We start from the raw sequence: 51,249 nt of genomic DNA on the forward strand, positions 1-51,249 counted from the left end.
GTCGGGTCGGGTCGGGTCGAACGGACGTGTGTCACACATGGTTTCGTCGCGGGACGGGAAACTCCGGCACGTGACCTGGTCCGCCGGGTCCCTGCCGTCGTCCCTGTCGCCGCCTCCGTCGGCGTCTGCGTCCGAGAGGAAGAGCACCGTGAGTCAAGTGAACCTGGCCATCGCCGTGTTGGCAGCCGTCGGCGTCGTGTACGCCGTGCTCGGCGTGCTGTGGTGGATCCGGGATCGGGCCGACCGGGCCGTCGTCGCGCGGGTGGACGGGGCGCACGTCGACCCGTACCACGCGGTTGCCACGATCGACGGTTCCCAGGGCGCGGACCGGGCCGCCGCCGCCGAACTGCTGCTGATCGATCTGATCCGGATCGAGGAGGACGGACAGGTGGCCGTCACCGACCAAGGCGCGGACACCGCCCGGACGCCGGAGCATCCGGTCCCGGCCGCCGTGCTGGCCACGCTGCGCGGGCACGCCGGGCCGTGGCCGCTGAACTGGCTGTACGTGGACGCCGAGCACTGCCGGCGGCGCGATCCCTTCCTGCGGGCCGAGGACGCCAGGTGGCCGCGCTGGTCCGGGCACGCCGAGGACCGCCTCCAGATAGCCGCGATTCTGGTCGCCGTGCTGCTCGCAGGGTGGCTCGCCGCCCAACTGATGTACGCGACCGGGGCGTTCTCCGCGAATGCTGCGGAGATTCTGGTGGGTGTGATCGCGGGCCTGCTGACGTGGGGGGTATTCGCGCTGGTTCTGCACGTGGTGGTGATGATCGTCTGGCCGGAGCGACGGGACCGGTTCGCGGAGTACTGCCGAGGCCTTCTGCCGCACCCGGCCGAGGCCGCCCTCGACGCGGCGCGGCGCGAGCGGCTCGGCCGGGCCATGGCCTACCGCCGTCCGTCGGAGCCGGACAGGTGGCCGCTGGACACCCCGGGCGCGTTCTGACGCGGATGCCGACCAGCCGGTATGGATAGGCATTCGGGGAGACGAGGCCGTCATGTCCGTCCCCTGGCTGTGGTGGTCAGTGGCGATCCGCACCGCCCGCCGCCAGGTCACCGACCTGGTCGGCGCCAAGAACCCGCGCCAAACAAAGGACACCGCAACGGCGACGACAGCAACCGGCCGCACCCCCTCGCAGCAGGCCGAGGCGGTCGGCGATGTCCTTGATCTCGGCGCGGCGCTGCGCGCCGGTCCTGCCCGCGCCGGAGGGCTGGTGGCTGGTGTCCTGTTCGTGCTGGAACAGGACCACAAGGCCCTCGCCGCCCTTCTCGACGCGGGCGGCACCCTACGGTTGCGCATGTCCTCGTCCCACAAGGACAGGGCGCGGTGCCGGCGTTCGTCTCGGCCGGCGCCGTCCAGGAGCCACAGGCCGGTGGCGAAGTTCTCCAGCGCGCCGCGCAGCAGGGTCCAGGGGCTGGTGGGGTCGACCTCACCAGCCACCGTAAGACGGCGCAGGGCATCGGCGTGGGCCAGGCCGGCCGCGTAGGAGTTATGGACCAGGTGCGCGATGGCGTAGGGACCCAGCGGGGCATCGTCGGCGGCCAGGCTGCTGGCCGGGTGCGGGGCGGGCAGCTGCCGGTAGGCGCCCTCCCCGCGGGCCTGCTCGATCGTGTGGAGGAGGGGCCGGAGGTAGACGCCGTTGAAGGCCTGCGTGCTCATGTCCGCCCACGGTAGAACGCGGGTCCGGGCAGCAGGTAGCCATTTCCTATCCCGCGGGCCGACAGTGGCGCGCCAGCACTGCGGCGCTCTCACGCAGGACCTGCGCCACCGGTCGGCGAACGCCTGGTTTCGGCGCTGGAGGACAAGGACCACAGCGCTTTGGCACCAATCTCGTTCCGGGTGTGGGCCGACAAGCGCGCGACCACAGCTCTGGAGCCACTCCTCGATCATCCGGATGACGGCGGTGACGACCTCTCTCCTGCCGAGTGCGCGTCGATTCTGGTCCGGCTGGAGGCGATCACCGACCAGTGGGCGCGGGAGGGCTGCGACCAGTTCCTCCAGCAACACATCGAGGACGCCCGCCAGCTGGCGGGCGTCCTGCAACTCTGCATCGAGAAGGACGTCCCGCTGGCTTTCCAACCCAGGCATGGGACCGGGTCCACCCCCGACTCACTCACCGTTCCTCATGGCTCAGACAGGGTGAACTCCCCTCGACGGATGGCACGTTGGTCCGCTTGGAGGTCGAGCACCTGTCCAAGGAACGGGTCGCTCCGTCGGTGTGGTTATGGTCATCGAAGACCGGCGCCACCCTCGATGATGTGGACCGCTTCTGGCAGGCGTTCCTCCGCCGCTTCGATCTGGAGCACACCTTTCGCTTCGCGAAGCAGACCCTCGGCTGGACCACCCCGAAACTCCGCACCCCGGAGGCGGCGGACCGCTGGACCTGGCTCCTGATCGTCGCTCACACTCAACTCCTGCTCGCCCGGCCCCTCGCCGTGGACCTCCACCGGCCCTGGGAGAAACCCGCCACCTCCGATCGACTCACCCCGGCCCGGGTCCGCCGAGGTTTTCGGAACAGCCGCGCCCACCTCGCCTGCCCGACCCGTGTTCCCAAACCCCGAGGTGCCGGCCCCGGACGGCCACCCGGCGCCAAGAACAAACACCGGGCACCCCGCTACGACGTCGGCAAGACCGTCAAACGCCCCGAGACTCTCAAGGCCATCGGCAAGCCTGGAAGATCCTGGTAGATAAAGAACAAGCTTAGGGCCTGTCAGGGCCGATCACTTGCGGCTACAGCAAGCGCGGCCGTCTACCTCAGCACCGTGATCACGGCAGCCTTACCAACTGGTTAAACATTTGATCGATTGGACAAGTTTCAGCATTCAATTACGTCGTTCCATGTAACTACCACGCTCCTCAAGGCGCAGTATGCTGCTTGAAAGGACATGACGATATCTCCGAACTCGGTTCACTCGACGGCCAGTCGGCCGGATCATGGCGGTTCCTCATCCACTAAGAACCGCCAACAGGGATTTGACTACCTTGCTTGACACTCGAAAAAATGGATTCGACTCATCGAATCCATTGACCCACGAGGAACACTCATGAATATCCTCGCCCACTCGAATCTGCGTCGTAGTCGGATGGTAACTGCAGCTATGGCGACCACAATGGGAGCCGCACTCTGCCTCGCTGCTCCTGGTGCGACATCGGCGCACGCAACGCCCAAGGCCAGTCACGCCGCGGTCACTCAGGTGAATTGTGCACCGACTCCGCCATGGGTGTCGACCTACACATTCGCCAACCACTTGAAGGTGGAAGGCGGCTGCTTCACCGAGAATGGTCGGGTCTACGTCACCGTGAAACACAACAACGGCACTGTGTATTTCAAGAGATGGGTAACGGCTAGGGATCACCCCTTCCTCGCCGGAGGGTGGATCAACGTCGACACGCTCCTCCGTGGCCCCTGCACTGGCACCCCGAAGAACGGATATGCACGGGCGTACGATTCGACTACGGAGAAGTGGTCACCCAGATTCCCCGTATCGATCTGCATTCTCTTTGACGACAATGGCTGACCTGGCGCCGAACAACAATCAGGCACATGATCGGCCGGATAAGTCTTAGCTGGGGGACCAGGGCCGGGGCCGGTCAGGCCACCGATCCCACCACCGATTTCTGCGCCGTCGCAGTACTGGTAGCTGTCGTCTTGTGGGACTTGAGCGATGTTCCCGCCGACGATGTTGGCGCAGCTGGCCCGCCGCGCCGTTTGGCACTGGCCGCGTGTGTCCTTCCCCTCTACACGAGGCCCAAATGAGCGGGCGACCCTCGAACGCGAGGCCTTCCTGCAGCACGTCCGCGAGCTGGTCCGACAGGAGACCAAGCGGCGCCTGGAGATCGCCCCAGGAACAGCACCCGCACAGCCCGCACGCGCTCAACCCGGTCTCACCGGCTGCAAAGTGGCTACACCTCACGCACCTGAAGGTCGCTTCCGGGGTCGCGGGCACCATGCATCCCCTGACCGCGAGCAGCACCGGCCGCCCCGCCGCTAGCTCGGCCCTGCCCCGCGTACGCCGACCGAATCGTGAAGCGTTCACCCGCCCAGTACTCGCACGCGTGATGTAGGGGAAAGTACGCGACATGTAGAAGCCTGACGTATGTGGTCAATCGTGCCCTGCGGGTCAGCCCGGCTCCGTAGGATCGCCGGGCATGGCCGGGACAGCTGCCGGCTACTGCCAGGCGGGACTGGGGACGGGGAGGCAACGTGTCCGCGGACGACATCGAGCGCGCGCTGCAGAAGCGGCGTGGCGCGGAGAATGCCGCGCAGCAGGCCGAGGAGCGGCGGCGGGCCGAACTGTTCGCCGCAGGTGCCGAGGCCGCGCGCGGGTTCATTGACCTGATGCGCCGGCACGGAGTGCAGTCCGAGACGGTCTACGAGTACGAGCAGGTCAAGCGCCGCAAGAACCGGTTCGCCAAGTGGGAGACCGTCGACGACTACACACCCCTCGCCCAGGGCTGGGTCGTCGATTACTACATCACCGAATACGGGGACCCCGCGTCCATAGAGTTCCTCCAAGTCGACGGCAGTATCCGAAGGTGCGACAGGCGCAGCCCGTACAGGATCGGGCTACCAGTTGAAGGACTGCTACCGCATCCACCGCACACAGCGTTGGGCACAGCACACACCCTCTGCGTCAAACCGGGATACGAGCCAGGCACTCCGACCGTGACGGTCGAGAAGTACGCCGAAGCCGCCCAGTGGTACCTGGGTTAGAGGCCGTGAGACCAGGAGGACAGCGACCCGCGCTGGGTCCGCCTCCTTGGCGCGGGCCGGGACGCCGTCGAGCGTCGCCGAGGCACCCAGGCCCGCACAACGACGGCCGGCCCAGAACCTTCCCGACCACCTCACGACGCCCACCTCTGAGGAACTGGCCCGGCTGTGCCGCGCCCGCCACCGTGCCTACGGCCTGATCTGCGCCCGCATGTCCGATCACAGCCAGCGCGAGTTGCGATCCTCGGCCGCCCCAGAGGGCGACCGCCAGCTTGGCGGTCCGCTCCAGGCGAGGCCGCGGTTGCGATCCTCCGTCACCCCGGAGGGCGACCGCCAGGTCGACGGTGGCCGGGTCGTAGCCCATGTCGGGCAGGTTGCGATCCTCGATCACCCTAGAGGGCGACCGCCACCCGAAGGGCGACCGCCAGCACAGCCGTCACCTGGTGCTCGGCGACGCGGATGGCGTTGCGATCCTCAATAACCCCGGAAGGCGACCGCCAGGGCCACGCCGGTGGAGATAAGCGTGGGCGAGCTGCAGTTGCGATCCTCGGTCACCCCGGCCGGCGACCGCCAGGGCTGGTTCGTTTCGTCGTACAGGCCGGTGCAGGCGTTGCGATCCTCGGTCAAATTCCCGGCCTGCTCATGCTGTCAGTTGTCCACACCGGACGCGGCCGATCCGCGAACCCTCGCCTGTGCCCTGGGCCACGGTCGCCCGCGCACATCAAGGGGCAGAGCTATGGGCCAAGAACCCCCGCTGCGAACGCCGCCGCCCGCCGCGACTGTCCCGGACCGCCCTCAACGGTCTGATCGCCGGCGCCACCACGGCCCTCGGCGCCACGGCTCCTGGCAATCCCTCGTGCTTGATCCGGATTCATGCGCCTTCCGGCGGGAAGGATCCTGCCCCGTCGGCCCGGATCAGGCCGCGGTAGAGGCCCGTATTCGTGGCACCGACCGCGTCGTAGTTCACCGTCACGGTGAACGGAATTTGATAGGCTTCGAGTGCCTGGTCGTAGAGTTGCGGATTGTCGAAGCGCACACCGATTTTGACACTGACCGTCGGGTCGAGTATCAGGATATTCTTCATCAGATAGGCTTCGATGATGTACTGTTGAGCTTCTGAATACTTCCAGTTCATAATCAGTTGAATTTCGGCCAATGGCTCCCCGAAAACGCTCGACTCCCGGTAGAACACCTGCTTCATCTCGACTTCGTGCCAAGGTGAGTAGGTCTCCACTACCGTGCCTTCCATGCCACGGGGAATCGCGTACGCCATGCCGAGGCTGCGTTCGTCCACAGTGATCGGCACATCGCCATTGTCGAAGATGTCATGCGCCGCCTTGATGATGTCTGCTACCTCACCCACGGTCTACTCCTTCTCACCTTCTCGGTCGCGCCAAGATGCCGGTCACGCCGAGGGGTTGTTCCGACAGCCCGATGGGCTGCTGAGTCGCGGGGGTCGATGGCCCAGAATGTCTATGGGTGATCATCAGGATTCTCGTGTGCGATAGCCGGATTGGCCGATTCTCCCATTGCTGGACACGGAATCCATGCAGGTGCGGAAGTCCGGCACCCTGCGTTCTCTGCCAGTGCGGGTCGCGAAGTCTGCACTGATATGACCTCTACCATCATAAGCAGCGTCAGCCGCACCGCGCGAGCCGCGCTCAAGTCCCGGGCGCGGACTGGACTCTGGCGTCGTCCGGCTGCGTCAGCTTGCTTCGGTGGCCGCTCGGTCATGTCCTGGATACGCCGAGCGGTGGCCGCCGTGGTGCGTGGCGGTGGGCGGCTCGAAGGCCGCGAGGTCCGTACCGCTGCTCCGGTGTCTGGTGACGCCGGTCCGCCGACGCCCCGGAAGGCAAGGACGGCACGGCCGGCGGTCGCGTTCGGGGAACAATGCTGCGGATCTTACGGCGAGTTGACCGCGAACGGCGAGAACCCGACGGTCAGGCGTATGTCGGGATCAGGACCGAGGGTCAGAGAGAGGATCCCGTGGTGACCGTGCTCGTGCGTGGTGCACCCAGAGGTCAGGGCAGCGTACTGACTCAGATCCAGACGTGAGCGTGCGGCGAAGGCGAGGAGTCGGTCGCGGGCTGCTCGGTCAGGACCCAGCCAACTGACGGCCGGACCGCAGATCGTCAGGGTACTGGGAGTCAGTGTGACGTTGGCGTTCACCCCGTAGAAGTCCTCGCCCAGAGACCGGCTGAGGAGATCACCGAGCGCTGCGGACAGAGCGTCCGCACGGGCGCGCAGGTGCACGGGGGCGAGGCCTCGTATGTCCGACATGGTGAGCCGACCGACCCGGTAGTACCTTTCGGGGTGACTTGAGGCCGCGTCAAGGCCCACGAGACGTAGTCTGCCCTCCGGCAAGGGGAACGGCAGGATGCCGAGACGCGCGGTGATCTCCCGCTCGACCCGGATCGCCGCCCCCCTCGGTACCTCCACGTAGAGCTTGAAGCGGTCGCCTGCGTCGTCGTGCCGCCCGCTCAGCCATGCCCCCCACACCAGCGCGTGCTGTCGGTGGGCGCGAAGGAGAAGCGCCGTCAGGCCCTCGTCGGGCGACGGAATCCCCAGTGAGCGCAAGCGGCGCAGTCCTGCGGCGAGGCGGTCGGCAGGTGCCTGTTCCGGGGAGACGAACTCGGTCGTGTACCGCGTCGTCCAGGGGGCGGACGTGGTCACGCTGAGCTCGACGGGGAACCCCAGGGGCGTGAGGCGGCTCGCGCACCAGCGGTCCGCTCGGGTGCTGCGGGTGACCGGTGCAAGGAGCCTCGGTAGCCAGTCCCGGGCCCCGGGGCGCAGCAGGGGAAGGGACCGGCTCACCTCGGGCGGAAGCGCGGCACACAGGGCCGTGTCGGAGGGCATCGGCGCGTCACTGCGCGCGTACGGGCACGAGCGAGTCGCTCGTGGGCGTGTAGTCGGTCTGCGTGGAGGTTCCGTCCGAGTGCACGAAGGTGAACCGGTAGAAGAACTCGCGCTTGTCCCGATCGGGAAGCGCGATCCACGTGTGCTGGGTCGTGGTCTGAGCGGGGTCGAGTTCTATGCGTTTGTCACGGTGATAGTCGGCCTCCGGGTCGGCATAACGGAGATCGACGAAGACCGATCTCAGCCCGGAAGGGTTCCATGCCGGAACGAGATCGATGTCGAGCTGGCTGGGGTAGGGGTCGTTGACGGCCAGTTGGGTGGCGCCGGTGGTGACGGGCTCGCCGGTGATGACGGACCCGTCGGTCATCGTGTGCACGAGCTGGTACGTGTACGTCAGTTCGTGCCGGTCCGCCGTACGCACCTTCCACTGCGTGGCGTTGGCGCCCGGCCGGACGGTGCGGGTGCCACGCAGTACCGAGCCGTCGGGCTCCTGACGGGTCAGTTCGACCCGGGTCTCGTCGACCACGTCCGCGTCGATGTCGTGCGCGGCGATCTCGACCTCGAGGAAGCCGAGGAACTGGTGCGGGTCGATGGAGAGCGTGTGGTGCTCGCTCGTGCCCTCGCGTACGTAGGTCAGGCTCTGTCCCTCCCAGCCGGACTCGGCCGCGAAGTGGTACTCCACGCGGAAGGCGTAGGTCGTGTCCATCGAGCGGTTCATGAAGAACTTGACGGGCTCGGGCGCCGGATGGTCCGCGTCGATCAGCCGGTCGAAGGTCTGCACGCCACCGTCGTCCTCGGGCCTGCCATAACGGATCGTCACAGCGATGCTGGTCAGACCCATCGCTGCGAAGTCCACCGCGCCGAGCAGTCGCACGGTGATGGTCTTGAAGAAGTCGTCGCTGAGGTCGACGTCGATGACATGCGGTGGCCCGCTCAGATCGGCGGCGAGCGTGCTGAAGAATCCCTGGGGTGCGTAGGTGCGCTGTACGGCCTCGGCCCGGTCGTAGGTGAAGGACACTTCCTTGTCCTCGGTCTGCATGCCGTAGCGCAGCTTGAAGGACACTATCGCCGGATTCACACCACCGGCCGACGCGGGCGAAGGCGCCGCTGTGCGTCCCGGAACCCCTGCGGGAGCCTGCGGCGGCGCTGACGGGGTCGGCGCGCGCGGTACGGCGGTGGCCGGTGCCGGTGCGGGTGCAGCCGGAGTCGGAGCGGCCGGAGCCGGAGCGGCCGGTGCGGGGGCCGCCGGGTTCGCCGGCTGCGCGGTTGCCGCAGGAGCAGCGGGTGCCGGGCCGGCAGCTCCCACCGCCCCGCCACCGGAGGCCCCGCCCGCCACGGGCTGCGCGGCCACGGGCGCCGCATTCACAGCGCCAGGCCGGGTGAGAGGCGTGGCCGCCGTCGGGACCGGCCGAGCGGGAGCCGCCGGCCCGGAGACGCCGGAGCGGGGCTGCGCCGGTGAGGAAGCCGTGCCTGCGGGACGCGCGGATACGGCCGCTGTGGCCGGGCCGCCCGCGGCGGCGGGTCTGGGGCCGGGCGAGGGCAGGTCACGCGGGCTCAGGCTGGGCTCGAACCACTGCCCGAGGATGTGATTCATGAACATGTCCAGCGCCCGCTGGATCTTCTCCTCGTTGTCCTCGTCCGTCGTGAACTCATTGATCTTGATCTTGATGACCTGATCCTGACGCAGCTTCTGGAACGCCGCTTCGAGCCCTACATGAGCCCAGTAGATCTGGGCGTCCAGGCCGACGGCCAGCTCGCTGTACACCCGACGAAGGTTCGCGGTGATCGTCACCGAGAGGGCAGGGCGCAGTGCCGTGAACTTCAGCCGGTAGATGACACCGACGGGGCTGCCTCCCGCGCGGAAGACCTCTTTGAGCAACTTCGCGCCTTCGGCGGAGAGCGTGAGACTGAACATCGCGGTGTTCTCCCCGAACAACGAGGGAACCGCCGCGCCGAGAATGGTCTCCACGGCGCAAAAGGCCCCCTCGGGGAGCTGCGCGACGGTGCCTGCGGGTCCCTGAGCGTTGAGGGCGACACACTGCACGTCTCCCTCGTCGAAGGGGACCGGGGACAGGCGGACGGTGCCCGGAGCGCGTTCGGACAGTTTGCTCTTGATGATCGCCTCGGTCCCCGGATCGAGGGTCAGAGCGGTCTCGAACATGAGGAAACCGCCGCCCTCTGCACCCGCTTCGACGGCGGCAGGCCGGTACGTGATCAGTGTGAAGGCCGGCCCCTGCTCCCGTTGGGCCAGCCTGACCGGGGCAGGCAGGTACCAGAACTGGTTCGGGTCGGCGTGGTCGGGAAACACCTCGACGCCCTCGACGAGCACGGATGTGGTGCCGATCTGCAGCATGACGAAGACCTCCAGTCCCGCTGTCACGCACCGGGTACATCGAGTACGGGCAGGTTCGTGTCGGTCCACGCACCCTCGCGGGTCACGCCGTTGTCGTGCTGGTAGGTCACGCGGTATCGGTATCCCGGCGTTCCCGCCACCGTGTACTCGTGGACGACAGCTCCGGCGTGGAGTGTGAACGGGTAGCTCGCGGTCACGGTGTCCGTGCCGGGCGAGGCGAACTGGACCAGCACCTCCCGCACACCGGCCGCGGCACTGGCCGAGGTGTCCACGCGCACCACCACAGCCTGGCGAACCGGCATGTCGGGGCTGACGATGAGACGGCGCTCGCCGGTGGAGGACTGCGGCACCTCACTCTGATGGCCGTCGACGAACAGCGCCGTCACCCGGTAGGACACGCGCCGCAGCGTCGGATCCGGCAGCGGAACCTCGAAGAGTTGGGCACCCGCCTTGTCGGCGGTGAACTCCATGGACGCCTGTTGGCGCACCTGGTTGGCCGGATCCTCGTACAGCAGGTCGACGAGCAGCGCGCTGACAGTCTTCCAGTCCGCCAAGGACCGGACGGCGAGCTGGTGCGTGTCGCGGAAGGGGTCGCCGATCCGGAGGTCGGTCTCGTCGTACTCCGCCCACTCACGCACGACGTCCTGCCGGTCCCGCCCCCGGTAGGTGAGACGGTACGAGAAGACCTTCGGGGAGGAGTCCGCGAGGAACAGGAACCAGTTCCATGCCGGGTTTTGCTCGGTCATGTCGATCACGTACTGGCCGGACGCGCCCAGCGTCCTGTCCTCGTAGCGCAGTTCGACGGTGACACCGTTCCAGTGGGCCCATGTGAGGCCCTCGGCCCGTATCAGGACCTTGGCCAGACGGAAGACGTCATCGGGGCGGATCTCGGCCCGTTCACCGTCCACGACGCTGCTCGCGCTGATCTCGTTGGGCAGGGTGTAGTTCTCGGGGTTCTTCAGGTGGTACGTGACGTCCACCTGTACCGGTGTCACCAGCTTCCCGTCGTCGACCTGGCTGAACCACTGCGCCGTGCCGGAGTTGTTCGTCTCGTCGAGCAGCACTGTGGTGGTCTGGCCTCCATAGCGCAGGTCCACTGCCACGGAGGTGAGGTAGTCGCTGGGGAACTGGACCCGTGAGACGACCTCGACCTGGCGCTTCTTGAACCACGGGTCGTCGAGCGACACGCCGCGGACGAAGTCGCTCCGCGGGCGTCCGGACGCGGTGATGAGGTCGGCGATGCCGCTGAGGTGTCCCTGTGGGTGGACCGTCCGGCGTACGGCGGTGCGCTGGCTCATCTGCACGTTCAGCGTCTTCTCCACCTCCTGGACGGACTTGTCACGCCGGTAGCTGTACGAGCCGAGCAGCGAAAGCCCGCCGGTCACCGCCACCCGGCCGAAGTCGGTGGCGAGCCCGGCGGCCTTGTCCCAGCCGTCCGGCGCCGGCCGCGGGGGGAGGCTGACCTCGAACAGGGCGTCCGTGATCATGTCGTAGACGGCCGAGACCGCCCGGCCGTGGTCCGCGATCACGCCCTTTCCGGCCTCGCCCTCCGGGATGAACAGATCGTCCTGGATGTCGATGATCCGCTCGTCCCGGAGCCGGTCGAGTTCCTCGGTGACCTGACTGGAGAGGAACACGCCCGAGACGCCGAAGGCCTTGTCGAGCCGTTCCTTCAGCTGCTTCCACTGGACGTTGAGCGTCACCGTGTACGCGGGGCGCAGGGCAAGGAACTCGAGCGAGTACACGACGCCGATCGGCACGATGGCACCGTCGAGACAGGCGTCCATGAGCTTTGCGCCGTCGGCGTCGAGCCGGGCCGAGAAGGCGGCCTGGTTCACCCCGTACAGGCTGGGCTTGGCATGGTGGATGATCCGCTCGACGAAGTCCTGGCCGCCTGGTTCGTCACCGGTCTGGCTGTCCAGCAGGACGAGCTTGACCGAACCGTCCTCGACCGGCACCGGCACCGGACGACGTGGCCGGTCGGGGAGGCCCAGCTGGGACTGGATCTGCCCCGCGACGTCGTCCAGCACCTGGTCGAGGACCTCGGCATGGGGGCCCAGCACCACGTCGAAGTTCAGCAGGCCGCCGGTGACGTCTTCCTGCATGCCGCGGAACTGGAGCAGCGAGAAGACGGGGACGGGGGTGCCGCCCTCGGTGCGTACCGCGATCGAGGGCCCCATCGGGAGGTAGTACCACTGGAGGGGATCGGCGTGGTCGGAGAAGAGACTGAAGCCGTTCACCGACAGGAAAGGCGGAGCCAGGGAAAGCATGGGGACCCCTCAGGGAGCGACGGCCTGACGCGGCAACAGCAGGTTGGTGTCGGCGGTGGTGACCGGTGCCGTGTCGGCGCTCGTGCCGTCGGCGCGGTAGTACGTGGCGGTCCAGGTGAAGTCCTTCGTCGCGGCGGCGTCGGTGAGGTAGAACACCACCGGTTGCGGCTGGCTGTCCTTGCGCACGACGACGCTCTGGGTGTTCTGCTGCCCAGGACTACCGCCGTCGCAGGTCAGGACAACCTTCACCAGGGCGTTCGTGCTCCAGTCGACGAGGTCGGGTGCGATGGTGACCGCCACGACCGCGGCCACCGGGTCGCCGACGGTGATCGTGGAGTCCTCGGACACCGTGTCGGGGATCTCGCGGATGCTGCCGTCCTTGTAGCGCACGATGGCGCTGTAGGTGACCGTGCCGACATCGCTCTCCAGGACCGGGAACGACCATTCCTTGTACGGCTCGGCGGCCTTGAGGACGTGGTTGGCACTCCACTCGTACCCGCTCGCCGGATCCTCGTACCGGACGTCGCAGACGATCGAGTCGATCTTGTTGGTGAGGTCGCCGACGGCGAAGACCCTGACCTTGCGCACGTTCGTGAAGGGCGACCTCACCCATATGCGCTGACCGGACGCGTCCGTCCAGTCTCGTTCGATCACCTGGCCGCTGGGCATCCGGTAGTCGACGCGATACCGGATCGGGCGGTCGCGCTTCTCCGTGATCACCCAGCGCAGGGTCTGCTCGGCGTTCTTCTCCTTGGTGAACGCGACCTGGTCGCCGATCGGGCTCCCCGAGGACGGGGTGTACTCCAGGGTGACGGTGGCCGCGGCGACGGTCTCGAAGTCCAGGTTGCCGGGTTGCACCTCCACCTCCAGGACGCCGAGATCGTCGACATTGAGGGTCAGCGGGCCCTTGTTCGGAGCCGGAGGCGCGTTGTAGACGGCGGAGGTCCCTTTGTAGTTGACCTTGAATGCGTACTGGTACTCCTCCGTGCCGCTGTCGGTGTAGGAGGAGAACGATTCGACCTGGTTGGGTGTCTCGAAGTGGTAGTCGCTCGTGACCAGCTTGTCCGCCTGGTACTCGACGTGCAGGTCCACACTGTGGACCAGCCCGTCCTTGAAGTCTGCGTTGACCCGCACCGGGGCGGTGAACGAGCGGAAGAAGGGATCGTCCAGGCGGATCTCGCGGTAGTGGTCGGCCCACTGGATCGGCTGGCCCTTCTTGTCCACCAGAGTGGTGATGTTCGGCAGGGTGCCCTGAGGATTGAACGGCCAGAGCACCGCGGTCTGCTGGCTGATGTCGATGCGGAAGTCGTCGATGCGTATGTTGGTGAACTCGCGGTGGATGCTCTCGTAGTCCTCCAGGACGCTGCGGTCACCGGTGTAGCCCGGAATCTGTTCCGCCATGCGCTTGGTGGCCATGTCCAGCACCGTGCGCCGGATGCTCTCCTCGATCTTGGCGACCATCTGCGGGTCGGCCCCCACACCCGCGTCCACGTGGGTCTTGATCACGTCGGAGTTGACCGCCAGCTCGGTGATCTTGTCCGAGAAGGAGTCGTCGCCCCAGCCGGCGTCGTCCTTGGCGTCCTGGACGAAGTGGCGGAACTGGAAGCCGTGGAACGTACCCCAGCCGGTGACTGCGGGCAGTTTCACCCAGCCGTTCATGCCGTAGGCGACCTGTACGATGCCGCCCTTGCCCTGCATGGCCTCGGCGAAGAGGGTGGCGCCGAAGTCGGGGACCTCCACCGTGAACGGTGTGACGTTGTCGCCGTACAGCGAGGGACTCACCGGGTTCCAGACTTTGGTGACGAGCTTCTCGCTCACGTCGGAGAGATTGATGTGGGCTGTGCCGTTCGCCCAGGTGATGGATCCGAGGGAGACCTTGTCGGCGAGATCGGCCCCCACCTGCTGGCGCAGTGTCTCCATGATCACCTGGCGCGTGGCGTCGTCCAGGGCGAACTGGGTGTCGAAGGTCGTGAAGCCGCCCCCGGTCTTGCCCAGGGGACCCGGCCTGGGCTCGCGGTACTTCAGATACATGAAGATGGGCCGGCCCTCGGGGTCGCAGCGGAAGGACGGCATCTGCGGCACCGCGTAGAACAGCGCCGGGTTGGCGTGGTCGCCGTAGACCTGGACGCCGGAGATCATCTGGGCTTTGTCGATCTGGAGCATGCTGTCCTCGCTTCGGCCGGGCTCGGCAGCCGCCGGCGGCTCTCAGACCCGAATCTGGGGGTCGGTGGAATGGACGGTGTGCTTCGGGACGGCGACGCCGTCGGCGGTGGTCTCCGTCACGTCGATCACGAGCTCTCCGCCGAGGTCGTCCTGGGCGCTGGCCACCAGCCAGGACGCCGTCCAATCCGGTGCGCCCAGGGTGACGGTGCGGTGATCGGGCAGCCCGTCGCCGGCCGGTTCGTACCAGACGTCCAGGACGAGGACCGCCCCGTCGGTGCGACCCGGTGCCTGGCAGGTGACCGTCACCAGTCCCAGGGCGGCCTCGTCGATGGTCCAGCCGGAGGCGCCGGGCCGAAGGGTACGTCGATAGGGCTTGCCGCTCGCACCGTGGACGACCATCTCGAGGCTCTCCGCGGTCTGCAGTTGCTCCGGGACCGGGCTGCCGGGCTGCAACGTCACCGTCCACGGGGCGCCCTCGCTGTCGGTGCCGTTGAGGTCGACCGCTCGGACCGGGGCGGCGTCCAGTGCCGCCGTGACGCTCAGCGGCAGCGTTGCGGCGGGGGCTGCCGGGTCGGTGCTCGGCGGCGTGGTCGCCGTGCCGGTCAGGAAGATGTGCCTCACGCCTGACGGGACATCACTCATCGCCTCACCGACGTCGAGTTCGCGGACCACCTCATCGGTTCCGAGAGCTCCGTCGAACCGGACGAGCAGCCGCCCCTGCCGGCCGTTGAGCGCCTCCCGCACGACGGGAAGCAGGGCCGATGGCAGAGACCCCGTCAGGAGAGCGGTGTACGGAGGCATCCCGGAGGAGGTCGACGATGTCAGCACGGTCTCCTCCCTGCCCTCCTGTCGGGCCACCAAGGTGACATGACGTACCGTCACGGGGCCTGGGGTGACGATCACGGAGGACGTCGGCACGTCCATCTTCTCGGCCGCTCCCGCCACCAGGGCGGCGGTCTCCTTCTCGTCCGGCCACCAGTGCGCGCTGATCTGCACGGATGCGGACGTCTCTGTCCCCACCAGCGTCGCCATGGGCACACCCTGAGCGGAGATGTCCAAAGCGGGGCTGCCGGGAAGGAGTTGGACCGTCGGAGGGTCGAGCCGCGTCACGACGATTCGCGCTTGAGAATCGGGGAACATTTTGCCCCTAGTGGGTGATTGTGCTCATATTGAGTTTAGAGCCTGTTCCGCCCGAACGCATGAGAAGAGGTGGACGTCAGTGCTCCTCCTCCCGGCCCTCGTCGCCCGGCCCACTTGGTCTCTCTTCGCCGACGACGAGCTCGACCAGGTCTTCTACGCGGTCGCGTCGCTTCCCCGGCTCAGGCGGGATTCCGGTGGCGTCAGTGTGCTGTCACTGATGCGATATCGCTCCGCCGCCCCTGGTGGTTCCAGCGGCGGAATTATTGAATTGCAAACGGATCTGTCCCTGCGGCCGGAGGAGCAGACAGAGGCGATCACCGTCGCCCGGGCGAGCCGTGCAGGGGCGGTCGAACCTCGCATGGACCGTCCGCTCTGGCTGGACGGAACAGCGACGCTTTCCCTCCTCGGCTCCGCGGTGGACGGCGACGACGGGCCCGTGAAAGCGCAGCCGTCGCTGTCGGGGGCAAGTCCGGCGGCGTTCCAGGCGGCGTTGACGCCCGAGGCGACAACTGTGCAATGGGAAGCACTGCGTGAGGGAAAGCCCGCGCTTCAGGCCTCCTACCGGATGCACGCCATGGCCCGCATCCCTGACGGCAGGGTCCATGCCTACGCCCGCGGCACTGATGTCACCGCGCTGTGGGACCGGCTCAGTGCCGTCCCCGACGTGCGGGGCGCCCTCGTCGAGGCCTCCGCCGCCGGCGTAGAGGTCCTGGACTGGCCGGCGAACGGCGATCCGGAACTGTTGCGGACGTTCATCGACTGGGGATGGGACTGGCTCGCGCCCTGGCTGCCGCCGCACGGCACGCCGCCCGGTTCCGACATCGACGCGGAGTTCACCGGCTCCGCGGGGTTGCCGTGGCCCTTCGAGATCGGGGGCAGCCTGGACGCGCTGGAGTTGCCCCGTGACGAGGGATGCTTCCTGTCGGTCGATCTGTCCGATCCGATCTTCCAGCAGCGACGCATGGTGACGCGGTGCAATGCCGACTTCTCCTCGGGCCGCATCGCGGCGGTCACGGCCCGTGTCGACTACGGGGACCGCCACCACTCCGCCGTGTTCACCGACAACGAGACGGCCGACCGGTTCGTGTGTCCCGTCGACCCCGCCCTCGGCCGCACGGTCACGGTCCGGCCGGTGGTCTCCTTCGCGGCGTCGAGCGCTGTGATGGAACTGCCCGAGATACGAACCGACATGGAGAACGTGCTGATCAGCGTCGACACGGACGGCTGGTTGGTGATCGACCTGAGCGCGGCCTCGTTGGACTGGGCGACGGTCCGTCACGTAGAGGTGGGGCTCCGCTACGAGGACGCCGAACGCGGTGTCGAACGGGTCGAGGACATCCTGAAGTTCGACGCCGCGCACCCTGCCCACCGCTATGAACGCGCCCTGTACGCACCGGTGACCAGGCCGTACGAGATACGGCTCTCCTACGATCTCACCGACGGGCGGACCACCGACGTCGACTGGGCGCCGGCCACGGACCGGACGGTCATCCTTCCGCCGCCCTCGGATGTCCGGCGGCCGGTACGACTGAGCGCGGCCGGGTGGCTCGACGGCATCACGGCCTTCCTCGTGGACCTGGAGAGCAACGACGGCTCCGGCCACACATCGGCCAACACCGTGCGGCTGACACCCGAGGCCGACACCGCGAACTGGCCGACCGGGTCCGCCGACACGGCCGCCTCGACTCTCAAGTACCGCGTGACGACCCTCTTCGCCGACGGACATTCCACCGTCGATGCCTGGAAGGAAGCACCCCACGGTGAGCGGCTGCACATCGGACCGGCGCCCGCCGCGGTCCTGGAGGTCACCGTGGTGGCCGACCTCGTCGACTTCTCGGTGGTCAAGCTGGTGAAGACGACCCTGAGCATACCGGGCTCCGCCGGGGAGACGGACACCCACGAGGTGATGTTCACGCCCGAGCGACCCACCAGCGTCGGACTGCGGCTGCCCGTGTCGGACACGACCGCTGAGTCGCCGCACCGCTACACCGTCACCTCCACCTTCTACCTGCGCGACGGTGAGCGTCGCAGCACGCCAGAGACGCCTGGATCCGACCCGGTGATCGTTCTGCAGCTCCCTCCCGCGTGAACGGCTGTCAAGGAGACGTCATGCTCAACCTGTTGAACAAGTTCGTGGTCCCCGACGTGGATCACGTGGACATCTACCAGGACGACGAGGACCCGCTTCAGTTCTGGATGGTTCCCCAGCCCGTCCGCCTCATGAACGGCCCGGACGGAGAACCGACGCTGACGATTCTCGCTTTCGCACGGGATCTGAGCCTGCTGGCCGGGATCGACAAGCCACTGCCCCCCGGTCAGACCGAGGGCGGGATTCTGAGCATGACGGTCGAGTCCACCGTGGACAATGCGGATCAGGACAAGATCGCCGCATATCTGCGCGGTCAGGTACTGTCCGGGGCAATGGACCTGGCACGCCCTGTCGCCGTCGGCGGACAGGTCGTGACGGAGTACCGGCAGGCCACGGGCGGCGACCCCAAACTCGCCTACCCCACCTGGGTCGACGGTGAAGCGCAGTTCTACCTCCCGTCGGCGCTCGGCCCGACCTTCATCATGGGCGACGACGCCAAGACGAAGCCATCCCTCTCCGGCTCGAACGTGGCGAGCTTCACCATCGCCCTGGGGCAAGAAGGCATCCGGCTGTTCCGCGAGGGCGTCAAGTCGGGCAAGCTCGCCGCGCATGTGGCGTACTCCCTGAAGTTCGTCGCCAGGGTGCCGGCCATCACCGTCACCGTCTCGGGCGACGCGAACAACGTCTACGAGGAACTCAAGGAACACGCCCCCATCGTGGAAACCCAGAATGGTGTCCCCGTGCGGACCTATCCGCAGGTGTCCAGCCTCAAGGAGCTCAAGAACATCGCGGGCAGCCTCGATGTGCAGTACACGAAATTCGATTTCGCCGGCGGTGACGACAAGCTGCGCGAGCAACTGGAGGCTTTCGTCCTCGACATCACGCAGTCGTACGTGAAGAACATCTTCGCCCAGCCCGTCATCAACGGACAGCTCAACAAGGAGAAGCTGGGCACGGACCCGATGCAGAACTTCAAGCCGCCCGACGCACCCCCCACCGGAGGAAACCAACTCTGGCTGAAGGAGTTCAAGCAGACCGACATCCGCGAATTCGGGATGACCTTCCACGGCAGCCTGGCTCGGCCGTTCTCGGCGAACCCCAACGCGGCGCTGGTCGCCATGGTCACCAAGCCCCAACTGGAGAAGGCATTCACGACCGCGGACCTCAACACACCCATCTTCCACACGCTCCAGGTCCCGGTGCGGGTGACCGCCGACTTCGAGAAGGACCCCATCGCCGGGATCCAGGTGACGCTGGACTACCGCCAGACCGACGACCGTACCGGCGACGTCAAGGCGTTCTCGCAGACATACGACTTCGTGAAGGGCGACGAGACGTACTACTTCCGCACGACCCTCGCCAAGGACGCACAGGGAGCGCCGAAGGACACCTACAGCTACTCCAGCAGACTGCACTACAAGGCGGCGCAGCAGTCGACGGACATCGGCCCGCAGACCACGCGCGAGAAGAGCCTCATCATCGGGTACGACCGCCTCGGCTGCGTCGACGTCAAGGTGGTCTCGGGCACCGTGCCGTGGACGGCGGTGCAGTCCATCCAGGTCGACCTGAAGCTTCCCGGTGTGAACCTGCCCTCCGCGGCGCAGACCCTCGTGCTCACCGAGACGGCGACGGAAGGGAGTTGGTTCAGCTACACCGGCGGGCAGAACTCACAGGAGTACGAGTATTCCTGCGAGTTCCTGCTCAAGAACGGCAGCAGGCTCGTCACCGGGCCGGAGCGCACCTCCACGGCCAAGCTGCTGATCGACGCCCCGTTCGAGGACCGCATGGCAGCGACCTTCGTACCTCAAGGGCTCTTTCCGCCGCTTCAGTCGATCGTGCTGTCCACCAAGTACGCCGACGAGGGTGCCGATTACCACACAGAGGGCACGCACGTGTTCGCCAACAACACGGATTCCTGGCGCTGGGAGGTCGACCTGCCCGACACGAAGAAGCGTGACTTCCAGTACAAAGCCGACATCACCTATGCCGACGGGACGACGGCACCCGGACAGTGGCAGGTCGGCCAGGAAGGCACCGTCCTCGTCGGTGAGGTCAAGAGCTCGCTGATGGAGGTGTCCGTGACCGCGGCGGCACTGGACATGAGCAAGTGGAAGCTCGTGGTGGTGAAACTGCGCTACGAGGACCCCGTCACGCACGACGTGCAGGACGAGACGTTCCAGCTGACCGCCGCCAACGCCGCGCAGAACCCGTCCTGGAAGGTGACGCTGAAGGACCCCGCCGCCCAGAGCTACACCTACGAGGTCGAGGGATACGGCACCGACGGCACACGCAAGTCCGTGCCCGCCACCTCCACCAGCGACGAGCTGCTCGTCATCGAGCTCTGACGACGGCAGCGGGCACTGAAGGGGCGATGTCATGACCGATGACCTCAACGTCTCCAACCTCCAGGCACTGGACCTGGATCCCGGTCTGACGGACGCGGCGGCCGGACCGAACATGACCATGGCGGCAGTCACCTTCCAGCCGGGGCTCCTGGGCGATGTGATCGCCCACCAGGCGGAGCTCCCGGCGGACCGGATCCCCGTACTGGAGACCGCGCCCACCGAGTCCGGGGAGGTGCTCAGAAGCGCCGACGGAACGGAATGCTTCGTGCCCGTCGCCGTCCTGCCGACGCGGTCGAAACGGTCCAAGACACCCGCCGTGTTCCTGGAGGAGGACGACACCGGCCGATGGAGCCTGCTCGTGTGGATCGACCTGGTCCGGCCGGACGGCGCACCCCCCGAGGCGCAGCCGCTGCCGCTGAGCGGCCTCGCGGCCGTCCTCACGGCCACGGCACCCGAGACCAGCGCCGACTTCACCTCGGTGAGCGACCTGCCACCGCCCGAGGGTGTGGTGCGCCGCCTGGCGCTCGCCGTCACGGTGGACCCGTCCGTCATGGCCGACACCCTGCGCACCGACATGAACGCGGCCGTCGTCGTGAGCGCAACGGTGTACTACCGCGACCAGAGCAGCTCCTCCCCCACCCCCGAGGAGGAGGAGCAGTTCCAGATCGCGCAGTTGTCCCGGCGTGAGACGCTCGACCAGTTCCGGGCGGGCGGCGGCACGGACGAACAGGCCTACCGGCTGGCCCAGACCCTGGACGAGCAGATCCACGCCTCCATGCTGGAACTGCTCCACGTCGACAACGCCTCGATGCTCCTGGGGCCCGGCGGCGGAGGGGTCCTGCTCCACCTGCCGCCGTCCGACAAGCCCAACCGGCCGATCTACTACCACTGGAACTTCAAGAGCGGCGCGGACTCCCAGGAGGGTCTGGACCCGGACAACGTGTGGGTCGAGAGCGGAGCGGGCCTGTGGCTGGCGTCGCCGCTGCCCAACCAGTACTTCGTGATCCCGCACGAGTACCGGCTCGCCTTCGAAGTCGAGCGGGGCACCCCCGCCATGAGCGTGCTGCTCGTCCGAGAAGGCGGGGCCGACGGCGCAGACACCGCCGCGCAGACATGGAAGGTCCGCGTCCGCTTCAAGGTGGTGCCCTGGCTCGACCCGCGCGAACTCGAAAAGCTGCGCACGGTGATCGCCGAACTGGAAGGAGTGTCCTACCCGCAACTGGTGATGGGCGGATACGCCAAAGCCACGTTCGACCAGTCGTCCTGGCTGAAGGACCTCGGCGGCAGGGAACTGAGTTCGGACAGCGAGACCACGCAAGTGGACGCCCGCGGATTCGAGCTGGTGCTCGACTGCTCGATGGAGTTCTACACACTGCTGGCCCAGCTGCTCGCACCGCCCGCAGGAGCCGCCACCGGCGTCGACGGACGGGTGCTGCTCGACCTGCGGACCTCGCCGGACGAGGAGGCGCCTCTGGCGCGCAGGGAGATTCCGGTCCGCATACGACTGGACCGGCCGGACGACAGGTTCCTCACGACGGAGCAGATCACCGCCCCGTTCCCCGACCCCGCGACCTGGCCGCCGGGATGGACACCGCCCTTCTACGCCAAGGTGCGCAGCCCCGGCACTGTACGGGCGGATGTCACCGGGGTGACGGCGGCCCTGCTCGTCCTGGATCCGTTGACCGGTGTGCCCGTGGACCGCGCTGCCGCGGCAGCGACGCCCGCGGCCTTCTCCGTCGGCCTGCCGGATGCTCCCCCCGTGCAGCCGCCACCCGAAGCGGCGCCGGCCGGGGCTCCTCCCGCGTTCCAGCCGCCGGCCAATCCGCCGGTGGGCAAGGGGGAGGTACTGCTGAGACTGACCCAGAGCGAGCGCATCCCCGTCGATCCCCGACTGGTGAGCTCCCTGGCACTCGACTTCACCGGAGTGACCGTGCGCCTGGACCCCGCGGTGATGCTCGAACGGGTCCATCAACTCGGCACGTCCACCGGCCTGCTGGCGCGGGTGGACGTCAGCAGTTACCAGCTCAAGCATCCGGAGAGCCTGCCGCCCGAACTCGCCGACGTGTTCGGCATCGACGTGGAGGTGAGGCGCGGCTCCGCCGACGCCGTGACGGTGAGCCTCAACCGCGACGCCCCCGAGGCGGGTCTCGACCTCCCCTTCGGCTTCTCCGACCTGGTGGCCGGGGTACGCCCGGACCAGCCGAAGTTCGAGTACCGGCGGCGCAACGTGGCGACCAAGGGAACAGGTCCGTACTCCGCCTGGGAATCCGTCGTGGGCAAGAGCCTGCATGTCACACCGGTCACCTGAACACACGAGAAGACGAGAGCGAGGCGGGACACCGTGCCCGAGACCGTGGTGCACACCGCTGTTCGACGACGGTCGACCACGGCGACGAGATCCGGAAGGGCTCCTACCTCGCGACCGACGACGAGTGCTACGCCAACCATCTCGCGCTCATGTGGCCCGACACCCGCATGACCGAGGCGTGACATCCCTGGGAGGGTGCCGTGACCAGGACATCAGCTCTGCTCATCGCCACGCTGACAGCCGGTGTGGCCTGCCTCGGCCTCACCCCCGCGGCAGCGGCACCGGCCTCGTACGATCCGGATGCCTGTGTCGAGGGATATGTCTGGAGGCTCACGTCGCCCGACGACCATGTCTGTGTGCCTCAGGCGGTCCAGGACCAGGCCGCGGCCGACAACAGCCAGGAGGATGCGCGGCGCAACCCCGAGGGCGGACCGTACGGACCGGCGACCTGTGTGCAGGGTTACGTCTGGCGGGAGGCGACCCCGGAGGACCTGGTGTGCGTCGTTCCCGAGACACGTACCACGACCGCCCAGGAGAACGCCGAGGCGCCGAACCGCTGGAAGGCCACGGTGCGTAAGGACGGATCCAACTCCCACCCGTTCCTCTACCCTGCCGAGTCGTACGCGATCACCATCGTGCCCGCGGGTCGCGGCGCGGAGGAACTGTCCGTGCTCGTGGTCGACGCCGAGGGCGCGGCGACGGGGAGCGGTACCGGAACGATGGTCGCGGACGATCAGGGCACGCAGAGCCAGCGATTCGAGTTCCGGCGGTCGGGCGGCGGAGTGGCGCTGTCCAACGCCTTCCGGATCGTGGACGGTTCAAAGGGGAGCTGTCTGACCGTGGCGGAGGACGGCAAGGGGAACGGCGCCAGGGTGGTCACGAGCCCGTGCGAGGGCGAAGCGAACCAGGTCTGGTCCCTGGCCGGCCGACGTGACGGTTCCTGGGACCTCCGCGCAGGTCACAGCGGCAAGTGCCTGACGGCACACAACCCGAGGCTGACGGCACCGTCCGCGGGAGCGTATCTGGAGCAATGGGACTGCCTCGGCGGTAAGAACCAGGCCTGGAGCCTCTCGCCCACGGACTGACATGGCCCACGGACCGACGTCCACGGACCGACGGCGCCTACGGCCTGGCGTGCGGATCGCGCCTGCGTCGTGTCCAGAAAGGCCCGGTCCATCGGCCCTCCGCTCGATAGCAGGCAGTACGTGCCCGGAGGAACTCCGTGTGCACCGCGGTGGTGAGTTCCGCGTAACGGGTCAGGGCGTCCTCGTCGCCTTGGGCGTCGGCCGCCACCGCGGAACCGGCCGAGACGCCGGTCGCCAGTGCGGCGGTGATACCGCGCGCGGCCACGGGGTCGGTCGCTGTCGCCGCGTCGCCGACGGCAGCCCAGCCGGATCCGGCCGTGGGTGACGTGCACGAGGTACCGGCCCGCAGCACGGCGAGTCTTTGCGGCGGCCGGTTCCCGCGTACGCACGTCCGGGTCCTGATCTGATGGGTGGCGGTGAGAGCTTCCCACCAGCCGGCCGGGTGGCGCAGACCCGTCGGTGCGACGAGATCCGCGTCCGTGACGGCCATGACGATGGTGCGTCCGCCGGGCAAGGGAGCGGTGTACCACCAACCGAAGGGGGCGGACTCCACGAGCGAGGTGCGTTCGGCGCCGCTGCCGGTGTCGCCCGCCGGCGTACGCCCGCAGAGCACGGCAGCGATCGCGACGAGGTGGTCGGTGGCCACGACGCGTGCCCCCAGCCTGCGGGCGACGCGGGCACTCGCCCCGGTGGCGTCGAGGAGGTAGCGCACGACGACCTCGGTGCCGGACATGGACACGCGCCACAGCTGCCCGACGCGGCTCACGGCGGTGACACTGCCGTCGTGGCGGCGCACCCCCGCCTCGCGGGCGGCGTCACGCAACGAGACGTCGAAAGCGCGCCGGTCGAGAAGCCAGCCCGGGCCGTAGGGGCCGCCGATGAAGTCTGACGCCGTGAGGGTGCTGTCTCCCCAGACGGAGCGGGTCCCGTACCACGGCTCGTGGCCGTGCGACGCGACCCTGTCCAGGATGCCGAGCCTGTCCAGCAGAGGCCGTGCGGTGGGTGCGAGGCTCTCTCCGACATGCCATTGGCGAGGGTGCGGCCGGTGCGCGAGGACGACGTCGGCACCGGTGGCCGCCAGGGTGAGGGCGGCGGCACAGCCGGCTGGACCGGCGCCGGCCACCAGAACGTCCGCGTAGTCGCCCCCACGCGTCAATGGATCGTTCCCATGCCGTTGATGAGCGGCCGCAGCGGGTTGTCGGCATCGGTGGCGGCCTGCGCGGTGGACATGCTCACCCGGATGAGGGGAGCTGTCGCGTCGGGCAGCGGGCAGCCTGCCTCGACCCAGTCGCAGACGATGTCGCGTACCGGCTTCGGCACCGGCAGGTCCTTGGTGAGATCCGTGTGATCCGCCCGGTCGAAGAACGCGTGGATGAACTCCCGCCGGGCTGGAGTGAGGCCTCCCTGCTCGGCGGGCGGCGGACCGACGACGCCGGTGCCGGCAGCGGCGTCGGACAGGGCGTTGGCGGGATGGGCGATCGCGGCGAGCAGTACCGGGGCGGGCTGGAGTGCCCACCAGGCGACGGGCCTCTCGACGAGGTGGTCGGGGTCGCCGGGCTGCGGGCCGATGAGGGTGCGCGCGTCGGACAGGTAGGCGGCCGGTCGGGCGCGCACCGCGTCCGCCAGGAGGACCATCGCCTCCAGCGGGGAGTACGCCCGCTCCTGCGTGCGCTGCTCGACCAGCGCGCGGATCCAGTCCCGCCAGAGTCCGGTCTCGTCGGTGCCGAAGACCTTGTACATCGGACCGTCCCAGGCCAGGAGCCGGAAGAACGCGCTGGCGTCCGGATCTCCGGGGCAGACCCAGTCGGACTCGCTCAGCGCGTTCAGAAGTCCCTCCGGGTCGGCGAACCAGTCGTTGAGACTGGTGCCGGCGAGCTTCTTCCCGTCGTGGTTGAGTGCCGCTCTCGACGCCTTGTCCCGGATCGAGGTGAGCAGGCGCTCCTCGGCCGTGGGCGGTGTGGTGAGCCGTGCCACCAGTTCCTCACCCAGGTTGCCCGTGCTCTGGAAGGCGACGTAGCCGTTCCAGATCCGCTCCCACTGCTGCTGGACGGCTCGGTCGCCGCCCAGGGTGTGGACCTGGTCGAGATGCTGCATCACGGCCTCTCGGGCCAGGGCGCCGTGCCCGTCCGCCGCGTTGTCGATGCCGATGTGCATGCGGAAGAACCGCGAGTCGATCCCGTGGTGGTCCAACAGCTGCGCCACGGGCGCGACTCCCAGGACTTCCCATTCGAGGAACAGGGTCATGCCGAGGAGCTCGGGGAAGTACGCCTCGGGGTGAGCGGAGATCGCCAGCTCGAACGCCGGCACGGTGTAGGCGGAGTCCAGGAGATCGGTGCGGGCAGCGAAGGCGTACGAGTCGACGGACGGCAGGTAGATCCCCAGCTGTTGCAGCAGGGTGCGGTAGAGGTTCGAGTGGTTCAGGGCCGGGTTTCCGTCGCCGACCTCCTCCTTCCAGATCCGGAAGAGCAGAGCGTGCACCTCGTCGATGGGCTTGCCTTCGGTGAGGTAGCGCAGCCAGACACCGTCGAGGAGGTTGAAGGGGGCGAGTTGCTTGAGCCGTTCGACGACGGAGTCCCGGGTGCGGAAGACCGGCTCGATGTCCGGGTCCGCCGGGTCGTACGCCTCGGCGTCCTGGGCAAGGCTGGTGTAGATGAGGTCGAGACGCTCTTCGAGGTTCTCGCGGGTGTAGCGGAAGGGACGCAGGGTCTGCGGGGCACTGGGACTGCGCTGCGTGGCCACGGCCGCTCTCAGAACGCTGTCCACGAATGCCCGTGAGGCCCTGACCTGCTCGGGGAAGCGGTCGGGATGCTGGAGGGTGTAGAACCAGTCGCGGTGGCTCAGTCCCACCTGCTGCGCCCGCTCCGTCTCGACGAGGACGCGGCTGCCGTCCGGGGACCGGCGGGCGACGACGAAACCCAGCCTGCTCCATTGCGTGACCATGTCGTCGGCACCGGCGTGCTCGCGCATCCTCTGCCACGCGTCGGCGACCCGCTTCTCGTAGGCCGTGTCGCTCTCCCCGGAGGCGCGGGGCAGCTTCGGTCTGTGGACCACCTGCTGCCCGACTCCGCGGGCCCACGGGCGCCGGTACGGGAACGGGCCACTGACCTGTGCGCCCTGTTTGCCGGCGGAGCGGATCAGGGCGAGGAAGTGGGACTCGGGATAGACGTCGTCGGGCCGCTGTGCGGGCCACCAATGGGTGTTGCATTCGTAGAAGTCGGCCTGCCAGGGCAGGGCCATGTGTTTGGTGAGGTCACCCGCCTCGAAGCCCTCACGAAGACGGAAGGGTTCCGACCAGCTGTCCGGGTCCTGGACGATGTAGGTCACTTCGATCCCTGGGTAGAACGGGCCGCCCGAGCAAGCCTCCAGGGCCGCAAGGAGCAGTGCGTGCGGCTCTTCGGCCTGAGCGGGTTGCTCGGGCACGGGCTCCTGACCGGTCCAGTCCTCGACGAAGTCTCCCTCCGCCCAGCGCCTCATCCGGTCGTACTGGCCCGGCAGCAGTGACATCCATCTTCCGGGCCGCCCGTCCACGGGTTCCCCGTCGTCCCCCGCGAGCTGCGGCATGTACTCCGAGGTCGCCTCGGCGGCGTTCGGCTCCGGAGCGCGCAGCACTCGGAAGACGCCCTGCCTGAGTTCGCCGGACTGCGGTCCGCTCGCGGCCAGCCGCCGTAGCAGTGCCGGAGCGACGAAGTGGCCGGGCTCGCCCTCGCCGTGGCCGCGCAGGGCGGCCGCGTTGACCCACTGGAGGTCGCTGACACGCCGCAGGATCGGGAAGATGTGCCGGGTGAAGGAGACGTCGCCGCGCTCGCTCTCGTGCCCGCCCAGGGCTTCGGCGACCACGTCGTATAGCGTGACGAGATTGACGGTGTCCGGCGAGAAGTCGGGCGGTCCTACGACGACCCACGCGGGCCTCGCCTGCAGCGTCCGGGTGCCCCCGCCCAGGGTCACCGCCGCGGCGACGGGACCGTCGGACACGTCGTCGTACCAGAGGTCGTTGTCGGCGAAGTGGGTGATGGGGTTGTTCGCGGCAGTGGTGCCGGAGTGACCGAACCCGCCGAGCACCAGCAACCGGCCGTCGCAGTCCGTTCGGAGTTCGCCCAGCGGCACCTGCTTGCCGAGGAAGGTGCCGGTGTCGAAGCGGCTGCCACTGCCGTCCTGTTCGCGGCCGGCCACGGTCCGGGCGCCGGGCTTGACGACCAGTGCGGCGCGGGCCTCCGGATCGTCGACATCGATGGCCTGGTTCCGACGCGTCCTCGGATCGGTTCGGGTCGTGTCGCCCGCGGGTGCGGCATGGCGGCGTCCGAGGAATCTGAACCACGCAGCCTTCGCATTGGCGAGTTCGACGGTCCAGATGATGTCCGCCTGGTCCGCCGTGAGCTCGCCGAGGACGTTGCCGTGCGCGTCGTAGCCGTAGACCCGGAACCGTGCCGCCTGCCGTTTCACCCGTCCGGCGGCGTCCTTGAAACCACCCGCCGGTCGTACCGGGGTGCCGGGGGTCTCGGGTCCGACGAAGAACTCGTCCGGGCTGTTGCCTACGCGCGCGATGCCGACCGTCGGGTGGATCTCGCAGCGCACTACGTCGTCCAGGTTCACAGGAGGCACTTCACCTGAGTTCCTGGGACGGCCAGGGGAACTGAACGGCGCGGATGCGGATTGTCACCTGTCCGGCGGATCAACTGTGGGTAGCACCCGGATCCCACAAATAGGGTCATATGGGTTGGGTGAGAAGAACCCGAAGACCCAACCGAGGAAAGGAAGAAGCCACGATGGCGAAGTCCAAGAACTCCGGCCCCGACCGGAAGCCGAGCGCGAAGGATGCTCAGAAGAGCACCGAGGACATGAAGCCCGGCACCGAGGGGCAGAGCCCCGAGAAGGCGGCTCCCGACGAGAGGCCGCCGCAGGAGCCCGTCAAGCCGCAGCCCGAACCCAGGAGGTCCGGCCGGGGCTGAACCGTTCGGTCGGCCTCCGAGGTGTTCCGCACGACGCCTACCGACGTCTGCGGAACACCTCCGCCGTGAACGTGCGGCGGTGAGCTGGTTCCGGACTCGTAGCCGTGCTGCCGGCCGCTGACCTCGACCGGCACGAACACGCCCGGCTCCCCACGCTCACTCACCAGCTGGGCTTGGCGACCTTGCCGTAGGACCAGGCGGGGCCCTTCGACATCTCGAAGTGCAGATGCGGTCCCGTGGAGTTGCCCGTGGTGCCGACCTTGCCGAGTTGCTGTCCGGCAGCCACGTGCTGTCCGGCGTTCACCTGCCGTTGTGAGAGGTGGCAGTACGTGTAGACATGCCCGTTGTCCGCGGCGAGCCCGATCCACTGGCCGTACGCTCCGCCCTGCCCGTTGGACCAGGCGATCGTTCCGCTGCGTACGGCGACCACGGGGACTCCGGAGCCGGCGGCGTAGTCCTGGCCGGTGTGGCGGCCGACGCCGTCGGGCTTCCAGGCGTATTTGCCGCGCTCGTAGAATTCGAAGCTGACTCTGTGGCCGGGCACGGGTGACGGCACCTTGCCGGGACGCCCCGCAGCGGCGGGCGCGCCCTTGTCCTCGACGCGGAAGAGGTCGGTGAGGCGGCCCAGGGTGGCCAGGGAGGTGGGGCCCGGCACGCCGTCGGCGTCGGCTCCGGTGAAGCCCTGAGCGAGCTGTTCGGCGCGGTAGGCGGCCCTGGTCTGCTCTCCGAAGAGACCGGTGGCACCGTCGGGGATATCGCGGCCCCGTTTGATCAGCGCCGTCTGTACGGTACGTATGTCCTCGTTCCGCTTGCCGAACTGGACGTTGGACAGAGCAACCATGAGGGCCTCCTAGTATCCGCGGGGAGACCGCTGTGGATCGGCCTGCTGGACACGGGCGGCGAAGTCCGAGCCGGACCGGCTCACGTGGTAGCGGTCGCGTACGTAGTTGATCGTCGCGCTCATGCAGGCGACCACGTCGTACGGTGTGCTGGCCGTGCCGGCCTGGTGGTACGCGGCGAACGTGGACGGGATGCACTGCGTGGCGCCTCGCGAGCAGTTGCGCGGGTGGCCGTCGGGAGCCCTTGGTCCGCGCGCGTTCGTGTCCGTGGTGTTCACCCGGAATCGCGGGTGATTGCAGGCGGACTCGCGCTTGGCGATGGTGGTAAGCGCCGGAACACCGAACTTCGGTTCCATACCTGTCAGTTCGCACGCCTTGCGCGCGTAGCGCCGCATCGCCTCCTCCCCCGATTCGTCGCCCGGATCGGTGAAAGAGACCTGGGCGAGGGCGAGCCTGCCTCCGTCGTTGGCGGACACGTGCTCGACATCGACGCGGAAGAGGTCGGTGAGGCGGCCCAGGGTGGCCAGGGAGGTGGGGCCCGGCACGCCGTCGGCGTCGGCTCCGGTGAAGCCCTGAGCGAGCTGTTCGGCGCGGTAGGCGGCCCTGGTCTGCTCTCCGAAGAGACCGGTGGCACCGTCGGGGATATCGCGGCCCCGTCTGATCAGCGCCTTCTGTACGGTACGTATGTCCTCGTTCCGCTTGCCGAACTGGACGTTGGACAGAGCAACCATGACGAGGCCTTCTCATTGGTGCAGGGACGGAGTCGTGGCCGATGGCCTCATGGCCGCCGCCAGTCGGGCAGGCGCCCTGCGCAGAATCTCCGTCGTAAGACGTCGCGTAACATTCGGTGCAAATGAGCCAGTGGTGCACCGAACTGCATCGCTTCCATTATTCCCCAGCTTCCACGGAAATCCCATTCGAGGCGATCGCTTCGAAAGGCCAGGGTGTCCGATCGGACTTCGTGCATCGTCGTTAGGCGACACGGATTCGATGTCAGTGCGGTGTCAGTCTGACGTCATCGTCGGGCGGGGCCTTCCGCCGAGGTGCCGCTCGGGACGGAGTGGGCCTCGTTCGCGCGTACGACCTCTTCAGTCGGTTTGCTGGCCGCGAGATGCTCCAGGATGGAGAGCAGGTCGTCGTCGGCGAAGCGTCCGGCGGTGGCCGCCGGCCCGAGTGCCTGGTCGACCTGGTCGACCTGGTCGGAGCCGATGACGGTGGTGAGTTCGACGGCGCGGGCCATCTTGGCGCGGATGCGGACCGCGCCGGCGGGTCCGGCCTCCTTGAGCCAGCCCCCGGCTCCCGGGCCGATGCCCACGAACGCGATCTCCGCTTCCGATTGGGGTTGCAGGCGGGGCTGGTGGACGCTGCGGCGTCAGGTGGTCGGGATAGTGGGCGTCGATGATCTTCGGAACCCCGGGGTGGAATGCTGGTGGCGCCAGACCTCCGACAGGTCACCGGAGTGGGTGCGTGCGGAGACGGACGGTTCCTCGCCGAACACCCGGCACCACACCCGGGCGCCGGTGTAGCCGGGCGGGGTGGAGTAGCGCACCGCTTGGCGGCTTATGGTGCGGGTCCGAGCCGACCAGCCGCTCCTCGCCCAGCGTGAATGCCAGCGGCTCGGCGGGCAGGACGTGCAGCATGGTGCGTTCGATGTCGAGGCCGGTCCGCGGGTATCTGCCCGGTCGCCCGGTGGCGGCGTGTGTTCACCGCATCGCACCAGGTCAGGCAGGCATCCGCGGGGTCAGCGAAGGAGTCTCAGGCAGGCAGCAGGTTTGCGTCGGTGGGCACCAGGTCGGCCTTCGCGATCCGGACCGTGGCTTCCGCACCGCCCTTGAACTCGGGGTCGTAGGGCACGCAGCTGACCACTTGGCAGCCGTAGTACCGGCCGGCGGATGCCGCACCGGGATTCCGGCGATGTGCTCGACGGTGACGGTCTTCGCGTTGTCGTCAGCGCGTAGGTCGGCGCCCCGCCGATCCGGCGCAACGTGGTGTCCAGGCAGGCGACCAGGGTGCCCAGAGTGCAGTCCCAGACCGGGATCACCACCCGGAACCTGGACCATGACAGCCATGCGCAGAACATCCAGGTCCGCCGCCCGCCGATGCGCGGGCCCTCGCCCCAGTCGACCTGCAGCCACCGCCCCGGCTCGGGGATCCACGGACGGTAGGTCCGCCGTTTGCCCGCCCTTCGATGCGGTCTCGCCGCGTTCACCGCCCGCCGGGTCGAGCGCGGGCTGCCCCGGTAGCTCATCTTCACCAGCTTCTCGTGAACATCATCGGCGCGGATCGTCGCCCTGGACTGCTCGACCACAGGTTCGCTCATGCGTGGAAACATCAGCAAACCGGGCGGAGGGGTCTCCTTCAGATAAGGGAACTATCAGGAACAACAGGCCGTCCACCTGGAATTCCGTTGGCCATCAGCCTGGACCCGACGGTGCCGCGCACCTGGAGCTTTCCATGGCCGCCGACAGCACATCCGTCGACTGCGGCCATCGCCGCCAGGCCGAACTCACTGCCGGCGGTCAGCTGGTCGGCTTCGCCGCCGCCGAAGGTGAAGCCGGAGCGCCCCGGGGCAGGACCCCCAGCCCGTGCCTAGCCTTGCCGTCGTCGGCCGGGCGAGGTCGGTCAGGAGGCGAGTGCGGTGAAGGCGGAGGCACTCGAACCGATGACCGCGGTGCCCTCGCACAGCGCGGCCCGGCACTCCCGTTGCAGGCGGCGCTGGACAGGTGGAGAGTTGTTATATATCGGTGCTGCATTCTTCCGGCTCCCAATTTCCTGGAGCTACCGCCTCTCAAGGAAGAATCCACTACAGACGGGCCGACTCTACGCCAAGCGTATCTGGAACCATCATGGCCAGAATTTCTCGGCGAACAATCCTTCAGGCAGTCAACTCATCCATTCTGGCCGCAGCGCTCGCGCTGCCGACAGGTCTGCCGATTGCCACAGCAGATTCGCAGAGGCTGAACGAGGGACGTGCCGGAGCACTGACTCGGTCCACGGATCCTCCACCGTCTCCTTCCGATACGCCGAACGGTTCGACGGGACCCACCACGTCCCCCGACTCGCCACCGTCGCCCGAACCGAGCGGTCCCACGGGATCCACGACGCCTCCCTCTTCCACACCGAGCGGGACGTCTGACACCTCCGATCCGCCGAACACGGACGAACAGACGTCCGAACTCCCGCCGGGACAGAAGGCGGAGATCGACGAGGCGACGAATAACCTGAACAAGGAGAAGGAGCGAGTCCCCGAAGAACTCGTGCCGACCGTGGAAACGCTGATCACCATCGTCCGCACGGTCGAGGATCCGGAGACGTTGCCACAGGACAGGCAAGGGGTCGTCGAGAGCACGAAGAACCTATCCACCACGCTGGCAGCCATCAGCGATCCGAGAACCCCTCCCGAGCTGCGGAGGGAGCTGAATTCGATCGTAAAGCAGGTGACTTCCGCGCTCGAGACGGTAAACGGTCCTCAGGGGGCAACCGAAGAACGGTCCATGTTCATCCTGGTGGTCAAGCGGACAACATCCACCCTGGACCTGATCCGCAATCCCAGGACGCCACAGGACCTGCGTGGCCACATGATCGCCATCGTGAAAGATACGACCTACGCCGCGGAGAGGAGCCAGAATGGGCCACAGGTCAGCTCGGCAGAAAAGCAATTTTCGAACAGCCTGCTGGCGGACAGCTCCTCGCAGGACATAATGCACGACAAGGGGACACCGCCGAGGGAACAAGGAAAGCTCGCGCAGATCACACGGCAGGTCAGCGCACTGCTGAGAAAAATCAGTGACCCCGGGACATCACAGGACGAGCGGTCCAAGCTCACGAAAGAACTGGATGACAAGACATCTCGCATGAAAGACCAGCAGGAGCAATCCGCCTCTACCCAGAAACGCCCGGAAGAGTCGCTCGGCAAGGCCGCCGCGTTCTGCACCAGCGCCATATTCGAGTCCACCGCCGAGTCTGCCCTCGTGCGCGCGCTGGACAAGCTGCTTCCCGCACAGTGGGAGACGGAAGGGGTCAAGGACTTCTGGAAGGCGGAGGAAAATAGCGACGATACGCTCGACGTCCTCGCACAATTGCGCAACGACAAACATACCCACAGCCCGTTCGAAGTCATACCGCTCATCACTGAACTCGCCGAGCTCGTACCGCACGACAAACTGTTCGGAAGCCTGGGAGCCTCTGCCCTGTCCTGCGAGCAGACTGCCGCGTACCTTGACGAAGACGGGGTCGCAGTGGGCACCTGGCTCACCAAGGCCGGCGAGTGATCCGTCAGGCCCCGGCAGATCTCAACAATTCCGCCACGGAGATCTCTGAATCAGCCCGGGACCTTGCAGCTCCATATCTTTGCAGCTCCCTCCTCTCTTCTCTGTAGTCACCCACCCCGGAGAATCTGTACGGGACAGAAGAAATCGATGAGATGAACCGGCCACCCGGAGACCAGACAGCAGTCACATAGCGCGGCTTACGTGTCACGTTGATCAAATTGTTATTGTGGCGCACCCTTCCCCGATAAACCAGCTGCTCTCCACAGAGCGCCGGTTCGCAGTAGTAGCGCCCCTCGCGTTCGTTCCACGAAACATGAGGGAACCCGAACTCCTCCACGTCGAGCCTGCCCCGATCCTTTCTCATGTACGAGATCTGCAATGCAACACTCAAGACGTCATACCCAACGTTCCTGGGAAGCTGAAATACACGCTTCAAAGCGTATTCTTGCCCGACGTCGAGCGAACTACCGGACTCATAGAATCTTCCACTGCTCACCGTAGTGTAATTAGGCTGGCCGACGTAGAGCTCGGCCTCCCCCTCACGCGCTCCCTCCCTCCCGACACTTTCCCTCCACTCCGCCGCCGGATCCCCCTCCTCGAGGGAATACACGGCCGCCCTGCCACGAACCGTGTAGATGTCATTCACGATATACACCGGGATCCCTCCGGTGTTTTTCATGTAAAGCGTCAGCGGGACATGCAGGAAAGGGAGTCTATTATCCTCCCACGCCTTTCCAAATTCTGCCTTCAATGTAAAATGCATAGGTGCGGACGCAGGCTGGTACATAGTGGAATACGCGAGACTGACAGCCGTCAGGAGTACCGTGGCGACCACCCCGGCCGCAAATCTCTTGGGCTGCGGCATTCCCTTCCAAGATTTTTTGCACACAAGAACAAAAATCGCCCATACGGACCAGCACAACGCGGGCAAGTAGACCAGAAGATAGCGCGTGTACTCTTTCTCCTCGAACCAGAGAAGAAGAAGGAGGCCATCGGTGGCCAGCACAATAATTGCCCCGAATATTACAACCGCGCCAGAGGCCCTGAAGTGGCGCCTCCCCCAGTAGTCGAGCGACGCAATTGCCGCAATTCCCAGCACCACACCCGACAGGACAAACAACACACCGGTGATCCGTTGCGCGAAAGTCAGCGCCCCGGAGGCGTCCGGCCATCCGATGACTGCGTTGAAAACCATGGAAACAAGCAGCCCGGCCACCATGAGCAACATGGTGGAGCGCCTTCTCCAAGCTCGATCGGGCCAAGCCTTGCTGTCGCCCCCGCGCCAGCACACAGATGCCGGATCATCCAGATCCATGTTCTCGGGGTAACCGAGGCGGCCGAGTATCCTACGCAGCTCGGTCGGTGACCAGGCACTGCCAACCGTCTCGCCGCCGATGGTGACGCGACGCAGACCGCGACTGTCCGGCGGCTCCACGATGATCCATGGACGGATACTCATGACCACAGACTCAAGCCTGAGCCGGCATCGTGCACGCGGAGCTACCCCGTTCGCCTTCAAGCCGGGTCCCCGACGTCAATCGGGTCACCCGACGACTTCACGGCGCCGAATGCCGCCACCGGCCACCCCAGCACGACGGATTCAAGCGGCGGGGCGACCATCCAGACGAAGGAAGGTGGTCAGGAGGCGAGGAAATCTTCTGCCATCCGGTCTGGATGCTGCCCCACGTCCAAATGTCGATGGCGATGGCGAGCCAGTTGGTGGCTTCCGCCTGGACGAACGGGCTGGTCATGACCACATAGTGGTCCGGGACGGCGCTTGTGGGGAACGAACGCATGGGAGTGTCGCGCGTTCGTGTTCGCGCAAAGGTGCTGTGATCCTGTCCTCTCAGATCCGCGTCAGGTTCCACCACAGGGGATCGGATCCTCGACGCTCCGCTGCGCTGCGTCTGGCAGGAGCAGGCCGCGACAGCCACCGGGTCAGCGCCAGCCAGACTGATTGGTCCGCCGACCACACGGTCCCGACGGGCCCGTGTGTGATCGCTTCGGCCGGGCGTGCGGCGGACAAGTGACGGTCGATCAGTTGCCGGCAGACCGGTGATCACCGTGTGCGTCACGTTACTCACGCACACGACGGGCGGCGGCGGCCCTCGTATGGCATGGCCTGCCGAGTGGTGGAAGCATGGATGTGTGATAAGCGCCGCTCCACGCCCATGCGAGGAGGGATCGTCATGGCCAAACGTCTGGTCGTCTGCTGCGACGGCACGTGGAACTTCGCCGACCAACCGAGCAAGACCAACGTCGCCAAGGTCGCCCTGTCCGTGCGCTCTGGTTCCGAAGCCGGGAAGGAGCAGCGCGTCTACTACCACCGCGGCGTGGGCACCCACCGGCGGGAGCGGCTGCGCGGAGGTGCGTTCGGCGTGGGTCTGTCCCAGAACGTGATCGACGCCTACCGGTTCCTCGTGGAGACGTACGAGCCCGACGACGAACTGTTCCTCTTCGGCTTCAGCCGAGGCGCATTCACCGCACGCAGCCTGGCGGGCCTGGTGCGCAACTGCGGGATTCTACGCAGGGACCACCGCGACCGGATCCCGGAAGCCTGGGCTCTCTACCGCAACCGGATCGAGCGACCGACCGGCGCGGCCGCGACGCTGTTCCGTCGCTCGTATGCGCGCGAGACGGAGATCCATTTCATCGGGGTGTGGGACACGGTCGGAGCCCTGGGTGTCCCGCTGCCCGACACCGCATGGCTACAGCCTTCCGTGAACCGGTTCAACCACCGGTGGGCGTTCCACGACACCGAGCTGAGCAGCTGGGTCGGAGCGGCCTTTCACGCGCTGGCCGTCGACGAAGAGCGCTCAGCGTTCCGGCCAACTCTGTGGCACCAACAGCCCGGCGCCGCCGAGCGGGGCCAGGAGTTGAAGCAGGTGTGGTTCGCGGGCGTGCACTGCGATGTCGGTGGCGGTTACAAAGAGGCGGAGCTGTCCGACATCACCCTGCTGTGGATGGTCGACCAGGCTCGCAGGCACGGGCTGCAGTTCGATGACGATGTCCTCAGCGCGTCCGGACCGAAGGTGATGAAGCCGGAGCGGAGCATCAACTTCCGTGTACAGCCGGATGGTTCGGGCCCGCTACACGCCTCACGGACGGGCATGTACCGACTGGCCAAGCCCTACCACCGGCCTCTCGGAAAAACGGTGAGCGACGACGGTGAGCCCGATGGCAACGAGTTCCTCGCGGTGCCCACCAAGGAGCGCTACGACCGCGACCCCGGCTACCGGCCGCCGGAACTGGAGCGTTACCTGGGCGGTCAGGACTCGATCCGGCTGGAGCCGGTGCTGCTGCCGGGCATCGCTGCAGGTCTGCCACCCATGCCTTCCGCGGAGCCCGGCCCGGGGGCGACGGCCCAAGCACCGGGCGGGCGCGACCGCCCCAGGTGACGTTGTCAGGTGGGGCGGGCGCGACCGCCCCACCTGACAACGTCACTGCGCAGCGTCAACCCACACCACCCACTCCCCTCCTCGCGCTGGTGCCGGGGCAGGTTTAGGCCTTCTTCGCGGAGGTCCTTCTCTTGCGGAGGTCCTCCACACGCTGCGTCGTTTCCGCTCAGGCGCCCTCCGTTTCGGTGCCGGGCAGCGCAGCCGTGTGCCTTGCCCTGCCCGTGTGCCTTGCCCTGCCGTTGATCCCGCGGCCCGCACCGCGGTCTGGCTGTCCAGCACACGGATGGCGCTGAGTGCCCCGGCGAGCTTGGCCGCGGCGTCCCGGCCGTTGAGGGGAAGCCTGCGGATTGAGGGGGAGCACAGGTTGAGAGACGGCCCACGTCGTCGGGTCATTCAGGGCGATTCGTCTCTCCATGCTGACGCTCTGCCCCACTGCCACCGACTCCGTGGGCGCGCTGCCGTCTCATGGCTGTTCGACCGCGGCCAGGGCGGTGAGGACGCGTCGCGTCTTGCTGTCGGAGTGCTCGGAGAGGGCAACTCCGCGCTCGCGCACCGCATCCTCCAGTTTCCGCTGCTCCCGCTCGGCCCGCGCCGTGAACGTCTCGAGGTCGTCATCGTCGTTGGGCTTCACCCGGATCGAGACCTCCGGGAAGTCCAGCCCGGTGACCGACCACGCCTCCAGGTCGACCTTCAAGTCGTCGAGTGGAACGTCGTCGGCCGTCGTCGAGTGGACCGGCCCCAGCGCGAACAGCCCCTTGAGTAGGACGGCGGGCGCACAGGCATCCAGGAACTGGTCCTGCACCACGTCCACGGACGCGGCGGGGTCGGCCCCCGGCTCCACCGCGTCCGAGAGTGTCCCCGACGAGTACGCGTGCACCAAAGAGGCGGCCGTCACCCGGCGGTGCCCCGACCAGTCCTCCTCGATCCTGTACGTGAACGGTTCCGCTTCGAAGGAGGTGAAAGCGGCCCACCAGTTGTTCCCGGGTACACGGACGCAACTTGACGGTCAGATCATCGCGGCTCCCGCCGATCCTCAACCGCAGGATCACACCGGCGTCCAGCAGGGACACCCGCCCCTCTGCGGCACTGTCGCGCTCCTCGGCGAACCAGTCCGGCGGGACGTCATCGGGCCGCGTGATCCGCCGAGGGACGAGACTCCCGCCGGCACGTCACCTCGATGTTGACCTTGATCTCGGTCGATAGCAGGTCTATCGCATCCCGCCCGCACGCATAGTGGCTGGAGGGATTCCTCCGACGGTTACCCCGCCGGCGCGCAGCACGAGGAAGTTGCCGAAACTCAGGTCGTGTCCGTTGCGGACCATGGAGCCGCCGAGCACCGCGACGCATGGTGTGCCGTCCCGAGCTACGTAGTGAGCGCCCGTGTGATGGCCCAGGCTCGAGCGAGGTTCCTTTATGCGGTACGCGGTCGTGACACGGTGCTTCGGTACAGGAGATGCGACGCGGCCACCAGAAGCATCAGAGGACATCGGGACCTGTCCGGTATTTGCCGCCCCCTTCCGTCACCAGGCGTTTGCCCATCGAGGCAGGGGCGTATGGAGCGGGATCGCGTCAGTAAGGAGCCGGATCGCGAAGTCGATTGGCCTGTTGAACGCGCGAGATGTCACCGTACCGGCGCCAGATGTAGTTGATCGCTGCCGCGATGTTGGCCACCGGGTCGTAGATCCGGTCGGACGTGCCCGCTTGGTGGTTCTCGGCGAACGTCCCTGGAATCACCTGGGCGTAGCCGTTCGGCCGGTGGGACGATCCCCGGAATATGAGGGTCATCAGGTTCGCTCCGTTGCCGACCCCCGTGCCCCAGCTCCTCGGCGCGCCCCGGCCAGGTCACATGCCTGTTCGGCGAACGCGCGCGCCGTCGCCTCGCCCGCGGCCACACTCGAATTATTCGAAAAGCGTACGGAACTCTTGGCGATAGCACCGGGATGGCGGCATTCCACAGCAAATCCTGCCCATGGCGCCGAGTTGGGCCAGTGAAGAGCAGTCGGGGAATCCATCGGCAGCCGAACCGGTGAGTCCCAGCATGCACTGCCATTCCACGTACGCCGCTTCGGTCTGCTCGCCGAAGAACCCGGTGACGCCGGCGGGTATGTCTATGCCGACTGCGATGAGCGCCGCCTGAATTGCCTTGACCTCATCGTTGTGCTTGCCGAAGCGCACTGTGGAGAGAGCCACCATCGCGCCTCCTCCGCAGCATGGAGGCCTCCGGTCAGGGAGTACGTCTGCCGGTCGGTCACAGTTACCCTGTTTCAACCATGCGGTCGATGCGAGTCGCGCGCAAACCCGGAAACCGCTGGCAGACAGGTTCTCCGACGAGCAGTTCACCGCAGCCGTGGCGCTCCGGTGGGCCTTGCCCGGACACCCTCAGACCTTTGGGACCTCGAGCCTGTCCCAGCTGGTCCGGCCAGGGACACCGTCGGCGGCGTTTCCCACGAAGCCCAGCTTCTGCTGCCAGGCGGTGTACGACCTCACATCGCCCGCTCCCCACACGTCGAGACCGGCATGGGACGTGTAGCGGTCACAGTGTTCGGCGACCAGTCGGCGGTGCATTCCCTCGATGACGGGAGATTTACGTCCCGCCTGGAAGAACGACGCACCGGGGAACGGCTCGAACTGGCGCTCAGCGGAGGACGGGTCGGTCGGCTGGGACGCGAACGCCGGCCAGGAACCCGGGTCGACGTGGTCGTTCTCCGGGACATGGGCATGGGCGTACCACCCGCCGTGAGTCCGCCATTTGTCGGCGGGACACGTATTGCGGGACAGGGAGGTAGGGCGGCCCATAGGCCAAACGTCCGGTACGCCCCATGAGCTGATCCATGCATGGAGATCGGCCCAGCCCTCGCAAGGAGTGTCGATCAGCTTTGCGAACGCCCTGCCGTTCACTAGGCAGTGCGGAAAGAACAAAGACTCGATCTGGATGGCGACTTTGCCGGCCCGGTTCGTACGAGTACCACCGGCCGCGTCGAACAGGGCTTTGGCGCGGGATGTGGCCGGGAAGAACTGGGCGAAAGCTCCGGTGAAGGGATCCCAGAGAATATGCGGAGCCTGGCCACTGCCACTGCCGGTGAAGAAGCCCATGAGATTGGCGAACGGGATCAGATCCAGAGGAGCTTCGGCGGTTGCCTCCCTGTCCGCCGTGATGTGCGCGATCGCCCTTGCCGGGAACTCGGGGTCACACGGCGCGTGGTCCCCCACGTCCGCCTTGAGAGCTTGAGGCATCCACGGGTTGGGCATGCTGGCATCCTCCCTCTCGCACCGCCCATGATGCGGGTGCAACGTGGAAGGCGCACCGGACGAACAACGGGGCTTCCCCGCCCGTGCTTCCCACGATGCGCCTGGTCCGGGACCGACAGCAAGTCGTGAAACTGCAGGAAGCGAATATCCGAATTCGGATTTTTCGATCAAAACTGTTTCCCGGTTCCGAGCGGTGGAGACAGTTGATCATCGTGCATGCGCCACGCTTTACGCCCTCCTACGCACGGTCGTAACGTTGCGTGAAGAGAACATGCCATTGCCGTGGCCCATGTCGAGCAGAGGTGCTCTGTGTAGCGCGGACGAACGCCCCGACCGCAATTGACATGGCCAGCGCACAGGGCGAACCTGGAATCAGGCGCGCATGAAAGACCCCCGGATGCTTGTATTTTGATCAGACTTGCGTTCGCCGATTTGGGTCGCCCCAGCACGTCCTCGACGAGGATCCCGGCCGCGCCCGAGAGAGGAGACTCTCATGCACGGGCATGTACGAACCATCACCGGGGACGAGCCGATCTTCATGATCAAGGTCAGCGTCTACCGCCCCGACCTCACGCTCATCGACCATGCCTACACCCACGACGACGGCTCGTACAGCGTCGATGTGCCGGCCAGTGAGACAGTCACCATCCGGTTCGACACCCATTACTCGCTCAGCAACGCGGACAGCTGGCAGCCGTCTCTGGTCACCGACGTGGTCGCCGACGACGCCGTCCCGCTCGACCGCCGTATGGTCCCCGTGGGCCAGTTCGCGGATACGGCGCGCGGCATTGACGTACTCGCCGCCTTCATCCTGGCCTCGGCCGTGGAAGGACCGGAGTACGCCGCCCACGCCACGACCCGCCTGTCCCAGATCAAGCAGAACACCCTGTTCCTCCAGCACGTCCAGGCAGCCCTTCTCCGGCACTTCACGGAGCAGGCCGACGCTTGATGGGCCGTACCCGACCCGGCCGGTGGCATCGTGCCGCAGATCCTCTTGGTCCGAGGTTGGAACCATCTGCTCCTCGGGGTTTCGCCGACGGCACACCACTCGCGGTGCCACCGACCGGCTGCTCGCCAACGAAGGCCACGACTTCGACCAGTACCGGCGACTCCTCCGGCGCCGTGAGATCGCCCGCCGTGGCGCCTCGCACGCTGTGGCGCGGGCAAGACCGGTGGGCCGTAGAGCGTGCCCTCGCCCGGCTTCATCAGTTCAAGCAGTTCAAGCCGCTTCGCTGATCAAGCTTGGCTCTCCTAACCCCCTCCCGAGAGGCACGACCGGCTGTCCGCGCAGTCACGCCGGGGGTTGCGGCAACGCCCGGTCACACAGCAGAAAATTCAGATACAGGCCGCTGAAGTACCGGTATTTTGCCGGCCCAACCCGGCCGAGGGGGATCGCGGAGATCGTTACGCAGAGCGTCCGCATCCCGTGTCGCTTGCCCCAACAGACCGCGGGCGTAGTCCCGCGTCCGCCACAGCTGATCAGCCCGACCGAACCTGCCCGCCAGCCGCCGGGCCATGGACTCCAGCAGGTTCGGCATCCCAGCAAGCTGGTTCAGGCATTGCCCTCCATGCCAGGACGACGATCACCAACTCAAGAAGGCAAATCGCTGATGGAGTTACGGATGCCTATGCGACCTGAGGCGCCCCGATCAGCAGATTTCGACGACGCGGCTACCCTTCGCCCTGGCTTTCGCAGATTCGGACGGTGCGGTGGGTGGGTGCGGCGGTCAGATCGTGAGCGCGGCCCGGCAAGGCCGACGAGATCCACAGAAGCTGGCCTTGGGGACCGGTACGTGAGCCGTTGTCTCAACGAATCGCCGTGCGCCCGTAATGGACTGTCCAGACCCCGTTTGCGGGGGATTGTCGCCTCGGGAAATGGAAGCGCTGCCATCACACCATCCACACCCGAATCCGCTGCCTCGGAGAGCGGGCCATGGCACCCTCAGAGGGCTGGCACCTCCGATGGAAGCTCCCCTCCCCCATGTGACCCTGACCGCCGAGTGGGCACCTCAACGCTCCTGACCGTCGACCGAATTCCCGCCGACCGCCCCTTCTGCTCGCACAGGAAGCAGGGCATGAACGTGCAGGTCATAGCCGATCCGCAGGGGCGTCCGATGCCGGCTTCACCACCACCGAGGCCGCTCAGGAGCTTTGACGCCTCGGCGGGGTGTGGATGTCGAACACGGAGCGGCGTTGCAGGCCCGCGTGGCAGGGGGCCTGGCCTGCAGAGATGAGTCCCAGATCGGTGAGCACCTGGCTGTGTGCGGATTCCACGCGGGCGTCTTCCAAAGTGAGCGGTTCGTGCCACACCGAATAGCGTCCGGTTCCGGTTCCGGTTCCGTCACGGCGGTCGTACCAGCCGAGTGCGGGATCAATCACTATTCGGCTGATCTCATCGTCGGTGGCAAAGCCGAGGGGTGGTGGCATAGGCCGGCCCATGCCACGCAGCGTAACTTCGGCTGTTCCCCAACGGCCGTCAGCGTGCAGTCGCCAGGTGCGTGCCTTCTCTCCCTCCCAGGCTGCCTGGACGTCGACGGTTTCGTGATGCCAGGGCATTTTCCATGCCGCGGCCGGCAGGTGAGCCAGTCTGCTCGCCAGTGACGTCCCAAAGAACCAAACTCCGGTCTGCCCCTTATGCCGCACATAGGTGCGGTAGTTCACCTGCCCTGCCGAGAGTCTGATCTGCCGGGCGAAGCGAAAGTGGAAAGGGTGGTCGCGAAAAGCCACCAGTGACACCAGTGTGACGCCCTCTCGTACGTCGGGTTCGAATCCGTCCGGGAGATGGGCCGCGACGCGGTCCGGGTCCGCGGCCCAGCTCACCATCGCGAAATCGGCGAGGTCGGCCGATGCGTGATGCCAGCGGACCCTCGGTCGTTGTTCCACGGCTTCCTCTTCTCTCCCTTTGCGCTGGGTGCAAGACCGGTGCCCGGCCTGGGTTTGGTGCCGGGCGCTCGCAGGAACCGTCGGCAAGACCGGAACGGAGTTACTTCGCAAAGCTGTTTCACAGCCGTCTGACGTTCAGGGCCCCTGGCAGTGCGTCCGCGGTTACGGCGTCGGCCCGCAGGCCGGGTAGCGGCATCAGCCGGGGCCGGAATGAGTCCTCAAGGTGTAGGACCTCTCGAGCAGCGTGATCGCAGAGTCCGCGTTACTGTCCAGGGCGGTGATCCGCTCCCGTAGTTCCTGGGCACTGCGGGACAGCGCCTGTTGTTCGGCGCTGGCGAGCGCGCGGGTCCAGTCCGTTCGGGCGGCGTCCCGGTCACCCATAGCCAGACGGGTGTCGCCCAGTCGCATCAGCGAGCCGATGGCGTTTCTGTGATCCCCTAGTCCTCTGAACTCCTCCATCGCCTGCCGGTAGGTAGCCAATGATTCTTCATATCGGCCCATCAGGCGAAGGGTGTAGCCCAGAACCTCCATGCCTTGAGCTTCCTGCCAGGGTGCGTCCAGGCGCTGGAACAGAGCGATGGCCTCCTGGCTGTAGGCGAGACTCTTTTCGAGCTGGCGCAAGTGGGAGTGAAACCAGGCGAGTTCGACGAGGCACTCGGCCAACCACAGCTCTTCACCTATCGCCCGAGACAGCGCGAGTCCTCGCTCGGAGAACGTCACGGCTTCCTCGACCCGGCCGAACAGGTACAACGCACAGGCCTTCGCGTAGTGGGCGCGGGCTTGTTCGCCGACCGCGTCGAGTTCTTCGAAGAGAGTGGTGGCGCGTTGCATGTGGTCGAGGGCCTCGTCCTGATGGCCCAGGTAGCCGTGGATGCTGCCGATGTGTCTGAGGCAGCGGCCTTCTTCCAGGCGGTCGCCCCGGCGCCGCGCCACTTCCAGGGCGGGGGTCAGTGCGGTGATGGCCTCCGGCCAGAACTCCTGGCGGTTCAAATATTCCTTCAGTGACCAGGAAAGCCCGGTGATGTGCTGTTCCAGGCCTTCCTGGACGGCGGTACGCAACATGACGCTCAGCACCCCCCGTTCGGCAGCCAGCCATCGGTCCGCCTGTTCAATGGTGGTCAGGCCTTCCGCAATGACGCCCGGGTTCGGCAGGCCGAGGTCGAGTTCGGGCATCGAGTTCTGTTTGAAGAGTCGGTTGGCTGTGTAGGCGGTGAACATGTAGTGGTCCAGGACGCGGACGGTAGCGCGGTGGCGTTCACCGGTGTCGTCGTGGGTGTGGGTGAGTTCGGTGGCGTAGCCGCGCAGCAGGTCGTGGAGGATGAAACGGCCGGGCAGTGGCTGCTCGACGAGACAGCACCGGGTCAGGGCGGCGAGTGTCCGGCGTGTTTCGGCGGGCGAGAGCCCCGCGAGGCTCGCGGCCGCCGGGGCGCTGATGTCGGGCCCGGGATGAAGGGCAAGGAGGCGGAAGAGACGTGCGGCGGGCCTGTCCAGGGACTGGTAGGACCAGGAGAACACCGTGCGGACGTCGGTCGTGGTGTCGAAGCCGGTCAGTGCGTCCAGGCCGTCGTGGGCGCGCAGGTCGTCGGCGATGGCCTGCAGGGGGAAGGTGGGGTCGAGTTCGGCTCGGGCGGCGACCACAGCGAGTGCCAGGGGCAGGCGTCCGCACAGGCCGATGATCTCGTCCGCGGCGGCGGGCTCGGCGGCCAGGCGCTCCGCCCCCAGCCTCCGCGCCAGCGTTTCGTAGGCCTCGGCCTGTGAGGGCAACGGAAGGGGCAACGGCCTGGCTCCGTCGGCCGCGATGAGACCGGGGAGCTGGTTACGGCTGGTGATTAGGGTGAGGCAGCCGCCTCCGGCGGGCAGCAGGGGACGAACCTGTTCCTCGTCGCGGGCGTTGTCCAGGACCAGGAGCACCCGCCGGCCGGCCAGGAGACTGCGGAACAGGGTGCTGCGGCCGGCGGTGTCCTCGGGAATGCGCTGCGCGGAAACACCGAGAGCGGTGAGAAATCCGTGCAGGGCATGACCCGCTTCCACAGCAGGGCTGTGGGGGTGGAACCCGCACAGGTTGACGAAGAGCTGCCCGTCAGGAAACAAAGAGGCAATCTTGTGGGCGTGGTGAACGGCGAAGGTCGTCTTACCGACACCTGGAGCACCACCGATGACGACGACAGGAGCAACACCACACTGCCCAGGACGGCCAGGCGCTCCACCCGCAGCAGACAGCCACGCGCTCTCAGTGGCCCGCCCCGCAAACACCGGCAGAGCCGACGGAAGTTGCGCCGGACGCCGCAGGGACGGTGGCTCGGTTCCCTCACCAGCCGAGGCCGGGTCGCTGCTGGCGCCCGGCGGGTTCGCTGCGTCGGCGGGCGCGCCTGCGGTGCCGCCGGGTGGCGAGACGTTGACAGGCGCAGTCCTCGTCGCCCCTTCCTGCGCCTCGGAGGCCGGCCGGATCGGAGCGCGGCCGTGCCCGGCGTCCCCGCCACGAACAGACGCGTGGTCAGGCCGCTGCACCCCGTCGTCTGGACGTAGTGGGGGCAGGTCATGGTGGAGGATGCCGTGATGCAGGGCGCACAGCGAAGGGCCGGGTTCGAGGCCGAGCTCGTCGGCGAGATGCCGGCGCAAGTCCGTGTAGCGCTGCAGCGCCTCCGGGTGCCGGCCGGCCAGGTACAGGGCGCGCAACAGCAAGGCCCAGCCCGTTTCCCGTAGAGGATGCTGTGCGGTCAGTTCCTGCGCCGCATCCACAGCCTCGGTAAACCGCCCCTCCAGGAGCAGGGCGGTGGTACGGATCTCCCGCGCGGTCTGCCGCAACTCCTCCAAGCGTGCGACCTCGTGGGCGGCGAACAGGTAGTGCGCTGCATCGGCGAGCGCGGCACCGCGCCACATGTGCAGGGCCCGATCGACATCCTCAACAACGTGCCCAGACTGACCCCGACCGAGCAACCGGTGCGCTTCGGCTACAGCGCGCTCAAAACGCACAGTGTCCCGACACTCCGGTGCAACACGCAGGGCATAACCCAAAGGTTCCGTGACCAGCACCTCGAAAGCCCGCTGCTCGCGCAGATACCGGGGCTCCAAAACCGCACGCACCTTGCTGACATGGGCGTGCAGAGAGGGCATAGCCCCACCCGGCGCATGTCCCGCCCGCTGCGGCCACAACTCCTCACACAACGTCTCAGGAGCAACCGCACGGCCGCTGGCAAGCAACAACCGAATCAGCAACAGCCGCTGCTTGCGTCTCCCCGCATCCAGCACCACTCCCGCCCGCCGCACCACCAGCGGCCCCAACAGCCCGAAATCAAGCCCCTGCCCCACAGCCCTCACCGTATCCACCCCGCACCCCGATCAACTACGTTATACGCACACACATAACCGATGGCATGCGAGTTGCGCACTCCCGCCCCCAGGCAGCCGGTCCCCCGTGCACCGCCGGAAGCGCCATGGGCGTGGTGAGCGTCGACCGGACACCCGAGTGACCGTAACAAGCCCTGTCGCGGCGGCCCTGTTCGCCCGAGGCGGGCAGCGACGCCCGCGATGGGAGCGATCGGGCCCCTCCGTATGCCAGGTAGGACGTCAGCCGCTGCAAGCGTTTCACCCGCCGAACACCACCCCTACGGGCAGCCGTTCCTCGTTCGCCGACCGGGTGGCCTGGGAGGAGCTCTCCCTGATCAACCGCTGTGATGGCTCCCACGCGCCCCATCTCCTTGGCTCAGGCACTGGGGTCGGCCCAGTGCTCACGTGGCGACCACGTCGCACGAGAGCGTCGAACCTCCTCCGGCAACCGGGCTTCCCGGCTCCCGGCTTCCGGGCTTCCGGGCTTCCGGGCTTCCGGGCTTCCGGGCTTCCGGGCTTCCGGGCTTCCGGGACATGCCTATCGCCTAGCAGCTGTACCGATCCGGCACATACCGTCTAGACATCCGAGCTGGCTCGCTCCGTCCAACCAGCTTGGGCGTGCGCCGCCGTGAGCGCGTTTGCATCCTGTCCCCCTACCGGCCTACGGCGTCTGCTGCCTCGCTGGACCCTTGCTTCGGATCCGGCAGCGCTCCTCATTCGACTGCGCATGGCAGAGACTCCTGTACTGCATCGTCGCTGCGCGGCTGCCCAGGCACTTCTTGAGGTACCCGGCTGCAGTGTCGGATCAGTGGTTGACGTCGAAAGTGGCGGCGCGGGGCAGGTACACCGTGCCCCCGTCGTTGGCAGTCGCCAGCGCCGAGACGTGCCAAGCACCCTGGTCCAGCTCAGTTGCCTCCTTCTTCGTCACCTTCAGCGTGTAGGTGCAGCGGGAGAAGCCATCGGTGGCTTCGCGGCACATGGCACTGTCCACGTGCCGCAGCTCCGTCTCGGTCGGGTCGAGTCTCGAACTCGCGGGCCATGCAACGACCTTGAGGCCCCGGACGCCCGATTCGTCACGCACCTCCGCAGTGAACGTCATCGAGCCGGCGTTGCCGCCGACCGGCGCGACGTACCGGGCCGAGCCGTTCTCCAGGGTCATCTCCGTGGCGGTTGAGGCCATGGCGAGGCCACCAGCGACCACTCCACCGATGACAGCAACACCGACGAGCGACGAGACGAGAACACGCTTTGACATGGCAGATTCCTTCGGACTGGTGTGGAAACAGGCATGGTCCGCCTGCTGACCGGAGCAGGGAGGGCGAAGCACGGCACAGAGGGGAAAGGGCACTGGTTGAGCAGTTGGTGTGTCCCCTTCCCGATGTGTACGAGACTATGGCCCGGGGCATAGCGCGTTCCTCGGGCGGCTGGATGATTACCGCGTCTAACCAGAGGTGGAGAACACCTGCGCGCTGTCCCCCGCGGGCACCGGCGTCTGTGCAACCCAGGTGAGAGAACGAAAGCCGCCTCCAGCCGGATCTGGGACGCTCACCAGCGGCGATGGCTTTGACACCAAGCGGCGAGCGGCTGATTCCGGTGCTCCTGTCCTGCGTCCGGCCCGGTGATGTGACCAAAGACGGTGAACGCGACCTCCGCTCGCATCCCCCCTTCTTCTGGCCGCTGGTACCGCCTCCACGCTGTGCCGTCGGCGGTGACTTCGCCTCTGTTCGACTCGCATTCCGTACCGCCTGTGCTCGTGCAGGATCACGATGCGTTGTGTCGACAACTCGCACGAGAACCGGTCACCCAGCAGCCTCCGCGAGCGACCTCGCCGGACGACCTCGGAGAACGCATCCGACAAACGTCCCCTCCAGTCGAACCCAGGCACCAGGCGGACCAAATGACATAGATGATCACTGTGGGTAACCCGCGCAAACAGGCCCCCTGAAGGAACTCCGGTGAGCTGCGGAAAGACGTGAACCAAGATGAGGGCTACTCCGTTGAGTGGCTATACGAACCTCGTCCACAGTGAGGAAAATATGGTGATCGTCGAAGGAAGCAGCACTGCTCGGTTCGAACCCGTCCGAGCGGCGCTGTCAGCACACCTCGAGTCCGGCGAGGAGTTGGGGGCGTCCATCGCCGTCGATGTCGACGGCGTCCTGGAAGTCGACATATGGGGTGGGCACGGTGACGCAGCGCGGACCGTTCCGTGGCACAAGGACACGTTGGTAGGCCTGTGGTCTACCACCAAGACCCTCAGCAGCCTCGCGGCACTTATTCTCGCCGACCGAGGAGCCCTGGACCTCTACCGCCCGGTCGCGGAGTACTGGCCCGAATTCGCCGCCCAAGGCAAGCAGCACATCGAGGTGCGCCACGTCCTGGCACACACCTCAGGGCTCTCTGGTTGGCAACAGCCCTTCAGCATGGATGACCTGTACGACTGGCCGACGGCAAGCTCTCGGCTGGCCGGGCAGGCGCCCTGGTGGGAGCCCGGGAGCGCCTCGGGTTATCACATGCAGACCCAGGGGCAGTTGGTGGGAGAGCTCGTCCGGCGGGTCAGTGGACGTACCCTGACCGACTTTGTCGACACCGAGATCGCCAAGCCGTTGGAGGCCGACGTCCAGATCGGTGCACGGGAAGCCGACTGGCCGCGTATCGCCGAGTTGGTACCGCCGTCGCAGCTTCCTCAAGGATTCGCCGATCTTGATCCCGAGAGAATTTTCACCAAGACGCTACTGGGCAGCCCCGCCCGGGACGAGCACGTCGACACCCCGCAGTGGCGTCGCGCCGAACTCGGAGCCGTAAACGGATACGGCAATGCACGAGGCCTGGCCCGTGCCCTCTCCGTGATCTCACGACGCGGCAAGGTGAACGGCCTCCGGCTCCTCTCTTCGGACACGGTGGACAAAATCTTCGACGTACAGGCCGATGGAGTCGACCTGTTCCTCGGCATCCCCGTGCGCTGGGGCGTCGGCTATGCGCTCGCCGACCCTAGGACGATGCCGCACATGCCCACCGGAACAGTCTGCTTCTGGGTTGGTCGCGGCGGCTCGATCGTCATGATGGACCTCGACCGGCGCATCACGTTCGCATACACGATGAACCGGCTGGGCGACGGCATCCTAGGCTCGGAGCGCACCCACAGCTACATCAAGCATGTCTATGAAGCCCTGGGCTCGTCGAACTGAAGCCAACCCACTCCGCCAGCAGGAGCGCACCTTCCGCCCGGGCACCAGCGGAGGAGAAACCCAGGTTCTGCAGGGAGACTTCAACCAGATCCCCTGCGACACCACTGTTGGCCGCGCTGAGGGCGACGTACTTCCGGACCCCGAGCCGGATCGGCGCACGGTAGGCCTACTGCATGTCTTATCCCGCCCGCCCCCGCTCCTTGACCGCGAGTCTGAACGGCGTCTGGCAGCTACACGTCACGCCGAGGAGAGCGCCGGCGACCTCGCGGCGTCCGCCGGCATTCAGCGGCAGGCAGCTGCTGACGCGGGTCGAGTGAACCGGCGTACCAGAACGCACGTTGTGGTCTATCGAGGGAGCCTTTGATGCCGGGGCACGCAACCTGGTGCAACACACCCGGCCGATCCGAGGACTCCGAAGGCGGGAGCCCTCACCGTTTCCGTCTCCGCCGGATTCGCGACCGCGACACCCGGCCCGTCCAACCACCAATTCTTTCAGGGGCGTGATGACGCAGAACTCAAGGCGGCTGTCCGGCATGTGCCGGGCAGCCGCGGTGACCGCCGTGACAGGAGCGAGTCTCTTCTCGCTCGCGGCGCCGACCCAGGCGGCCGCTGACGGCCCGAACTTCGTGGCCATGGGGGATTCATACGCCTCGGGAGCCGGTCTGCGGGTGGTGAAGGACGCCGAGTGCGACCGCACCACGAGCAGCTACCCCTCCATCGTCGCTGGTACGTCCGCGGGCGAGAGCCTGGCGTTCAAGGACGTCACGTGCAGTGGCGCCACGACGCGCAGCATCTGGAACGCCCAGGGGTCCAAGCCGCCGCAGATCAACGCGCTGACTCCGAACACCAAGCTGGTCACCCTGACCATCGGAGGCAACGACCTCGGCTTCACCAGCGTGCTCACCACCTGCGCGCTGGTGAAGTCCTCGGATCCGAACGGCAGCCCGTGCAAGAAGTACTTCACCACCGGCAAGGACGTGCTCGGTGAGCGCATCAACACGATGGAGGGCCGCGTCCGCGATGTGATCACCGACATCAGGCGGCGCAGCCCAGACGCGAAGATCGTCGTGGTCGGATACCCCGCCCTCTTCCCCGACAACGGCGTGGGATGCGCCGAAGTTCCTTTCGCCCGACAGGACTTCGCCTTCCTGCGGGACACGACATTGAAGCTCAACCGCGCCCTGGCCCGTAGGGCCGCCGGCGGCGGCACCGGTGTCTCTTACGCGGACACCTACAAAGCCACCATCGGGTACGACATGTGCCAGCCTCGCCAGCGGCGCTACATCGAGTCCCTGACTCCGGGCGAGGCCTCCATGGCAGCCCATCCCAACAGTGCCGGCCAGTTGTTCATGGCGGTCGCGACCTTGGACCAGATCCGCAAGCCGTAGGCAGTGCGGCGATGCGGGGCGGCCCGTGCCATTCGGCACGGGCCGCCCTTGCCTTGCTCTCAGCCCTTCAGACGTACTTCATGGGCCACAGCATCGCCGCCTCTGCCAAGGCCCCCTCAGCAAGGGACTGTCCAATCAAAGCCCTGTCTCTTCCGATGGCTACGGAGCGTGCTGCTATCCGAGGAGGATGCGGTGCCGAAACGGGTGCTGACGCCCTCGGTGGGGTCGTTGCTGCAGGGAAGCGCGACCCCGGAGAACACGGCTTCGACGTCCCGGCCAAGACCCATGACTGAGGGTGAGTGCGGTGTTCTCACCCTCATCTCCGCAGGACTCTCCTCCACAGAAATCGCCCAGCACCTCGGCATCACCGTCGACACAGTGTCCCCACATCAATGCGCCGCTCCGCAAGCTCGAACTACACGACCGGGTCCATAGGACGATCCTCGCC

At 67.0% G+C, this 51,249-nt stretch carries 35 protein-coding genes and 3 pseudogenes; 16 read left to right on the forward strand and 22 right to left on the reverse strand.

Translation table 11 applies throughout. The annotated features are described in order from the left end of the window. The first annotated feature begins 148 nt into the window (after positions 1 to 148). The 4 genes and pseudogenes from BZL64_RS39715 to BZL64_RS04045 all read left to right on the forward strand — a co-directional run bounded on the left by BZL64_RS39715 (position 149) and on the right by BZL64_RS04045 (position 4,709). On the forward strand, positions 149 to 940 hold the full coding sequence (locus BZL64_RS39715) for a hypothetical protein (RefSeq protein ID WP_158101493.1): 792 nt from the start codon (positions 149 to 151) through the stop codon (positions 938 to 940). A gap of 52 nt (positions 941 to 992) precedes the next feature. Next, positions 993 to 1,481 carry a hypothetical protein gene (locus BZL64_RS39720; RefSeq protein ID WP_158101494.1) on the forward strand — a complete coding sequence of 163 codons (489 nt, stop codon included), beginning with the start codon at positions 993 to 995 and terminating at the stop codon, positions 1,479 to 1,481. Between the two features lie 592 nt (positions 1,482 to 2,073). After that, a pseudogene (locus BZL64_RS04040) lies at positions 2,074 to 2,682 on the forward strand (NF041680 family putative transposase); the annotation flags it as partial. A gap of 1,517 nt (positions 2,683 to 4,199) precedes the next feature. Next, positions 4,200 to 4,709, forward strand: coding sequence for a hypothetical protein (locus BZL64_RS04045; protein WP_086766222.1), 510 nt, complete (start codon positions 4,200 to 4,202; stop codon positions 4,707 to 4,709). Positions 4,710 to 5,180: 471 nt separating this feature from the next. Here the strand turns inward: BZL64_RS04045 and BZL64_RS39725 are convergent, their stop codons facing one another. The 7 genes from BZL64_RS39725 to BZL64_RS04075 all read right to left on the reverse strand — a co-directional run bounded on the left by BZL64_RS39725 (position 5,181) and on the right by BZL64_RS04075 (position 15,380). Further along, a complete protein-coding gene (locus BZL64_RS39725) occupies positions 5,181 to 5,333 on the reverse strand; it encodes a hypothetical protein (protein ID WP_158101495.1) in 153 nt (50 codons plus the stop codon). A gap of 244 nt (positions 5,334 to 5,577) precedes the next feature. Further along, the gene (locus tag BZL64_RS04050; protein WP_086766224.1) at positions 5,578 to 6,069 is read right to left on the reverse strand and encodes a hypothetical protein; all 492 of its coding nucleotides are present in this window, start codon (positions 6,067 to 6,069) and stop codon (positions 5,578 to 5,580) included. A 539-nt stretch (positions 6,070 to 6,608) separates the two neighbouring features. Then, entirely contained in the window at positions 6,609 to 7,379 is a 771-nt protein-coding gene (locus tag BZL64_RS04055; protein ID WP_143662975.1) for a hypothetical protein, read from the reverse strand. A 190-nt stretch (positions 7,380 to 7,569) separates the two neighbouring features. After that, positions 7,570 to 9,942, reverse strand: a complete 2,373-nt coding sequence (locus BZL64_RS04060; protein WP_086766227.1) for a hypothetical protein — start codon at positions 9,940 to 9,942, stop codon at positions 7,570 to 7,572. Next, complete coding sequence (locus BZL64_RS04065; RefSeq protein ID WP_086766229.1) at positions 9,939 to 12,185, reverse strand: hypothetical protein; 2,247 nt, start codon at positions 12,183 to 12,185, stop codon at positions 9,939 to 9,941. Before BZL64_RS04065 ends, BZL64_RS04060 begins: the two co-directional genes overlap by 4 nt. Positions 12,186 to 12,194: 9 nt before the next feature. Continuing rightward, positions 12,195 to 14,348 (reverse strand): hypothetical protein, encoded by a 2,154-nt coding sequence (locus tag BZL64_RS04070; protein ID WP_086766231.1) that lies wholly within the window; start codon positions 14,346 to 14,348, stop codon positions 12,195 to 12,197. A gap of 42 nt (positions 14,349 to 14,390) precedes the next feature. Beyond that, positions 14,391 to 15,380 (reverse strand): hypothetical protein, encoded by a 990-nt coding sequence (locus tag BZL64_RS04075; RefSeq protein ID WP_086766233.1) that lies wholly within the window; start codon positions 15,378 to 15,380, stop codon positions 14,391 to 14,393. A 187-nt stretch (positions 15,381 to 15,567) separates the two neighbouring features. Here BZL64_RS04075 and BZL64_RS04080 point away from each other — a divergent pair, with 187 nt between their 5' ends. The 4 genes from BZL64_RS04080 to BZL64_RS04095 all read left to right on the forward strand — a co-directional run bounded on the left by BZL64_RS04080 (position 15,568) and on the right by BZL64_RS04095 (position 23,315). Then, complete coding sequence (locus BZL64_RS04080; protein WP_143662976.1) at positions 15,568 to 17,577, forward strand: hypothetical protein; 2,010 nt, start codon at positions 15,568 to 15,570, stop codon at positions 17,575 to 17,577. Between the two features lie 20 nt (positions 17,578 to 17,597). Further along, on the forward strand, positions 17,598 to 19,922 hold the full coding sequence (locus BZL64_RS04085) for a hypothetical protein (protein ID WP_086766237.1): 2,325 nt from the start codon (positions 17,598 to 17,600) through the stop codon (positions 19,920 to 19,922). A 31-nt stretch (positions 19,923 to 19,953) separates the two neighbouring features. Continuing rightward, positions 19,954 to 22,230 (forward strand): hypothetical protein, encoded by a 2,277-nt coding sequence (locus BZL64_RS04090; RefSeq protein WP_086766239.1) that lies wholly within the window; start codon positions 19,954 to 19,956, stop codon positions 22,228 to 22,230. 200 nt (positions 22,231 to 22,430) lie between these two features. After that, positions 22,431 to 23,315 carry an RICIN domain-containing protein gene (locus BZL64_RS04095; protein ID WP_086766241.1) on the forward strand — a complete coding sequence of 295 codons (885 nt, stop codon included), beginning with the start codon at positions 22,431 to 22,433 and terminating at the stop codon, positions 23,313 to 23,315. A gap of 37 nt (positions 23,316 to 23,352) precedes the next feature. Here the strand turns inward: BZL64_RS04095 and BZL64_RS04100 are convergent, their stop codons facing one another. Next, positions 23,353 to 24,471, reverse strand: coding sequence for an NAD(P)/FAD-dependent oxidoreductase (locus BZL64_RS04100; RefSeq protein WP_158101496.1), 1,119 nt, complete (start codon positions 24,469 to 24,471; stop codon positions 23,353 to 23,355). After that, the gene (locus BZL64_RS04105; RefSeq protein WP_143662978.1) at positions 24,468 to 27,914 is read right to left on the reverse strand and encodes a LodA/GoxA family CTQ-dependent oxidase; all 3,447 of its coding nucleotides are present in this window, start codon (positions 27,912 to 27,914) and stop codon (positions 24,468 to 24,470) included. Before BZL64_RS04105 ends, BZL64_RS04100 begins: the two co-directional genes overlap by 4 nt. Before the next feature lie 164 nt (positions 27,915 to 28,078). Between BZL64_RS04105 and BZL64_RS04110 the strand changes: the two genes are divergently transcribed. Further along, complete coding sequence (locus BZL64_RS04110) at positions 28,079 to 28,261, forward strand: hypothetical protein (protein ID WP_086766247.1); 183 nt, start codon at positions 28,079 to 28,081, stop codon at positions 28,259 to 28,261. A 160-nt stretch (positions 28,262 to 28,421) separates the two neighbouring features. Here the strand turns inward: BZL64_RS04110 and BZL64_RS04115 are convergent, their stop codons facing one another. The 3 genes from BZL64_RS04115 to BZL64_RS40485 all read right to left on the reverse strand — a co-directional run bounded on the left by BZL64_RS04115 (position 28,422) and on the right by BZL64_RS40485 (position 30,415). Beyond that, entirely contained in the window at positions 28,422 to 29,102 is a 681-nt protein-coding gene (locus BZL64_RS04115) for a M23 family metallopeptidase (RefSeq protein WP_086766249.1), read from the reverse strand. Positions 29,103 to 29,111: 9 nt separating this feature from the next. Next, positions 29,112 to 29,831 (reverse strand): peptidoglycan-binding protein, encoded by a 720-nt coding sequence (locus BZL64_RS04120; protein ID WP_086766251.1) that lies wholly within the window; start codon positions 29,829 to 29,831, stop codon positions 29,112 to 29,114. 284 nt (positions 29,832 to 30,115) lie between these two features. Beyond that, positions 30,116 to 30,415 (reverse strand): hypothetical protein, encoded by a 300-nt coding sequence (locus tag BZL64_RS40485; RefSeq protein ID WP_208639357.1) that lies wholly within the window; start codon positions 30,413 to 30,415, stop codon positions 30,116 to 30,118. A gap of 1,531 nt (positions 30,416 to 31,946) precedes the next feature. Here BZL64_RS40485 and BZL64_RS04130 point away from each other — a divergent pair. Then, positions 31,947 to 33,371 (forward strand): hypothetical protein, encoded by a 1,425-nt coding sequence (locus BZL64_RS04130; protein ID WP_143662979.1) that lies wholly within the window; start codon positions 31,947 to 31,949, stop codon positions 33,369 to 33,371. A 4-nt stretch (positions 33,372 to 33,375) separates the two neighbouring features. Here BZL64_RS04130 and BZL64_RS04135 read toward each other — a convergent pair whose 3' ends face one another. Further along, positions 33,376 to 34,599: a DUF308 domain-containing protein gene (locus tag BZL64_RS04135; RefSeq protein ID WP_086766255.1), complete on the reverse strand. Its 1,224-nt coding sequence runs from the start codon at positions 34,597 to 34,599 to the stop codon at positions 33,376 to 33,378. Positions 34,600 to 34,927: 328 nt separating this feature from the next. Further along, complete coding sequence (locus BZL64_RS39450) at positions 34,928 to 35,122, reverse strand: hypothetical protein (protein WP_143662981.1); 195 nt, start codon at positions 35,120 to 35,122, stop codon at positions 34,928 to 34,930. A gap of 378 nt (positions 35,123 to 35,500) precedes the next feature. On the opposite strand from BZL64_RS39450, the gene BZL64_RS04140 reads away from it, so the two are divergent. Continuing rightward, the gene (locus BZL64_RS04140; RefSeq protein WP_244205170.1) at positions 35,501 to 36,769 is read left to right on the forward strand and encodes a DUF2235 domain-containing protein; all 1,269 of its coding nucleotides are present in this window, start codon (positions 35,501 to 35,503) and stop codon (positions 36,767 to 36,769) included. A gap of 463 nt (positions 36,770 to 37,232) precedes the next feature. On the opposite strand, the gene BZL64_RS40825 is transcribed toward BZL64_RS04140, so the two are convergent. The 4 genes from BZL64_RS40825 to BZL64_RS04160 all read right to left on the reverse strand — a co-directional run bounded on the left by BZL64_RS40825 (position 37,233) and on the right by BZL64_RS04160 (position 40,018). Then, entirely contained in the window at positions 37,233 to 37,664 is a 432-nt protein-coding gene (locus tag BZL64_RS40825) for a hypothetical protein (protein ID WP_244205171.1), read from the reverse strand. A gap of 674 nt (positions 37,665 to 38,338) precedes the next feature. Then, the gene (locus BZL64_RS04150; RefSeq protein WP_086766259.1) at positions 38,339 to 38,554 is read right to left on the reverse strand and encodes a transglycosylase SLT domain-containing protein; all 216 of its coding nucleotides are present in this window, start codon (positions 38,552 to 38,554) and stop codon (positions 38,339 to 38,341) included. A 114-nt stretch (positions 38,555 to 38,668) separates the two neighbouring features. Then, positions 38,669 to 38,962 (reverse strand): peptidoglycan-binding domain-containing protein, encoded by a 294-nt coding sequence (locus tag BZL64_RS04155; protein WP_086766261.1) that lies wholly within the window; start codon positions 38,960 to 38,962, stop codon positions 38,669 to 38,671. 186 nt (positions 38,963 to 39,148) lie between these two features. Continuing rightward, on the reverse strand, positions 39,149 to 40,018 hold the full coding sequence (locus BZL64_RS04160) for a peptidoglycan-binding protein (protein ID WP_086766263.1): 870 nt from the start codon (positions 40,016 to 40,018) through the stop codon (positions 39,149 to 39,151). A gap of 493 nt (positions 40,019 to 40,511) precedes the next feature. On the opposite strand from BZL64_RS04160, the gene BZL64_RS04165 reads away from it, so the two are divergent. Then, positions 40,512 to 40,967 (forward strand): hypothetical protein, encoded by a 456-nt coding sequence (locus tag BZL64_RS04165; RefSeq protein WP_086766265.1) that lies wholly within the window; start codon positions 40,512 to 40,514, stop codon positions 40,965 to 40,967. Positions 40,968 to 41,698: 731 nt separating this feature from the next. On the opposite strand, the pseudogene BZL64_RS38905 reads toward BZL64_RS04165, so the two are convergent. Beyond that, positions 41,699 to 41,809, reverse strand: a pseudogene (locus tag BZL64_RS38905) (IS5/IS1182 family transposase); the annotation flags it as partial. Positions 41,810 to 42,030: 221 nt separating this feature from the next. On the opposite strand from BZL64_RS38905, the pseudogene BZL64_RS38910 reads away from it, so the two are divergent. After that, positions 42,031 to 42,147 (forward strand): annotated as a pseudogene (locus BZL64_RS38910) (IS5/IS1182 family transposase); the annotation flags it as partial. A 13-nt stretch (positions 42,148 to 42,160) separates the two neighbouring features. On the opposite strand, the gene BZL64_RS04175 reads toward BZL64_RS38910, so the two are convergent. The 3 genes from BZL64_RS04175 to BZL64_RS04185 form a co-directional block, all read right to left on the reverse strand. Beyond that, positions 42,161 to 42,901 (reverse strand): DUF2071 domain-containing protein, encoded by a 741-nt coding sequence (locus BZL64_RS04175; RefSeq protein WP_086766269.1) that lies wholly within the window; start codon positions 42,899 to 42,901, stop codon positions 42,161 to 42,163. A 195-nt stretch (positions 42,902 to 43,096) separates the two neighbouring features. Beyond that, positions 43,097 to 46,210, reverse strand: coding sequence for an AfsR/SARP family transcriptional regulator (locus BZL64_RS04180; RefSeq protein ID WP_086766271.1), 3,114 nt, complete (start codon positions 46,208 to 46,210; stop codon positions 43,097 to 43,099). 823 nt (positions 46,211 to 47,033) lie between these two features. Next, entirely contained in the window at positions 47,034 to 47,483 is a 450-nt protein-coding gene (locus tag BZL64_RS04185; RefSeq protein WP_086766273.1) for a DUF5707 domain-containing protein, read from the reverse strand. A gap of 781 nt (positions 47,484 to 48,264) precedes the next feature. On the opposite strand from BZL64_RS04185, the gene BZL64_RS04190 reads away from it, so the two are divergent. From BZL64_RS04190 to BZL64_RS04200, 3 genes are all read left to right on the forward strand, one after another. Then, complete coding sequence (locus BZL64_RS04190) at positions 48,265 to 49,413, forward strand: serine hydrolase domain-containing protein (RefSeq protein WP_086766275.1); 1,149 nt, start codon at positions 48,265 to 48,267, stop codon at positions 49,411 to 49,413. Between the two features lie 560 nt (positions 49,414 to 49,973). Next, positions 49,974 to 50,801 carry an SGNH/GDSL hydrolase family protein gene (locus BZL64_RS04195; RefSeq protein ID WP_244205172.1) on the forward strand — a complete coding sequence of 276 codons (828 nt, stop codon included), beginning with the start codon at positions 49,974 to 49,976 and terminating at the stop codon, positions 50,799 to 50,801. A 285-nt stretch (positions 50,802 to 51,086) separates the two neighbouring features. After that, a complete protein-coding gene (locus tag BZL64_RS04200; protein ID WP_244205173.1) occupies positions 51,087 to 51,236 on the forward strand; it encodes a LuxR C-terminal-related transcriptional regulator in 150 nt (49 codons plus the stop codon). Positions 51,237 to 51,249 lie beyond the last annotated feature (13 nt).

Source organism: Streptomyces bobili, from assembly GCF_002154575.1.
Taxonomy (GTDB): domain Bacteria; phylum Actinomycetota; class Actinomycetes; order Streptomycetales; family Streptomycetaceae; genus Streptomyces; species Streptomyces bobili.

Excerpts from the sequence above, each read along its gene's own strand:
- BZL64_RS39450 (WP_143662981.1), bottom strand. The coding sequence starts at position 35,122 with ATGACCAGCCCGTTCGTCCAGGCGGAAGCCACCAACTGGCTCGCCATC.
- BZL64_RS04185 (WP_086766273.1), bottom strand. The coding sequence starts at position 47,483 with ATGTCAAAGCGTGTTCTCGTCTCGTCGCTCGTCGGTGTTGCTGTCATC.
- BZL64_RS04190 (WP_086766275.1), top strand. The coding sequence starts at position 48,265 with ATGGTGATCGTCGAAGGAAGCAGCACTGCTCGGTTCGAACCCGTCCGA.
- BZL64_RS04090 (WP_086766239.1), top strand. The coding sequence starts at position 19,954 with ATGACCGATGACCTCAACGTCTCCAACCTCCAGGCACTGGACCTGGAT.
- BZL64_RS04115 (WP_086766249.1), bottom strand. The coding sequence starts at position 29,102 with ATGGTTGCTCTGTCCAACGTCCAGTTCGGCAAGCGGAACGAGGACATA.
- BZL64_RS39720 (WP_158101494.1), top strand. The coding sequence starts at position 993 with ATGTCCGTCCCCTGGCTGTGGTGGTCAGTGGCGATCCGCACCGCCCGC.
- BZL64_RS04200 (WP_244205173.1), top strand. The coding sequence starts at position 51,087 with ATGACTGAGGGTGAGTGCGGTGTTCTCACCCTCATCTCCGCAGGACTC.
- BZL64_RS04150 (WP_086766259.1), bottom strand. The coding sequence starts at position 38,554 with ATGACCCTCATATTCCGGGGATCGTCCCACCGGCCGAACGGCTACGCC.
- BZL64_RS04075 (WP_086766233.1), bottom strand. The coding sequence starts at position 15,380 with ATGGCGACGCTGGTGGGGACAGAGACGTCCGCATCCGTGCAGATCAGC.
- BZL64_RS04065 (WP_086766229.1), bottom strand. The coding sequence starts at position 12,185 with ATGCTTTCCCTGGCTCCGCCTTTCCTGTCGGTGAACGGCTTCAGTCTC.
- BZL64_RS04165 (WP_086766265.1), top strand. The coding sequence starts at position 40,512 with ATGCACGGGCATGTACGAACCATCACCGGGGACGAGCCGATCTTCATG.
- BZL64_RS04155 (WP_086766261.1), bottom strand. The coding sequence starts at position 38,962 with ATGGTGGCTCTCTCCACAGTGCGCTTCGGCAAGCACAACGATGAGGTC.
- BZL64_RS04130 (WP_143662979.1), top strand. The coding sequence starts at position 31,947 with ATGGCCAGAATTTCTCGGCGAACAATCCTTCAGGCAGTCAACTCATCC.
- BZL64_RS04110 (WP_086766247.1), top strand. The coding sequence starts at position 28,079 with ATGGCGAAGTCCAAGAACTCCGGCCCCGACCGGAAGCCGAGCGCGAAG.
- BZL64_RS04120 (WP_086766251.1), bottom strand. The coding sequence starts at position 29,831 with ATGGTTGCTCTGTCCAACGTCCAGTTCGGCAAGCGGAACGAGGACATA.
- BZL64_RS04160 (WP_086766263.1), bottom strand. The coding sequence starts at position 40,018 with ATGCCCAACCCGTGGATGCCTCAAGCTCTCAAGGCGGACGTGGGGGAC.
- BZL64_RS04070 (WP_086766231.1), bottom strand. The coding sequence starts at position 14,348 with ATGCTCCAGATCGACAAAGCCCAGATGATCTCCGGCGTCCAGGTCTAC.
- BZL64_RS04135 (WP_086766255.1), bottom strand. The coding sequence starts at position 34,599 with ATGTTGCTCATGGTGGCCGGGCTGCTTGTTTCCATGGTTTTCAACGCA.
- BZL64_RS04085 (WP_086766237.1), top strand. The coding sequence starts at position 17,598 with ATGCTCAACCTGTTGAACAAGTTCGTGGTCCCCGACGTGGATCACGTG.